General features: G+C 69.7%; 66 protein-coding genes. 43 read left to right on the top strand and 23 right to left on the bottom strand.

All coding sequences use genetic code 11. The features are described from left to right. Positions 1-111 precede the first annotated feature (111 nt). The 4 genes from ACIBB8_RS27440 to ACIBB8_RS27425 all read left to right on the top strand — a co-directional run bounded on the left by ACIBB8_RS27440 (position 112) and on the right by ACIBB8_RS27425 (position 1,952). Positions 112-219, top strand: a complete 108-nt coding sequence (locus ACIBB8_RS27440; protein ID WP_358860293.1) for a putative leader peptide — start codon at positions 112-114, stop codon at positions 217-219. Positions 220-362: 143 nt separating this feature from the next. Next, entirely contained in the window at positions 363-1,208 is an 846-nt protein-coding gene (locus ACIBB8_RS27435; RefSeq protein WP_398956516.1) for a sulfurtransferase, read from the top strand. 49 nt (positions 1,209-1,257) lie between these two features. Continuing rightward, a complete protein-coding gene (locus ACIBB8_RS27430) occupies positions 1,258-1,545 on the top strand; it encodes a DUF1416 domain-containing protein (protein WP_030925040.1) in 288 nt (95 codons plus the stop codon). Positions 1,546-1,691: 146 nt separating this feature from the next. Then, the gene (locus tag ACIBB8_RS27425; RefSeq protein WP_366691807.1) at positions 1,692-1,952 is read left to right on the top strand and encodes a DUF3099 domain-containing protein; all 261 of its coding nucleotides are present in this window, start codon (positions 1,692-1,694) and stop codon (positions 1,950-1,952) included. Positions 1,953-1,983: 31 nt separating this feature from the next. Here ACIBB8_RS27425 and ACIBB8_RS27420 read toward each other — a convergent pair whose 3' ends face one another. Beyond that, positions 1,984-2,346, bottom strand: coding sequence for a DsrE family protein (locus ACIBB8_RS27420; RefSeq protein WP_398956513.1), 363 nt, complete (start codon positions 2,344-2,346; stop codon positions 1,984-1,986). Positions 2,347-2,578: 232 nt separating this feature from the next. Between ACIBB8_RS27420 and ACIBB8_RS27415 the strand changes: the two genes are divergently transcribed. The 6 genes from ACIBB8_RS27415 to ACIBB8_RS27390 all read left to right on the top strand — a co-directional run bounded on the left by ACIBB8_RS27415 (position 2,579) and on the right by ACIBB8_RS27390 (position 7,691). Beyond that, on the top strand, positions 2,579-3,331 hold the full coding sequence (locus ACIBB8_RS27415) for a hypothetical protein (protein WP_398956511.1): 753 nt from the start codon (positions 2,579-2,581) through the stop codon (positions 3,329-3,331). After that, positions 3,328-4,188 carry a hypothetical protein gene (locus ACIBB8_RS27410; RefSeq protein WP_398956509.1) on the top strand — a complete coding sequence of 287 codons (861 nt, stop codon included), beginning with the start codon at positions 3,328-3,330 and terminating at the stop codon, positions 4,186-4,188. Before ACIBB8_RS27415 ends, ACIBB8_RS27410 begins: the two co-directional genes overlap by 4 nt. Beyond that, positions 4,185-5,111 carry a hypothetical protein gene (locus ACIBB8_RS27405; RefSeq protein ID WP_398956506.1) on the top strand — a complete coding sequence of 309 codons (927 nt, stop codon included), beginning with the start codon at positions 4,185-4,187 and terminating at the stop codon, positions 5,109-5,111. The genes ACIBB8_RS27410 and ACIBB8_RS27405 overlap by 4 nt, the downstream gene beginning before the upstream one ends. A 273-nt stretch (positions 5,112-5,384) precedes the next feature. Then, the gene (locus ACIBB8_RS27400) at positions 5,385-5,957 is read left to right on the top strand and encodes an FABP family protein (protein WP_037695873.1); all 573 of its coding nucleotides are present in this window, start codon (positions 5,385-5,387) and stop codon (positions 5,955-5,957) included. A gap of 65 nt (positions 5,958-6,022) precedes the next feature. Next, the gene (locus ACIBB8_RS27395) at positions 6,023-6,505 is read left to right on the top strand and encodes a Fur family transcriptional regulator (RefSeq protein ID WP_398956504.1); all 483 of its coding nucleotides are present in this window, start codon (positions 6,023-6,025) and stop codon (positions 6,503-6,505) included. A gap of 220 nt (positions 6,506-6,725) precedes the next feature. Then, entirely contained in the window at positions 6,726-7,691 is a 966-nt protein-coding gene (locus tag ACIBB8_RS27390; RefSeq protein ID WP_398956501.1) for a YgfZ/GcvT domain-containing protein, read from the top strand. A 46-nt stretch (positions 7,692-7,737) separates the two neighbouring features. Here ACIBB8_RS27390 and dtd read toward each other — a convergent pair whose 3' ends face one another. After that, positions 7,738-8,187, bottom strand: coding sequence for a D-aminoacyl-tRNA deacylase (dtd, locus tag ACIBB8_RS27385; RefSeq protein WP_398956499.1), 450 nt, complete (start codon positions 8,185-8,187; stop codon positions 7,738-7,740). A 117-nt stretch (positions 8,188-8,304) separates the two neighbouring features. Here dtd and ACIBB8_RS27380 point away from each other — a divergent pair, with 117 nt between their 5' ends. The 4 genes from ACIBB8_RS27380 to ACIBB8_RS27365 all read left to right on the top strand — a co-directional run bounded on the left by ACIBB8_RS27380 (position 8,305) and on the right by ACIBB8_RS27365 (position 12,237). Continuing rightward, a complete protein-coding gene (locus ACIBB8_RS27380; RefSeq protein WP_398956497.1) occupies positions 8,305-8,925 on the top strand; it encodes an ABC transporter substrate-binding protein in 621 nt (206 codons plus the stop codon). Between the two features lie 48 nt (positions 8,926-8,973). Then, a complete protein-coding gene (locus ACIBB8_RS27375) occupies positions 8,974-9,948 on the top strand; it encodes an asparaginase (RefSeq protein ID WP_398956494.1) in 975 nt (324 codons plus the stop codon). 72 nt (positions 9,949-10,020) lie between these two features. Beyond that, on the top strand, positions 10,021-11,271 hold the full coding sequence (locus tag ACIBB8_RS27370; RefSeq protein WP_398956492.1) for a GNAT family N-acetyltransferase: 1,251 nt from the start codon (positions 10,021-10,023) through the stop codon (positions 11,269-11,271). A 114-nt stretch (positions 11,272-11,385) separates the two neighbouring features. After that, the gene (locus ACIBB8_RS27365; protein WP_398956490.1) at positions 11,386-12,237 is read left to right on the top strand and encodes a TetR/AcrR family transcriptional regulator; all 852 of its coding nucleotides are present in this window, start codon (positions 11,386-11,388) and stop codon (positions 12,235-12,237) included. On the opposite strand, the gene ACIBB8_RS27360 is transcribed toward ACIBB8_RS27365, so the two are convergent. Further along, positions 12,218-12,346 carry a hypothetical protein gene (locus tag ACIBB8_RS27360; RefSeq protein WP_398956488.1) on the bottom strand — a complete coding sequence of 43 codons (129 nt, stop codon included), beginning with the start codon at positions 12,344-12,346 and terminating at the stop codon, positions 12,218-12,220. The genes ACIBB8_RS27365 and ACIBB8_RS27360 overlap by 20 nt on opposite strands. 277 nt (positions 12,347-12,623) lie before the next feature. Here ACIBB8_RS27360 and ACIBB8_RS27355 point away from each other — a divergent pair, with 277 nt between their 5' ends. The 9 genes from ACIBB8_RS27355 (at position 12,624) to ACIBB8_RS27315 (ending at position 17,372) form a co-directional block, all read left to right on the top strand. Next, the gene (locus ACIBB8_RS27355; protein ID WP_398956486.1) at positions 12,624-13,280 is read left to right on the top strand and encodes a TetR/AcrR family transcriptional regulator; all 657 of its coding nucleotides are present in this window, start codon (positions 12,624-12,626) and stop codon (positions 13,278-13,280) included. A gap of 37 nt (positions 13,281-13,317) precedes the next feature. Then, positions 13,318-13,539, top strand: coding sequence for a hypothetical protein (locus ACIBB8_RS27350; protein ID WP_398956484.1), 222 nt, complete (start codon positions 13,318-13,320; stop codon positions 13,537-13,539). 85 nt (positions 13,540-13,624) lie between these two features. Beyond that, positions 13,625-14,059, top strand: coding sequence for a helix-turn-helix transcriptional regulator (locus tag ACIBB8_RS27345; protein WP_398956482.1), 435 nt, complete (start codon positions 13,625-13,627; stop codon positions 14,057-14,059). 10 nt (positions 14,060-14,069) lie between these two features. Continuing rightward, positions 14,070-14,486, top strand: a complete 417-nt coding sequence (locus ACIBB8_RS27340) for a VOC family protein (protein WP_398956480.1) — start codon at positions 14,070-14,072, stop codon at positions 14,484-14,486. A gap of 292 nt (positions 14,487-14,778) precedes the next feature. Next, positions 14,779-15,189, top strand: a complete 411-nt coding sequence (locus tag ACIBB8_RS27335) for a VOC family protein (RefSeq protein ID WP_398956478.1) — start codon at positions 14,779-14,781, stop codon at positions 15,187-15,189. A 184-nt stretch (positions 15,190-15,373) separates the two neighbouring features. Continuing rightward, entirely contained in the window at positions 15,374-15,838 is a 465-nt protein-coding gene (locus ACIBB8_RS27330; RefSeq protein WP_398956476.1) for a helix-turn-helix transcriptional regulator, read from the top strand. 5 nt (positions 15,839-15,843) lie between these two features. Beyond that, positions 15,844-16,470 carry a glyoxalase gene (locus ACIBB8_RS27325; protein ID WP_398956474.1) on the top strand — a complete coding sequence of 209 codons (627 nt, stop codon included), beginning with the start codon at positions 15,844-15,846 and terminating at the stop codon, positions 16,468-16,470. A 211-nt stretch (positions 16,471-16,681) separates the two neighbouring features. Continuing rightward, positions 16,682-17,134 (top strand): pyridoxamine 5'-phosphate oxidase family protein, encoded by a 453-nt coding sequence (locus tag ACIBB8_RS27320; protein WP_398956472.1) that lies wholly within the window; start codon positions 16,682-16,684, stop codon positions 17,132-17,134. 70 nt (positions 17,135-17,204) lie between these two features. Beyond that, positions 17,205-17,372 (top strand): hypothetical protein, encoded by a 168-nt coding sequence (locus tag ACIBB8_RS27315; protein ID WP_398956470.1) that lies wholly within the window; start codon positions 17,205-17,207, stop codon positions 17,370-17,372. Here the strand turns inward: ACIBB8_RS27315 and ACIBB8_RS27310 are convergent. Both ACIBB8_RS27310 and ACIBB8_RS27305 read right to left on the bottom strand, forming a co-directional pair. Beyond that, the gene (locus ACIBB8_RS27310) at positions 17,355-18,251 is read right to left on the bottom strand and encodes an RNA polymerase sigma-70 factor (protein WP_398956467.1); all 897 of its coding nucleotides are present in this window, start codon (positions 18,249-18,251) and stop codon (positions 17,355-17,357) included. The two genes, ACIBB8_RS27315 and ACIBB8_RS27310, sit on opposite strands and share 18 nt — an antisense overlap. A gap of 292 nt (positions 18,252-18,543) precedes the next feature. Continuing rightward, positions 18,544-19,749 (bottom strand): NAD(P)/FAD-dependent oxidoreductase, encoded by a 1,206-nt coding sequence (locus tag ACIBB8_RS27305; protein WP_398956465.1) that lies wholly within the window; start codon positions 19,747-19,749, stop codon positions 18,544-18,546. A 66-nt stretch (positions 19,750-19,815) separates the two neighbouring features. Here ACIBB8_RS27305 and ACIBB8_RS27300 point away from each other — a divergent pair, with 66 nt between their 5' ends. Continuing rightward, the gene (locus ACIBB8_RS27300; RefSeq protein ID WP_398956463.1) at positions 19,816-19,956 is read left to right on the top strand and encodes a hypothetical protein; all 141 of its coding nucleotides are present in this window, start codon (positions 19,816-19,818) and stop codon (positions 19,954-19,956) included. Positions 19,957-20,270: 314 nt separating this feature from the next. Here ACIBB8_RS27300 and ACIBB8_RS27295 read toward each other — a convergent pair whose 3' ends face one another. Continuing rightward, complete coding sequence (locus ACIBB8_RS27295) at positions 20,271-20,813, bottom strand: hypothetical protein (RefSeq protein ID WP_398956461.1); 543 nt, start codon at positions 20,811-20,813, stop codon at positions 20,271-20,273. A 264-nt stretch (positions 20,814-21,077) separates the two neighbouring features. Continuing rightward, positions 21,078-21,770, bottom strand: a complete 693-nt coding sequence (locus ACIBB8_RS27290) for a TetR/AcrR family transcriptional regulator (RefSeq protein WP_398956459.1) — start codon at positions 21,768-21,770, stop codon at positions 21,078-21,080. A 53-nt stretch (positions 21,771-21,823) separates the two neighbouring features. Between ACIBB8_RS27290 and ACIBB8_RS27285 the strand changes: the two genes are divergently transcribed. Then, positions 21,824-22,942, top strand: coding sequence for an FAD-dependent oxidoreductase (locus ACIBB8_RS27285; RefSeq protein ID WP_398956457.1), 1,119 nt, complete (start codon positions 21,824-21,826; stop codon positions 22,940-22,942). Between the two features lie 296 nt (positions 22,943-23,238). Here the strand turns inward: ACIBB8_RS27285 and ACIBB8_RS27280 are convergent, their stop codons facing one another. Genes ACIBB8_RS27280 through ACIBB8_RS27270 form a run of 3 tightly spaced genes read right to left on the bottom strand, consistent with a single transcriptional unit; the run spans position 23,239 to position 24,662 of the window. Further along, positions 23,239-23,712 (bottom strand): hypothetical protein, encoded by a 474-nt coding sequence (locus tag ACIBB8_RS27280; RefSeq protein WP_398956455.1) that lies wholly within the window; start codon positions 23,710-23,712, stop codon positions 23,239-23,241. Next, entirely contained in the window at positions 23,709-24,164 is a 456-nt protein-coding gene (locus ACIBB8_RS27275; RefSeq protein ID WP_398956453.1) for a DUF6228 family protein, read from the bottom strand. Before ACIBB8_RS27275 ends, ACIBB8_RS27280 begins: the two co-directional genes overlap by 4 nt. Before the next feature lie 33 nt (positions 24,165-24,197). Beyond that, entirely contained in the window at positions 24,198-24,662 is a 465-nt protein-coding gene (locus ACIBB8_RS27270) for a DUF2199 domain-containing protein (RefSeq protein ID WP_398956549.1), read from the bottom strand. Between the two features lie 353 nt (positions 24,663-25,015). Here ACIBB8_RS27270 and ACIBB8_RS27265 point away from each other — a divergent pair, with 353 nt between their 5' ends. Beyond that, positions 25,016-25,525, top strand: coding sequence for a hypothetical protein (locus ACIBB8_RS27265; RefSeq protein ID WP_398956451.1), 510 nt, complete (start codon positions 25,016-25,018; stop codon positions 25,523-25,525). Positions 25,526-25,544: 19 nt separating this feature from the next. Here ACIBB8_RS27265 and ACIBB8_RS27260 read toward each other — a convergent pair whose 3' ends face one another. From ACIBB8_RS27260 to ACIBB8_RS27250, 3 genes are read right to left on the bottom strand one after another with little or no spacing between them, the layout of a single operon-like run. After that, entirely contained in the window at positions 25,545-26,039 is a 495-nt protein-coding gene (locus tag ACIBB8_RS27260) for a hypothetical protein (RefSeq protein ID WP_398956449.1), read from the bottom strand. Between the two features lie 57 nt (positions 26,040-26,096). Beyond that, entirely contained in the window at positions 26,097-26,549 is a 453-nt protein-coding gene (locus ACIBB8_RS27255; protein WP_398956447.1) for a hypothetical protein, read from the bottom strand. A 42-nt stretch (positions 26,550-26,591) separates the two neighbouring features. After that, positions 26,592-27,386 carry a S1 RNA-binding domain-containing protein gene (locus tag ACIBB8_RS27250; RefSeq protein ID WP_398956547.1) on the bottom strand — a complete coding sequence of 265 codons (795 nt, stop codon included), beginning with the start codon at positions 27,384-27,386 and terminating at the stop codon, positions 26,592-26,594. Between the two features lie 817 nt (positions 27,387-28,203). On the opposite strand from ACIBB8_RS27250, the gene ACIBB8_RS27245 reads away from it, so the two are divergent. From ACIBB8_RS27245 to ACIBB8_RS27235, 3 genes are all read left to right on the top strand, one after another. Further along, positions 28,204-28,644: a helix-turn-helix domain-containing protein gene (locus ACIBB8_RS27245; protein ID WP_398956445.1), complete on the top strand. Its 441-nt coding sequence runs from the start codon at positions 28,204-28,206 to the stop codon at positions 28,642-28,644. A 27-nt stretch (positions 28,645-28,671) separates the two neighbouring features. Beyond that, on the top strand, positions 28,672-29,286 hold the full coding sequence (locus ACIBB8_RS27240; RefSeq protein WP_398956443.1) for a hypothetical protein: 615 nt from the start codon (positions 28,672-28,674) through the stop codon (positions 29,284-29,286). Between the two features lie 113 nt (positions 29,287-29,399). Continuing rightward, positions 29,400-29,735: a DUF2516 family protein gene (locus ACIBB8_RS27235; protein ID WP_366135161.1), complete on the top strand. Its 336-nt coding sequence runs from the start codon at positions 29,400-29,402 to the stop codon at positions 29,733-29,735. Here the strand turns inward: ACIBB8_RS27235 and ACIBB8_RS27230 are convergent. From ACIBB8_RS27230 to ACIBB8_RS27220, 3 genes are all read right to left on the bottom strand, one after another. Beyond that, the gene (locus tag ACIBB8_RS27230) at positions 29,717-31,057 is read right to left on the bottom strand and encodes a PP2C family protein-serine/threonine phosphatase (protein ID WP_398956440.1); all 1,341 of its coding nucleotides are present in this window, start codon (positions 31,055-31,057) and stop codon (positions 29,717-29,719) included. The genes ACIBB8_RS27235 and ACIBB8_RS27230 overlap by 19 nt on opposite strands. A 319-nt stretch (positions 31,058-31,376) precedes the next feature. Continuing rightward, positions 31,377-32,438 carry a C40 family peptidase gene (locus ACIBB8_RS27225; RefSeq protein ID WP_398956438.1) on the bottom strand — a complete coding sequence of 354 codons (1,062 nt, stop codon included), beginning with the start codon at positions 32,436-32,438 and terminating at the stop codon, positions 31,377-31,379. A gap of 208 nt (positions 32,439-32,646) precedes the next feature. Continuing rightward, on the bottom strand, positions 32,647-33,432 hold the full coding sequence (locus tag ACIBB8_RS27220; protein WP_398956436.1) for a class I SAM-dependent methyltransferase: 786 nt from the start codon (positions 33,430-33,432) through the stop codon (positions 32,647-32,649). A gap of 193 nt (positions 33,433-33,625) precedes the next feature. Here ACIBB8_RS27220 and mshA point away from each other — a divergent pair, with 193 nt between their 5' ends. From mshA to ACIBB8_RS27205, 3 genes are all read left to right on the top strand, one after another. Then, the gene (mshA, locus tag ACIBB8_RS27215; protein WP_398956434.1) at positions 33,626-34,978 is read left to right on the top strand and encodes a D-inositol-3-phosphate glycosyltransferase; all 1,353 of its coding nucleotides are present in this window, start codon (positions 33,626-33,628) and stop codon (positions 34,976-34,978) included. A gap of 79 nt (positions 34,979-35,057) precedes the next feature. Next, entirely contained in the window at positions 35,058-35,567 is a 510-nt protein-coding gene (locus ACIBB8_RS27210) for a YbjN domain-containing protein (RefSeq protein ID WP_398956432.1), read from the top strand. 281 nt (positions 35,568-35,848) lie between these two features. Further along, positions 35,849-36,637, top strand: a complete 789-nt coding sequence (locus tag ACIBB8_RS27205) for a hypothetical protein (protein WP_398956429.1) — start codon at positions 35,849-35,851, stop codon at positions 36,635-36,637. Positions 36,638-36,647: 10 nt separating this feature from the next. Here ACIBB8_RS27205 and ACIBB8_RS27200 read toward each other — a convergent pair whose 3' ends face one another. Then, the gene (locus ACIBB8_RS27200; RefSeq protein ID WP_266983174.1) at positions 36,648-36,890 is read right to left on the bottom strand and encodes a hypothetical protein; all 243 of its coding nucleotides are present in this window, start codon (positions 36,888-36,890) and stop codon (positions 36,648-36,650) included. Continuing rightward, the gene (locus ACIBB8_RS27195) at positions 36,887-37,135 is read right to left on the bottom strand and encodes a hypothetical protein (protein ID WP_398956427.1); all 249 of its coding nucleotides are present in this window, start codon (positions 37,133-37,135) and stop codon (positions 36,887-36,889) included. Before ACIBB8_RS27195 ends, ACIBB8_RS27200 begins: the two co-directional genes overlap by 4 nt. Positions 37,136-37,537: 402 nt before the next feature. Here ACIBB8_RS27195 and ACIBB8_RS27190 point away from each other — a divergent pair, with 402 nt between their 5' ends. From ACIBB8_RS27190 to ACIBB8_RS27180, 3 genes are read left to right on the top strand one after another with little or no spacing between them, the layout of a single operon-like run. Beyond that, positions 37,538-39,166 (top strand): IS200/IS605 family accessory protein TnpB-related protein, encoded by a 1,629-nt coding sequence (locus tag ACIBB8_RS27190; protein WP_398956425.1) that lies wholly within the window; start codon positions 37,538-37,540, stop codon positions 39,164-39,166. A 9-nt stretch (positions 39,167-39,175) separates the two neighbouring features. Next, complete coding sequence (locus tag ACIBB8_RS27185) at positions 39,176-39,856, top strand: hypothetical protein (protein WP_398956423.1); 681 nt, start codon at positions 39,176-39,178, stop codon at positions 39,854-39,856. After that, the gene (locus tag ACIBB8_RS27180) at positions 39,853-40,293 is read left to right on the top strand and encodes a hypothetical protein (RefSeq protein WP_398956421.1); all 441 of its coding nucleotides are present in this window, start codon (positions 39,853-39,855) and stop codon (positions 40,291-40,293) included. Before ACIBB8_RS27185 ends, ACIBB8_RS27180 begins: the two co-directional genes overlap by 4 nt. 109 nt (positions 40,294-40,402) lie before the next feature. Here ACIBB8_RS27180 and ACIBB8_RS27175 read toward each other — a convergent pair whose 3' ends face one another. After that, positions 40,403-41,164 (bottom strand): phosphoglyceromutase, encoded by a 762-nt coding sequence (locus tag ACIBB8_RS27175; RefSeq protein ID WP_398956419.1) that lies wholly within the window; start codon positions 41,162-41,164, stop codon positions 40,403-40,405. A gap of 207 nt (positions 41,165-41,371) precedes the next feature. On the opposite strand from ACIBB8_RS27175, the gene ACIBB8_RS27170 reads away from it, so the two are divergent. After that, the gene (locus ACIBB8_RS27170; RefSeq protein WP_398956417.1) at positions 41,372-42,679 is read left to right on the top strand and encodes an MDR family MFS transporter; all 1,308 of its coding nucleotides are present in this window, start codon (positions 41,372-41,374) and stop codon (positions 42,677-42,679) included. Positions 42,680-42,820: 141 nt separating this feature from the next. Here ACIBB8_RS27170 and ACIBB8_RS27165 read toward each other — a convergent pair whose 3' ends face one another. Together ACIBB8_RS27165 and ACIBB8_RS27160 are read right to left on the bottom strand one after the other, a co-directional pair. Continuing rightward, positions 42,821-43,606 (bottom strand): ABC transporter permease, encoded by a 786-nt coding sequence (locus ACIBB8_RS27165; RefSeq protein WP_398956415.1) that lies wholly within the window; start codon positions 43,604-43,606, stop codon positions 42,821-42,823. Continuing rightward, the gene (locus tag ACIBB8_RS27160) at positions 43,603-43,986 is read right to left on the bottom strand and encodes a hypothetical protein (RefSeq protein WP_398956413.1); all 384 of its coding nucleotides are present in this window, start codon (positions 43,984-43,986) and stop codon (positions 43,603-43,605) included. The genes ACIBB8_RS27165 and ACIBB8_RS27160 overlap by 4 nt, the downstream gene beginning before the upstream one ends. A gap of 3 nt (positions 43,987-43,989) precedes the next feature. On the opposite strand from ACIBB8_RS27160, the gene ACIBB8_RS27155 reads away from it, so the two are divergent. Together ACIBB8_RS27155 and ACIBB8_RS27150 are read left to right on the top strand one after the other, a co-directional pair. Then, complete coding sequence (locus tag ACIBB8_RS27155) at positions 43,990-44,715, top strand: sensor histidine kinase (RefSeq protein ID WP_398956411.1); 726 nt, start codon at positions 43,990-43,992, stop codon at positions 44,713-44,715. After that, positions 44,715-45,416 carry a response regulator gene (locus tag ACIBB8_RS27150; RefSeq protein WP_398956409.1) on the top strand — a complete coding sequence of 234 codons (702 nt, stop codon included), beginning with the start codon at positions 44,715-44,717 and terminating at the stop codon, positions 45,414-45,416. Before ACIBB8_RS27155 ends, ACIBB8_RS27150 begins: the two co-directional genes overlap by 1 nt. Positions 45,417-45,954: 538 nt before the next feature. Here the strand turns inward: ACIBB8_RS27150 and phoU are convergent. Further along, a complete protein-coding gene (phoU, locus tag ACIBB8_RS27145; RefSeq protein WP_398956406.1) occupies positions 45,955-46,632 on the bottom strand; it encodes a phosphate signaling complex protein PhoU in 678 nt (225 codons plus the stop codon). A 196-nt stretch (positions 46,633-46,828) separates the two neighbouring features. Between phoU and ACIBB8_RS27140 the strand changes: the two genes are divergently transcribed. After that, a complete protein-coding gene (locus ACIBB8_RS27140) occupies positions 46,829-48,103 on the top strand; it encodes an ATP-binding protein (RefSeq protein WP_358860342.1) in 1,275 nt (424 codons plus the stop codon). Next, positions 48,100-48,780 (top strand): response regulator transcription factor, encoded by a 681-nt coding sequence (locus ACIBB8_RS27135; protein WP_366136965.1) that lies wholly within the window; start codon positions 48,100-48,102, stop codon positions 48,778-48,780. Before ACIBB8_RS27140 ends, ACIBB8_RS27135 begins: the two co-directional genes overlap by 4 nt. Positions 48,781-48,873: 93 nt before the next feature. Here the strand turns inward: ACIBB8_RS27135 and ACIBB8_RS27130 are convergent, their stop codons facing one another. Next, positions 48,874-49,530: a DUF461 domain-containing protein gene (locus ACIBB8_RS27130; RefSeq protein ID WP_398956403.1), complete on the bottom strand. Its 657-nt coding sequence runs from the start codon at positions 49,528-49,530 to the stop codon at positions 48,874-48,876. Positions 49,531-50,140: 610 nt separating this feature from the next. Here ACIBB8_RS27130 and ACIBB8_RS27125 point away from each other — a divergent pair. From ACIBB8_RS27125 to ispF, 3 genes are all read left to right on the top strand, one after another. Then, the gene (locus ACIBB8_RS27125; RefSeq protein WP_006380568.1) at positions 50,141-50,623 is read left to right on the top strand and encodes a CarD family transcriptional regulator; all 483 of its coding nucleotides are present in this window, start codon (positions 50,141-50,143) and stop codon (positions 50,621-50,623) included. A 290-nt stretch (positions 50,624-50,913) separates the two neighbouring features. Beyond that, positions 50,914-51,660: a 2-C-methyl-D-erythritol 4-phosphate cytidylyltransferase gene (ispD, locus tag ACIBB8_RS27120; protein ID WP_398956401.1), complete on the top strand. Its 747-nt coding sequence runs from the start codon at positions 50,914-50,916 to the stop codon at positions 51,658-51,660. Then, on the top strand, positions 51,650-52,147 hold the full coding sequence (ispF, locus tag ACIBB8_RS27115) for a 2-C-methyl-D-erythritol 2,4-cyclodiphosphate synthase (protein ID WP_366136968.1): 498 nt from the start codon (positions 51,650-51,652) through the stop codon (positions 52,145-52,147). Before ispD ends, ispF begins: the two co-directional genes overlap by 11 nt. The last annotated feature ends 186 nt before the right edge of the window (positions 52,148-52,333 follow it).

Here is a 52,333-nt window from a genome sequence, read left to right as displayed (position 1 = left end):
CCGGTCCGGGCGGCGCCGCGATCGCTCCACCATCCCGCATTGCGGACGATCGCGTCTCATGATGCGACACACCGGTGACATGTCCGCCCGTACGTCCCTACGATCGGTGCCATGCAGTGCTCTATCAGCGGCCTCCGTCAGCGGGGCCACGCGGATCTCACGAAGCGGCGGGCAGTAGACCTGTGCCGCGTCGCCGCCATGCTCTGTCGCACTGTCTGAGCGGGATCGTCGCATCCCGCATTCCCCCGGCCCTTCGACCGCTGCCAGGGCCCATTTCCGTGCACGTGTGTACGCGCAGAAATGCGCCCCGTACATCCGCACCCCGCACCATCTCGCCGCAGACTGCCCCGGAGGAGAAAAGAATGAGCCGCAGTGACGTCCTCGTAGACGCCGACTGGGTCGAGGCCCACATCGACGACCCGAAGGTTGCTCTGGTCGAGGTCGACGAGGACACCTCGGCATACGAGAAGAACCACATCAAGAACGCGATCCGGATCGACTGGACCAAGGACCTCCAGGACCCGGTCCGCCGTGACTTCATCGACCAGGCCGGCTTCGAGAAGCTCCTGTCCGGGAAGGGCATCGGCAACGACACCACGGTCGTGCTCTACGGCGGCAACAACAACTGGTTCGCGTCCTACGCGTTCTGGTACTTCAAGCTCTACGGTCACCAGGACGTCCGTCTGCTCGACGGCGGCCGCAAGAAGTGGGAGCTCGACTCCCGCGACCTGGTCGACGGCGACCAGATCCCGTCCCGTCCGGCCACCCAGTACAAGGCCCAGGCACAGGACCAGTCGATCCGCGCCTACCGCGACGACGTCGTGGCGGCGATCGGCAACCAGAACCTGGTCGACGTGCGTTCGCCCGACGAGTTCAGCGGCAAGCTGCTCGCCCCGGCGCACCTCCCGCAGGAGCAGTCGCAGCGTCCGGGCCACATCCCGACCGCGCGCAACATCCCGTGGTCGAAGAACGCCAACGACGACGGCACCTTCAAGTCGGACGACGAGCTCAAGGCCCTCTACGAGAACGAGCAGGTCGACCTGTCGAAGGACACCATCGCGTACTGCCGCATCGGTGAGCGCTCCGCCCTGACCTGGTTCGTGCTGCACCAGCTGCTCGGCCAGGAGAACGTCAGGAACTACGACGGTTCGTGGACCGAGTACGGCTCCCTCGTCGGTGTGCCGATCGAGCTCGGCGCCAACAAGTAACTCCGCACGACCTGGACCAGCCCGACCCCGACCAGAAGGACAGAACACCATGTGTGGAGCAAAGGCCGGCGGCCCCGACGCCTCGACCATCAAGCCCGGTGAGACCACGATCCAGGGCAGCGTGACCCGCGACGGCGAGCCGGTGACCGGTTACGTCCGTCTGCTGGACTCGACCGGCGAGTTCACCGCGGAGGTCCCGACCTCGGCGACCGGACAGTTCCGCTTCTACGCGGCCGAGGGCACCTGGACGGTGCGCGCCCTCGTCCCGGGCGGCAGCGCCGACCGCACGGTCGTCGCGCAGACCGGTGGCCTCTCCGAGGTGGCCATCGCCGTCTGATCCGCGGCACAGATCGGCCGGAGGGCCGTACCCCAGGGGGTTGGACGCCTTCTGAACCGGGGTACGGCCCTTCGCGCCGTCCACCAGGTGTGCGCGGGCCCGTTCGTGCCGGGCGCACAGGCCGGCATCGGGCCTACGCTTGAGCTATGTACGCCCGGCGTCGTCGCCGCTATTTCCTGATGATGGGCGGATGCATCGTCCTTTTCGTCTCCGCCTGGGCCTTCGTGCGGCTCTGGTCGATGCCCGTCGCCGTCGGAATGTGCGTGGTCGCCATGGTCATCCCGCCCGTCGCGGCGATGGTCGCCAACCGGCGGGGGCCGGAGGACCGCTGGTGGGACGATCCGTCCGGTGACCCGCAGTCGGACGAGTGGTGGGACGAGCTCGACGGCAAGAAGCGCCGCCAGTAGCAGAACTGTCTGCCGTCGGCAGGAAGAACCGTCAGTAGACGAGGGCCTGGACGCCGTCCGCCATGACCTCGCTGACGAAGACCTGGGCACCCGCGATCCGTACGCCTTTCAGTACGTCGTTCTCGGTGATGTCGCGCCGAGCCGCGCACTGGGTGCAGAGGGTGATCAGGCCGCCCGCCTGAATCGACTCGATCAGGTCCGGCAGCGGTGCGGCGTGCGGAAGGTCGAACTCGGCGGCGCGGCCCGGCAGGGCGAACCAGCTGGATTCGCCGGTCAGCCAGAGCGAGACCTCGACACCGCTGGCGACGGCGACCGCCGCCACCGTGAACGCCTGCGAGCAGCGCTCGGCGGAATCGGCACCTGCGGTCACCTTGATCACGAGCTTCTTCGGCATATGCCGAACTGTAATCGTCGGCCGCACAACCCCACCCCACCGCCATGGGTCAGTTGGGTGCGCAGGTAATGGAATCTGCGCCTCAGGTCTCGTGGGGGGACCCATTTTGGAACCGAAAGACACCATTCCTGACGGGCCGGCCGAGCCTCCCGTGCAGGTCGAGGTGGCGGTCCAGGCCATAGAGCCGCCCGCAGCACCACCCGCAGTCGTTCCGGCTCCTGTTGCCGGGCCCGTGCCCGGTCCCGTTTCGGCGCCCGTCAAGCCGCGACCCCGTGGCCGTACGGCCCTGCTGATCGCCGCCGCCGCGGTGCTCGGGATCGCCGGCGGCACCGCCGTCGGTTACGGCGTGCAGGCGGACCGCGCACCGACACCGCTGCCCGCCCTGTCGCAGCGCGACCTCGCCTACCCGGCGAAGGCGCTGCCCGCGGACAAGGTCCCGGACCCGCTGCCCGTGTCGCAGGACCGGCAGCTGAAGACGGACGGCGATCTGCGTGAGCTGCTCATCGACAGGCCGTCGGGCTGGAACGACCAGAAGCAGCCGCGCCTGAACGACGGCTGGATGGGCGTGGACACGTACGCCCGCGACTTCGAGCACCCGGACAAGGCGTTCGAGTACCTCATCGGATCCGACATCCGCCGTGTCGCCGCCGCTTCCTGGACGAAAGGCCGGTACCGCACGGCCAATGTCCGGCTTGTCCAGTTCCGCTCAGGTATGCGAACAGGGGCCGCCGACCACGCCGAGGATCAGCTGCTGTACATGACCGGCGACGGTGACGTTGTGGACAGCGACCCGCTCAAGGGCAGCGGCAACGGCCGCTGCTCCGTGTACAAGGCCCGTCTGAAGCCGGGCTATCTGCCGCTCTACCGGGCCAGGGCTGTCGTGCAGCGCGGCGACATCATGGCCGAGATCAACATGTTCGATACCCGGCCGATCAGCAAGAAGGACATCCGGATGCTGGCTGAGCGACAGTTGGAGCGCCTGTGAGCGACGAGACCACCTCCGACCGGAATGGCCCGGAGACCGCCGACGCCGGCACCCCCGACGCGCCTCTCCTTCCGGCGGCGCCGGACCGGCCCGGCAGGACCCGCCGGATGATTCCCGCAGTCCTTGCGGCCGTGCTGGTGATCGGCGCCGTCAGCGGCGCCGCCACGTACACGAAGATCACGGTCGACCATGCTGACCGCGGCGTGAAGACCACACTCTGGGCGGAGTCCTCGCACAAGGCGTCCAAGGACCCGGCCGGCGAGATCGGCCGCGGCAGGGCCACCACCGAGCTCAGCAAGCTCCTGCTGCCTGTGCCCAGCGGATACCGGCTCGGTCCGGACATCGGGGAGAACGGCAACGACAGCGAGCTCAGCGGCAGGAAGGCCACCGCCGCGCTGAAGGAGAGCAACCGCGGACTCGCGGGCAGGGAGCGCCGTGCGCTCGACCGGAGGGTCGACCAGCTCCACATCCAGGGAGTCGCCCTCCGTTCGTACACGTCGGACATCATCGACCACACGTCGGACAACAACAACAACCTCCTGGTGGACGTCCAGATCACACGGATGAAGGACAAGAAGGCCGTTCGGGACCTCTACACCTTCCGGACCGGTGTCTTCGACTCCTTCGGCAGTTTCCGCGAGGGTCCGACGATCGACGGCCACAGAAGGAACGCCACGTGCTTCCTGTCGCCCAGGGACAGCGAGGACCGCATCGAGAACATCTGGTGCCAGGCGTACGACGGGGAGCTGAGCATCGCCGTCTCCGCGTCCGGCACCAAGCCCATCGACAGGACGGCCGTCGCGGAATTGCTGAAGGACCAGCTCAACCACATCACATCGCCGGGGGAGTACGTATGACCGAGCAGACGGCGGCACCGACCCCCGCGCCGGCCCCGGCCGAGGAGCGGTCGGCCCCGGAGCAGGAGCTCCCGGCGGCAGCGGCGGAGCCCGTACCGGCCGCGGAGCCCGTGCCGCTCACGGGGCAGCCCGGACCGGCCGCGGAGCCCCTCCCGGCCCCGGAGCCGCCCCGTCGCGTTCTGCGGGCTGTTGCCCGCTGGACCGCTGCCATGCTGGTGCTCGGCGGTCTGGGCACCGGTACGGCGCTCGGTATCACCTCGATGGAGCGCACCGACGTACCGGGTCTGGCCACGGAGACGGACGGCCGCTGGGACTACCCGGAGCTGAGCCTGCCCGCCCTCCCGGCCGGTTCGCCGCGCCCGTTCAACGACGGCAATGTCGCCGAGGTCCACCACGCAGACCTGCGGAAGCTCCTGCTGCCGGCCCCGGCCGGAGCAACGGCGGACAAGAAACTCACCGGTGGGTGGGTGAGCACGGCGCAGTACCTCTCCGTATACGAGAGGGGCAAGCGTGCCGAGCTGGGGCAGGTGCTGAAGGACTCCGCGCTGCGTCACATCGCGGCGCGCGGCTGGACCATGCCGGACGGCACCTCGTCCCGGATCTATCTGCTCCAGTTCAACTCGACAGCGTTCGCCGAGGCGTTCCGGGACGAGACCTCCGAGAACTCGTCCATCGGTGCTCAGCTCAGCGGGTCGCCCCGTACGGACTTCGACGAGACGTGGTCGGGCAGCGGGCAGGTGGAAAACACCGCGGCCTCTGTGTACGCCGAGCACAAGCCGTACGGTTCCGAGCAGGTCCGCCACGCATATGTGCTCTCCGGCGACACGCTCGCCCTCGTCATCCAGTCCCGCAAGGGGAAGGCCGGCACGGAACGCGTCCCGTTCCACCAGACGCTGATCCTGCAGAACCAGCTGCTGGGCTGACCCGCACGCCGGGGAGCCCTCGGCACGCCCCGAACCGTCGCGCCGGGCCCCTACCCATTAGGCTGGGGCTCGGCCCCGTATTGCCGCCATACCGCTCGTTATCGCTCGTCCGAGGAGCTCCCGTGCTTGAGGCATTCTTCACCACCCTGCTGGTTCTGGTCTGCGTCGGCGTTCTTGCCTTCGCGGCCCTGACCGTGAAGAAGCTGTACCAGGGCCAGCGCTGACCCGAGTCCGCACCACTCACCACTCCCTCACAGATCGTCTGAGCCGCTCATGATCGAGATCCCGTCCGACCTCCACCCGGACCTCGTCCCGCTTGCCTTCCTGCTCGGCAACTGGGCGGGCGCGGGTGTCTCCGACTTCCCCGGCGCCGAGAAGTGCAACTTCGGCCAGGAAGTCTCCTTCAGCCACGACGGCCGGGACTTCCTGGAGTACGTCTCGCATTCCTGGGTGCTCGACGCCGAGGGCAACAAGGTCAAGCCGCTGGAGACCGAGTCCGGCTACTGGCGCATCGACAAGGACCGCAAGGTCGAGGTCGTCATGGTCCGCGACCAGGGGGTCATCGAGATCTGGTACGGCGAGCTCGCCCACCAGAAGCCGCAGATCGACCTGGTCACCGACGCGGTGGCCCGCACCGCGGCCTCCGGCCCGTACAACGGCGGCAAGCGCCTCTACGGCTATGTGAACAGTGACCTGATGTGGGTCGGGGAGAAGGCCACCCCCGACGTGGAGCTGCGCCCGTACATGTCGGCGCACCTGAAGAAGGTCGTCACCCCGGAAGAGGTCGAGGCGATGGCGAAGAGCCTCGGCGACCTGCCGGACGACGGCATCGCGTTCTTCAAGTAGCCGCACGGCTCCCAGGCACGCGCACGACCAGCGGTCAGGGGCTCACCCGGTCCTACACTGGGCCTGTGGTGAGCACCGACTGGAAGACCGATCTTCGACAGCGCGGCTATCGGCTGACGCCGCAGCGGCAGCTTGTCCTGGAAGCCGTCGACACACTGGAACACGCGACGCCCGACGACATCCTCGCCGAGGTGCGCCGGACGGCGTCCGGTGTGAACATCTCGACCGTCTACCGCACCCTGGAGCTCCTGGAGGAGCTTCAGCTGGTCAGCCATGCCCATCTGGGGCACGGGGCACCGACGTACCACCTGGCCGACCGCCACCACCACATCCATCTGGTCTGCCGGGACTGCGAGGACATCATCGAGGCCGATGTCGACGTCGTCGCCGAATTCACCACGAAGCTGCGGGACAGTTTCGGCTTCGAGACCGACATGAAGCACTTCGCGATCTTCGGCCGCTGCGCCGACTGCATGGCGAAGGCGGCGGCCGGTGAGCCGGGCGATCGGGCGGCCGATCGGCCCTGGCCGCCCGCGTCCGCGCGGTAACGGCCTCCCCCGCGGTAGGGAGTGGGCTCCCGACGCCCTGCGACTCCTCCCCCAAGCTCTCGGCTTCGCTCAAGCAGGGAGGGACCCCCTTCCGCGTTGTCGTCGGTCACCGACGCTCCGCGTCGACTCCGTCCTCCGCCTTGCCATCGAAGCCGCACGCCGCTCGCTGATCCACTCCCTACCGCAGGGGAGGCCGTAAACCGAGTCGTACGCTGGTCGCATGAAGAGCCCCCTGCTGTCCCTGCCCGGCGCCGTCCCCGCCGAGGGCCGCGACGAAGGTGTCGCCGCGCACTACGGAGACTTGTTCCGCGAGCAGCGAGCCCTCGCCGACGGCACCGGCCTCGTCGACCTCTCGCACCGCGGCGTCGTCACCGTTACCGGTAGCGACCGGCTGGCCTGGCTGCACCTGCTGATCACCCAGCACGTCAGCGAACTCGCTCCGGGGGAGGCCACCGAGGCGCTGATCCTCACCTCGCACGGGCACATCGAGCACGCCCTCTATCTCGTCGACGACGGCGAGACGGTGTGGATGCACGTCGAACCGGGCACCCAAGGCGACCTGATCGCCTATCTGGATTCGATGAAGTTCTTCTACCGGGTGGAGGTCGCCGACCGCACCGAGGACTTCGCCGTCGTGCACCTGCCGGCCGGCTCCATCGCGGAGGTCCCCGAGGGCGTCACCGTACGGGAGGCACCGCACGGCCGTGACCTGTTCCTGCCCCGCGCCGACCTGGAGACCTACGCCGCCGAGAACGGCCCGGTGGCCGGCATCCTGGCCTACGAGGCGCTGCGCGTCGAGGCTCACCGCCCCCGGCTCGGCTTCGAGACCGACCACCGCACCATCCCGCACGAGCTGGGCTGGATCGGCACCGCCGTCCACCTCCAGAAGGGCTGCTACCGCGGTCAGGAGACCGTGGCCCGAGTGCAGAACCTGGGGAAGCCGCCGCGCCGGCTGGTCTTCCTGCATCTGGACGGCAGCGACGTGATCCTGCCCGGACACGGCACCCCGGTGCGGCTCGCGGCGGACGGGGCGGAGGGGCGTCAGCTCGGCTTCATCACGACGTCCGCTCGCCACCACGAGCTGGGCCCGATCGCGCTGGCGCTGGTCAAGCGGAACGTGGCGGTGGACGCGGAACTACTCGCGGGGGACACCGCGGCCGCCCAGGAGACGGTCGTCGAGCCGTAGATCCGCTACGCGCGGCCGTCTACGGACGCGCACGGCCGAACCCGGCTCAGACCTCGATCAGTACGGTGAACGGGCCATGGTTCGTGAGCGAGACGCGCATGTCCGCTCCGAACCGGCCCGTCTCCACCTGCGCGCCCAGCGCCCGCAGCTGCGCCACCACCTCGTCGACCAGCGGTTCGGCGATCTCGCCGGGCGCCGCGGCGTTCCAGGTGGGCCTGCGACCCTTCCGGGCGTCCCCGTAGAGAGTGAACTGTGAAATCACCAAAAGCGGTGCATTCACATCGGAGCACGACTTCTCACCCTCCAGGATGCGCACCGACCAGAGCTTGCGGGCGAGCTGCGCCGCCTTCTCCGCGGTGTCCCCGTGGGTGACTCCGACCAGCACACACAGCCCTTCGCCGACGATTTCGCCGACCACCTCGGGCCCGTTTCCGTCGCTCGCGCCGTCAGCCACCGTGACGCTCGCGCCGTCCACTCTCTGTATCACCGCACGCATACAGACCAACCTATCTTGGGCTGAACGGGTACAGAGCATCTGCATAGGCACGGTGTGGGGTGGCACCATGCACGGGAGGTGGTGTGCCGACGCACCGGTCGAGGGGATGGACAGAGCATGAGTACATATGGAACCGGGCAGTCCCCCGGTGTCGTATCGGTCACGCGTGCCGCCGCCGGTACCAGTACGAGTACCAGCACCATGCGTCCGCCCGTGCAGCGGACCGGTCCCGGCCCGGGCGACGGCCTGCCCGGGCCCTCGCAGCCGGAGCTGGGCGCCCTGCGACTGCCGGAACTGCGCGCGCTGCGCCGCGACGCGCAGCGCGATGAGGCAGACCTCAGTTACGTACGCCGTCTGGTCCAGGGGCGGATCGACATCCTGCGGGCCGAGCTGGCCCGCCGCCGGGACCCCGAGACACCGGTCGTGGACCGGCTCTCCGAAATCCTCGCCGACACCCCGTCGCGGCACCGCTCGTCCGCCCGGCACGTGACGCTGACCACGCCGCGGAGCGACGAGTTCCGCCGACTGGCCGCCGAGACACTCGCCGAGGTCGAACTCTCCGACCTCGACGCCCGTACGGACGCGGAGCTGCACACCGCGATGGGACGGCTCGTCCGCTACGAACAACAGGTCTCCCGCCGCCGTCACCAGCTGCAGTGCACCACGGACGATTGCAGTGCGGAGATCGCCCGCAGGTACCGTGAGGGGGAAGCACAAGTAGACGACCTGCTCACCTGAAGCGATCCTTCCGGGGCGGGTCCCGCACAGCCCCGGAAGGCCGCCGCGATGAGCTCCACCCCCTTCATATCCCCGGCGGCCCCCGCGCTGCCCGTGCTGGCCGAGGTCGTACGGTCCGGCTTCGTCGAAGGCCACCACCGGGGCTCGCTGGTCGTGCTGGCCGCCGACGGCAGTGTGGAGCAGGCGCTGGGAGACCCGGCCGCGGCGGTCTTCCCGCGCTCCTCGAACAAGCCGATGCAGGCCGCCGCCGTGCTGCGGGCCGGGCTCGACCTCTCCGGGGAACGGCTGGCGCTGGCCGCTGCGAGCCACTCCGGCGAGGGGTTCCACCTCGATCTCGTACGCAAGATGCTCGCCGAGCACGGACTGACGCCGGACGATCTGCAGACCCCGCCCGATCTGCCGCTGGACCCGGCGGAGGCGGAGACCTATCTCGCTGCGGGCGCCGTCCGCGAGCGGATCACCATGAACTGCTCCGGCAAGCACGCGGCGATGCTCGCGGTGTGCGCACGCAACGGCTGGGACCCGGCGACCTATCTGGACCCCGCCCACCCGCTTCAGCAACTGGTCCACCAGGCGGTCGAGGACGCGGCGGGCGAGCCGGTCACGGCCGTGGGTACGGATGGCTGCGGGGCCCCGCTGATGGCGATCAGCCTGGTCGGTCTGGCGCGGGCGTTCCGCTCGTTCGTGCTGGCCGAGGCGGGCACCGCGGAGCGCCGGGTGGCGGATGCGATGCGCGCCCACCCGGAGTACGTCGCGGGCACCCGGCGCCCCGACACGTGGCTGATGCGCGAAGTGCCGGGCACGCTCTCCAAGATGGGCGCGGAGGCGGTCCAGGCGGTGGCGCTGGCGGACGGCCGGGCACTGGCATTCAAGATCGACGACGGTGGCGGGCGGGCGCTCGGCCCGGTGCTGGCCAGGGCGCTGGAGCTGCTCGGCATCGACGCCCCGGTGGTGGACCGGATCGGCCGGGCGCCGCTGCTGGGCGGCGGCGCGGAAGTGGGCGTGATCCGGGCGGCGTTCTGACCGTTCGGGTCCCTCGGGGATGCCGGGAAAACCTGGCGACATGGCCCGTCCCGTACGCCTAGCTTGGGGCGCATGAGCCTTGAGTTCCGTACCGTCACCGAATCCGAGTACCCCAGCTGGCTGCGTGCCGTGAAGACCGGCTTTCTGAGCCCGCCGACGGTGACGGAGGAGGAGGTCGCGAGCCGCCTCCCGCACACGGATCTGGCCCGTACCCAAGGGGTGTTCGACGACGAGCGGTGCGTGGCGTCGTTCCGGTCGTTCGCGCAGGAGCTGACGGTCGTCGGCGGCGCCACGGTGCCGTCCGACGCGGTCAGCAACGTCACGGTGTCGCCCACACACCGCCGGCGCGGGCTGCTCAGCCGGATGATGGCCACGGACCTGGCGGCGGCGAAGGAGCGCGGCGACGTGGTCGCGACGCTGATCGCCGCCGAGTACCCGATCTACGGGCGGTACGGGTTCGGCCCTGCCACCTGGACCACCGAGTGGGAGATCGACGTCCCCCGGGCCGGCCTGGACCCGCGCTGGTCGGGCCCGTCCGCGGCGGACGGCGGCCGGATCGACCTGGTGGACGGGGCGGACGTACGCAAGATCGGCCCCGCCCTGCACGACCGGCTGCGCGCCCGGCAGCACGGCGTGGTCAGCCGCGGAGACCGCTGGTGGCAGCTGAAGACCGGCGAGGACGTGCCCGCGCCGGGTTCATGGACGGAACCGTTCCACGCGGTGTACCGCAACGCGGACGGCGAGGTCGACGGCCTGCTCGGTTACCGCGCCGACGACAAGTGGGGCGACGCGAAGCAGCCGCTGAACCGGGCGTCCGTCCTCGGTCTGATCGCCGAGACCCCGGCGGCGGAACGGGCGCTGTGGCACTTCGTCTGCTCGATCGACTGGGTCACCACGGTCCGCTCCGGCTACCGCGCCCCCGACGACCTGCTTCCCCTCCTTCTCCCGGACCCGCGCGCGGCCCGCATCGTCACGCAGGCGGACTGGATGTGGGTGCGCGTCCTGGATGTCGTACGAGCCCTGGAGGCGCGCACCTACGCCGTGCCGGCCTCCCTGACCCTGGACGTCCACGACCCGGCCGGCCTGAGCGGCGGCCGCTTCCGCCTGGACGCCGCCGCGGACGGCGCGTCCTGCACGCCGACCACGGAGCGCGCCGATCTGGCCCTGGACATACGGGAGCTGGGGACGCTCTACCTGGGCGACGAATCGGTGCTCCGGCTCACGGCACTGGGCCGGATCGACGAACTCACGCCGGGCGCGGCGGCGGTGGCGGACGGGGTGTTCCGGGCGGGACGGCGCGCCTGGTGCCCGGATGAGTTCTGACCGCGTGCCACGCACCCCCTCCTAGGATGGATCCAAGGGCGGAGCTCCGCCCCGGGTGGGGGACGTCGCAGGCCCGGGGGCCGCGGTCCGGGGGCGGCGCGGAAGGTGGTTCAGGTGACTGGAACATACGGTTCATCGGGCGGTACGGGCCTGCCGGCCAGCATCGAAGCCGCCTGGGGGCTGCGGGAGCGTCCGGTCAAGGGACCGAAGCCCGGCCTGAGCCTGGCCCGCATCGTGGGGGCCGCGGTGGCGGTGGCCGAGTCCGAGGGGCTCGGAGCGGTCTCGATGGGGCGGGTCGCGAAGGATCTCGGCGCCTCGACGATGTCGCTCTACCGCTATGTATCGGCCAAGGGTGAGCTCTACGTCCTGATGCAGGAGGCGGCCCTGGGCCCGCCGCCCCCGCTGCCGGCGCTGGCGAGCGGCGCGGGCTGGCGGGAGGCGCTCCGGCAGTGGGCGTGGGCGCGGCGCGAGGTGTTCCACCGCAATCTGTGGATGCTCCGCATCCCGGTCGCGGGTCCGCCCGCCAGCCCCAACAGCCTCGCCTGGTGGGAGCAGGGCCTCCAGGCGCTCGACGGCACCGGTCTGAGCGAGAGGGAGGGGGTCTCGGTGATCCTTCTCGTTGCCGGTTTCGTACGGAACGAGGCGCTGCTGAGGGCGGACCTCGCCGCCGCCGTCGAGGCGCGGGGCGTCTCGCCGCAGGAAGTGATGAACGGGTACGCGCGGACACTGGACCGGCTGGTCGACCCCGTGAGGCACCCGGCGCTCTCGCGGCTGCTGGCGTCCGGGGCGCTGGGCACGCCGGACGATCCGGACGATGAGTTCGCGTTCGGACTGGAGCGGGTGCTGGACGGGGTGGAGGTCCTGCTGCGGGGCCCGACCGGACGGGCGGAGCCCGGACCGGGCAGGGGTCCGGGCATGGAGGCGGAGGTTCCGGATCCCCGGCCCGTCACGCCTTTCGCGTGCTGAGCAGTACCTCGCCGACCAGGCCGCGCCCCTCGATCGCCGCAGGCGCCTGCGCCGCCTGCTCCAGTGGGTGGACCTGCCCGGTCACCGGGTGCAGCCGCCCGGTACGCACGGCGGGAGGACCGGGAGTGGTCCCGGAACGCGCCCGACCGGATCCGGGTCGCCACGAAGAGCGTGTCAACGTCACTCACCTCGATCACCACCTCGCCGGGCCCCGCCACCGGGCCGGGCCGCTCGGCCGGAACCAGTACCTCCGGACCGCCCAGCTCCCTGACCAGCGCCACACGCATGCGGACCACACCCCTTCGCCTTCGGCCGGCCGGCCGCTCCGGTGCCCGTGTTCCCGCCCTCGGACGCCAAGTCCGGTTGCGGTCAACGGCGTACGCTTCATGGTCATGAACGGAGAGAAGGCCCGACCCGGGACCGCGGCTCAGCCGCTGATCAGCCTGCGGGAGCGGAAGAAGCAGCTGACGTACCAGGCAGTTTCCGATGCCGCGATCGCCATGTTCCTGGAGCGGGGCTTCGACAAGGTCTCGGTGGCGGAGGTGGCGGCCGCCGCCGACATCTCCAAGCCCACGCTGTTCCGGTACTTCCCAACCAAGGAGGACCTGGCGCTGCACCGGTTCGCCGACCACGAGGACGAGGCGGCGAGGATGGTCGCGGCCCGCCCGGAGGGCGAATCGCCGCTGGACGCCCTGCGCCGCCACTTCCTCGACGGCCTGGAGCGGCGCGACCCGGTGACGGGGCTCTGCGATGCGCCGGAGGTGCTGGCGTTCCACCGGATGCTGTATGGGACGCCGTCGCTGGTGGCCCGCCTGTACGGGTACCAGAGCCGCTCGGAGGCGGCGCTCGCGCGTGCGCTGGGCGACGGAGTGCGGGACCGGCTGGCGGCAGGGCAGATCATTGCCGTGCAACGAATCCTGGCGATGGAGAGCTGGCGGCGGATCGACGCCGGGGAGAGCGCGGACGAGGTGTACGGGGACGCGGTGCGAGCGGCCGAACTCGCCTTCGTGCAACTGAGGTCGGGGATCGAGGGGGACCGGTAGGGCGGGCGGCCCCGCCCGGCCCGACAGGCTCTCAGACATGGGGGCCGTCCCCGGGGTGCAGTACCGCTTCCGCGGTCTTTCGTCCCTGTTCACCCAGCCGGGGCTGGTCAACGGCGCGGTGGGTCTCATCCTGGCTCCGCTCGGCCGCCTGGCGCTGGTACTCGGCTTCACGGTCACGGCGGACGGGATCACCGAGATCGACGTGATCGCGAACCGGGGCCTCCTCAGCCAGGTCGATATCGCCGTGCTCGACGCCTGAGAGCCTGATGTCCACGCCCGGCGCCGTACCGAGTCGCCCGCGCGAGACGCGGGAACGGCAACGGCGCCGGCGTTAGGCTGGCCCGGTGACGCTTGAGGATCTCGTACGGCTGCGCCGGGCCCGGGACGTGATGGACCGCGACTACGCCCAGCCCCTCGATGTCCCGGCACTGGCGCGCGTCGCGCTCATGTCGCCCGGGCACTTCTCCCGCAGCTTCCGGGCCGCCTACGGGGAGACCCCGTACAGCTACCTGATGACCCGCCGTGTCGAGCGGGCCAAGGCGCTGCTGCGGCGGGGAGACCTGAGTGTGACGGAGGTCTGTTTCGCGGTCGGCTGTACGTCGCTGGGGTCGTTCAGCTCGCGGTTCACCGAGCTGGTCGGCGAGAGCCCGAGCGCGTACCGGGCCCGCAGCCACGATCCGGGCGCGGCCATTCCGGCGTGCGTCGCCAAGATCCTCACGCGACCGGTCAGGAACGGACCGGTCACGATCGGGGAAGCGGAAACCGCTGACCGCCCGTAGCGTCGAAGGCATGAACATCAAGCTGTCCCAGTGCTTCATCGCTGTCGACGACCATGACAAGGCGCTCGTCTTCTACCGCGACGTTCTCGGCCTGGAGGTACGCAACGACGTGGCGTTCGAGGGGATGCGCTGGGTGACCGTCGGCTCACCCGCGCAGCCGGACGTGGAGATCGTCCTCGAACCGCCGGCCGCGAACCCGAACGCCTCGCCGGCCGACAAGCAGGCGATGGCCGAGCTGCTGGCCAAGGGCATGCTGCGCGGCGTGATCTTCTCCACCGACGACTGCGACGCCACCTTCGAGCGCCTCCGGGCCGCGGGCGGCGAGGTGCTCCAGGAGCCGGTCGACCAGCCGTACGGCGTCCGCGACTGCGCCTTCCGCGACCCGGCCGGCAACATGCTGCGCTTCACCCAGCCGCTCGGCCGGTGACGTCCGCTCGCTGTGGAGCGCGCGTCAGCTCCTGCCGTCTCCGGCGTCCTGTCCCGACGGCCGCAAGGGACGTGCGCGACCTCCGTTCGCCCCCGACGCCTCGGTGAACTCGCGGTCTCCGCCCGGGCGCGCATCCGCGCCCGCTCGCGCTGTCCGCGCAGTCCGTCCACCGGGCGGCCTTCCGCGGCCTCCGGAGGTGATCGAGCGCTCGGCCGGGCGGGGCCGCGAGGCGCGCGCCGTCGAGCAGGAATCGAGAAGCCCCGGTCGCCGACCCGTAACTAACGTGACGGCCATGGACATCACCATTCGCACGGCCTCCCTCCCGCATGACGACCCGGACGCCGCCCTGGCCTTCTACCGCGACACTCTCGGCTTCGAGGTCCGCAGCGACGTCGGACACGGCAAGATGCGCTGGATCACGGTCGGTCCCGTCGATCAGCCCGGCATTTCCATCCTCCTGGCGCCGCCGGCCGCCGACCCCGGGGTCACCGAGGACGAGCGCCGCACCATCGTCGAGATGATGGCCAAGGGCACCTACGGCTGGATCCTGCTGGCCACCCGGGACCTCGACGGCACCTTCGAGAAGGTGCAGGCCGGCGGCGCCGAGGTCGTCCAGGAGCCGACCGAACAGCCCTACGGCGTCCGCGACTGTGCCTTCCGCGATCCCGCGGGCAACCTGATCCGCATCCAAGAGCTTCGCTGAGCCGTTCGGTCATCGATCTGCCCGCGGTGGCCGGTGTCGCGACCGCCGCGAAGTACGCGGCGGCCGGCGCTTCCGTGCTCCTGCGTCCCGGGCGGGCCGGCCACCGGCCCCCACCTGGCCGCCGCCCGCCCCACCCTCAGCATGTATCCAGGTCCTCGCACACATGGATGAAAGGGGCTCTCTCATGTGTCACCCCGCGTGGATGCGCGCACTTACCGCTGCGCAGCGCCTGAGCGACCTCGCGCGACTGCGCCGCGTCCGCGACCGGATCGACCGGGAGCACGCGCAGCCGCTGAACGTCGAGGCGCTCGCCCGCGGCGCGAACATGTCGGCCGGGCACCTCAGCCGGCAGTTCCGCCTCGCCTACGGCGAGTCGCCGTACGCCTATCTGATGACGCGCCGCATCGAGCGCGCGACGGCGCTGCTGCGGCGCGGCGACCTCAGCGTCACCGAGGTCTGCTTCGCGGTCGGCTGCTCATCGCTGGGCACCTTCAGCACCCGCTTCACCGAGCTGGTCGGCATGCCGCCCAGCGCCTACCGGCGCCGCGCTGCGGGCGCTGCGGAGGGGATGCCGTCGTGCGTGACGAAACAGGTGACCAGACCGGTCAGGAATCGAGAAGCACCGGCGGCCGAGCCGCAACTAGCGTGACGGACATGACCTCCATCGAATCCATCACCCTCGAGGTGGCCGACCCCACGGCCGCCAACCGCTTCTACACCACTGCCTTCGGTTTGGGCACTCAGCTGCGCCTGCGGGCCTCCGAGGCGCCGACGACCGGCTTCCGCGGGTTCACGCTGTCGCTCACGGTGTCCCAGCCGTCCACCGTCAACAGCCTCGTCGACGCCGCCCTCGACGCCGGTGCCACGCCGCTGAAGCCGGCCTCGAAGTCGCTCTGGGGCTACGGCGGTGTCGTACAGGCCCCGGACGGGACGATCTGGAAGGTCGCGACCTCGGCGAAGAAGGACACCGGCCCGGCCACCCGGGAGATCGACGAGATGGTGCTCCTGCTGGGAGTCGCCGACGTGACCGCGAGCAAGCGGTTCTACGTCGACCGCGGCCTCGCCGTGGCGAAAAGCTTCGGCAGCAAGTACGTCGAGTTCGCCGCTGGGCCGGGTCCCGTCAAGCTGGCGCTGTACAAGCGCCGTGCCCTTGCCAAGGACGCCGGCGTCCCTGCCGACGGCACCGGATCGCACCGGCTCGTGCTCGGCGGCGACGCCGGGGCTTTCACCGACCCGGACGGGTTCGCCTGGGAGGCCGCATCGCTGACAGGCACGCACTGATCCGTCACCGCTGGGATTCAGGCGCTGTCGCCGCCGAACGGATGCGTACGTCGCGTGTCCACCGGGCCCACAGGACGGGCGGTGTGCGCGAGGCCATCAGGGCGCTGGAGGCCACGCCGTCAGCGAAGCCCGAGGCCTCGATGGACCGACCGACGACCGACGGAGCCCCTCCCCTGGAGGAAGGGCTTTCCACGATGTGACTGGAGGAAGCATGACAGGCACGCCGCCGCGTGGGCTCGAGGAGAGGCTGCGGGACACGCGCGCGAAACTGGAGAGCGACGTTGATTCCTGGGTCGCGACGCCGGGCTCCCCGGGCGTCCACCTCATCCCGCTCTCGTACCGCTGGGACGGGACCGCGTTCCTCATTTCGACGCCGCGTGCCTCGGTCACCGGCCGCAACCTGCGGGCGGACGGCCGGGTGCGTCTCGGCCTCGGGCCGACGCGCGACGTCGTCGTCGTCGACGGCACCGCCGAGCCGGTGGACATCGCCGACCTCGCGCCGGGGACGGGCGACGCATTCGCGGCCAAGACCGGTTTCGACCCGCGTGAACTCGACGAGCCCTACCAGTACTTCCTGATCCGGCCGCGGCGCATCCAGGCCTGGCGGGAGGCGAACGAGCTGCAGGGACGAGACCTCATGCGCGACGGCCGCTGGCTCGGCTGACCGCCGCGCGGGAACGCGGACTCCGTACCTCCGGCCTGACGACGGAATCACGGACGAGGAACGAGGCGCGATGAAGGAGCGCGCCCAGGAGCTGAGGACGGTCGCGCGCCGCAGCCCGCGGGCGGCCAAGGCGGACGCGGAGAGCGACGTACTCGCTGAGTCCTGCCGGCCTGGCCGGGCGGTGCGCCTGATGCCCAAATGGCTGTTCCGGCACCGGTGTTCATCGCAGCGTGAGTGAGGTCTCGGATGCGACGCGGTTCAGCTTCTCCGGGTTGCGGACATAGTAGAGGCCGGTGATGCGGGCGTCCTCGACGTGGATCGCCATGATGCCGTCGAACTCGCCGTCCAGGCGTACGAGGAGTGCCGGGTTGCCGTTGACCACGGTGGGGTCACAGGTGATCGTGCCTCCGGTCTTGCCGGAGGTGCCAAGGTAGAAGCGGACCACCTTCTCGGCGCCGATGACCGGCCGCAGCGCAGCCCGCTTGACGCCGCCGCCATCGCTCACAAGGACGACCTCCGGGGCGAGTATGTCGAGGAGGCCCTGTGGATCTCCGGTTTCGAGCGCGCGCTGGAACGACTCCAGAACCGCCCGGGTCTCGCTCGGGGAGACCACCCTGCGAGGGCGGCGGGCATCGACGTGCCGGCGGGCGCGGTGCGCGATCTGGCGGACGGCCGCGGGGCTCTTGCCGACGGCCTCGGCGATGTCGTCGTAGCTGACCTCGAACACCTCGCGCAGCACGAACACCGCTCGCTCGGTCGGCGAGAGCCGCTCGAGCACGAGCATCATCGCCATCGACAGACTCTCGGCGAGCTCGACATCCTCGGCCACGTCCGGCGTGGTGAGCAGCGGCTCGGGCAGCCACGGGCCGACATACGCCTCCCTGCGGCGCTTCATGGTGCGCAGCCGGTTGAGTGACTGCCGGGTCGTGATCCGGACCAGGTAGGCGCGCTGGTCGCGCACCTGCGCCAAGTCGACCTCGACCCATCGCAGCCAGGTCTCCTGGAGGACGTCTTCGGCGTCGGCCGCCGATCCGAGCACCTCGTATGCGACGGTGAAGAGCAGGTTGCGATGCGCGACGAAAGCCTCGGTCGCCGGGTCAGTGGCGTGGTCGCTCATGTCTCGACCCCTCTCCTTCGCGGCCGGCCCTGGTTACCGACGGCCTTCAAGCGTGCCTCCACGGCAAGGTCCTTTCGTTGGCAGCCGTTCGATCCGACCCACCTGTTCCCTTCCACCGGGAGTGTGGCACCACCCGGCGTACGGCTGTGACAGGCCAAGTTGACTGCGATTCGCTGCTCGAAGGGCCGCTGATGAAGGCATGTCGTGCGGCGGCGCCCCGCGATAGGGCGTCGCCGCACGCCATGTGCTCCGGATCCGTTGTGGCCGGACCGGACCGACCACGAGTGCCCGGTTAGGCTGCCCGTTCAGCGGTGGCTGGCGCCTCGCCGCGCTCGGCCTGCAGCAGCTGCTGGCGCTTGGCACCTCCTGAGACGCGGTGCAGGCTGTACGAACCGGGCTTGCCCGCCTCATCGGCCAGATGCTTGACGATGCCCTTGCACACGAACTCCTTGAGCTTCGCGCCAGGGCGACCGTCGATGTGGAACCACAGCGCGACGTCGTACCTGTGGGCGAACTGGAAGATGCCGGCCCGTCGGCCCAGGCTGATGCACTGGCCGGCGAACACCTGGTTGAGGGTCGAGGGCTGCTCACCAGCGATCCGGCTGAGCACCGTGTCGGCGGCCCGCGCGCCCAGAGGCATCGCGGCCTGGCAGCTCATCCGCAGCGGTAGGTCCGACGGTGCCGCCGAGTCGCCGGCCGCGACGATGCGTACGTCGTCCACGCTGGTCAACGTCTCGTCCGTGAGCAGGCGGCCCAGGGCGTCGGTGCTCAGCCCGCTGCGCACGGCCAGGTCCGGCACGCCGAATCCGGCGGTCCAGATGGTTACCTTGCTCGGCAGCTCGCGGCCGTCGCGGAGCTGCACGGCATCGCGGGTCACAGCCTTCACCAACGCGCCGGGGCCGTCGAGCACGGTCACACCGAGTTTGGCCAGCCGCTTGGCGACCGAGCGTCGGCCCCGAGGGTGCAGATACGGGCCGAGCCCCCCTCCGCAGACCAGGGTCACGGCGCGGCCCGACTCCGCCAGCTCGGAGGCGGTCTCGATGCCGGTCGGACCGGCTCCGACAACCGTCACCGCCGCCGTCGCGGGCACGGCGTCGAGGACCGGCCGCAGCCGTCCCGCCTCCTCGAAGGTGGCAAGCGGGTGGGCGAACTCCGCCGCCCCGGGCACACTCGGGTCGGCGCTGCCACTTCCCGCCGCGTAGACCAGGTAGTCGTAGCCGACCGTGCCGCCCGACGCCAGCGTCACGCTGCGCTCGGCCGCGTCAATCCGTGACACGGTGTCGACCACCAGACCGACGCCCTCGGCCAGGACCTCTCGGTAGTCGACGACCGCGTCGTCGGACCCGCCCACCAGTTGGTGCAGGCGGATCCGCTCGACGAAGGCCGGGCGCGGGTTGATCAGCGTCACGGTCACGTCGTCGCGCTGCGTCAGGCGATTGGCCGCCATGACGCCTGCGTATCCGCCGCCGATCACGACCACATCGGTGTTCTCAGCCATGGTGTCTCCTCCGTGTCCAGGGGGTTCGACCTCAAGACACCGCGTGACCGATCACTGTGACAGCCTGTGAGGCGGATCACTCTGCAGGTGTGGGCTCGGTGCTGTCCGTTCCAGGTAGAACTGCGGATCGCCGCGAAGGCCGCCGAGTTGCGGGCCCTGGGCTGGACGGTGAGCGCACGGACGGTCGAGCGGATGCGGGCCCGCTAGCGGGATCACGGGGGCTGGGGGCTGGTCGATCCTCCAAGGTGTGCACGGCCGGGTCGTACTCCGGCCGTGGCCCGGCTCCGACACCGCTCTGCCGCCCGGACTCCAGCTCCAGCAGATGCCGTTCCCGGGCGGCGGCCTTCTCCGCCTCCTGCGGCGGAACGGTGTCCAGCAACGCGAAGGGCGCCACCACCGGGCCCGTCCCGCTGACCAGAGCAGTGGCGTCGTGTCAGTTGACGAGTTGGGGGCACCCGGCGGGCGACGGGTCGGACCGCGGTTGTCACCGTCAGCGGTAAGTGCGGGACTGGGGACGTTGCTCAGGTGTTCCGGCGCCGCACGTAGTAGGCAATCGTGACGATGGCGACTAGCGGTCCCCACAGCAGCATCGGCAGGTAGCAAGCATTCATGATCCACGCTGCCACGCCGTGGGGAGCCTCGGACCCACCCGCGTCGGCGGGCGTGCGTCCCCAGAACATCCGCAAGGACAGCGCGGTGACCGCGAGTGCCCCTAGTGCCGCTGGAACAACCGCCGCCCATATCGGGATGCGTCTGCCGCCCAGGTAAGGGATCCAGCGCGGGGCTGTCTCGCCCCACGGCCTGACCAGGCCAATCGTGAGGAGTGCAAGTCCTTCGGTGAAGAGGGTCAACAGGGTGATGTAGGAGGAGGTTTCCAGGCCGGGCTGCCAATCCTGGGCCAGTTGCCCGCTGAAGCCGACCGGGATGCCCACGGCCATGGCCATCCGCCACAACCCCGACGGCAGGACGGCCATCGGTACGGCGTGCGCCATCCGGTTCGCCCAGGGGGGCACCGCGACAGAAGCGACGTCGGCATGGGCGGACAGGGTGTTCCCGGTAAGCATGACAACCTCCCGAATGGCGTGTGCCTCAAGCTTCCGCCCCGCACGCCACGCCAGGCGTCCTACCAGAGGTCCGTTGCGCCACCCGCACGGGCGAACTCGCTTACTTCTCAAGCATGATGGGGCCCCATAGGGGGTCGAGACGGCCCGTCGCCCGGCCGGGACGCTCAGCAGGCCGGTTGGGCTGAGACGAACGGCTGGGGTGGCCGTTGCTGGCTGAGGTTCGCCCATCGGCGAGGCGCCCGTCGTGCTCGCAAGACCTGAGCGTCACGCCGGCGGCCGGGTGAGTTTGGCGGCCACGGCGTCGAGGACCCAGTCCAGGCCGGTTGCGAAGGATGTCTCGGCGTCCACGTCCGTGCCGTCGTACACGGCCTTGGCCAACGCCGGGAAGCGGCCGGTGGCCAGCATTCTCGTCACATGCGGGCCACGGGCGCGCTGCCAGTCGCGCTTGGACAGGCCTGTGGCGCTCTCGGCCCGCAGGTTCGCGATCTCGCGTCTGATCGCGCCGATGAAGTAGGCGCTGACAGTCTCCACGGCGCGCATGACGGTGTCGATGTCGGCGACGCCGTCGAAGGCGGACAGCGTGGCCTCGGTCATGGCGAGGCCGTTCGGGCCCAGGGCTGGGCGACCGCCGAGCAGGTCGGCCAGCCATTCGTGGCGGAGGGCGGCCTGCCTGGTGCGGTGGGCGAGGATGCGCAGCGCCTCCCGCCAGTCACCGGGCTGCCCCTCGGGGCGGATCTCGGCGTACACCTCGTCCACCATGAGGTCGAACAACTCCTCCTTGGTGGAGATGTATCGGTACAACCGCATAGGACCGGCGTCCAGGCGGGCGGCGATCTTGCGCAAGGACACCGCCTCCAGCCCGCCCTCGTCGGCCAGCACGACGGCGGCGGTGACGATCCGCTCCCGGTCGAGCGGCACGGGTTGAGTCGGCGGCTCCGGCCGGTCCCACACGGTCATAGGGGCATCGTACCGTTGCGATGCATCGTAGTGAGCTAATACAGTGTATCGGTATGAGACGCCGCATCGCAGTGGTCGGCAGCGGTCCTGCCGGCCTTACCTTCGCCCGCGTTCTGCACCGTTACGATCATCCGGTCGCTGTCCTCGAACGCGATCCCGCCCCCGACTCCCGCCCCCCGGGCGGCACGCTGGACCTGCACGAAGGGCTGGGCCAGCTCGCGCTGGACAAGGCGGGGCTGCTGGCAGAGTTCCAGGCGCTGTCTCGCCCCGAGGGGCAGGCCATGCGCATCCTGGACACGGACGGGACCGTCCTGCGCGACTGGCGACTCCGTCCAGATGACCGGGCCAATCCCGAGATCGACCGCGGGCAACTCCGTGACCTGCTGCTCGGACCTCTGGACGTCCAGTGGGGCCGGGGCGTGGCGCAGGTGGTGCCGGGGACCCGGGACGGCGTACTGGTCCATTTCGCGGACGGGCGACAGGAGACGTTCGACCTCGTGGTCGGCGCGGACGGCGCCTGGTCCCGGACCCGCCCGGCAGTCTCGTCGGTGACGCCGCACTACACCGGCGTCACCTCGGTCGAGACCTCCCTCGACGACGTCGACACCCGCCACCCCGACCTCGCCCGGTTGATCGGCGACGGTTCCGTGGCTGTGTACGGCGTGAACCGAGCTCTCGTCGCACAGCGCAACAGCGGCGGCCACGTCAAGGTGTACGCCCAGTTCCGCGCGCCGCTGGACTGGCACACGAACCTGGACCTGGCCGACGTCGAGGCCGTGCGATCGAGCCTGCTGGCTCTGTTCGACGGCTGGGCCGCTCCCGTCCTCGGCCTCCTCCATCACAGCACTGCTTTCGTCCACCGCCCCCTCTACGTCCTGCCCGTGTCCCACACCTGGACCCACGTCCCCGGGGCGACACTACTGGGCGACGCCGCCCATCTGATGCCTCCATTGGGGGCGGGCGCGAACCTCGCGATGCTGGAAGGCGCCGAACTCGCCGAGTCCATCGCCACCGCCCCTGGAGATCTGGACGAGGCCGTCCGCGCCTTCGAGGAACAGATGTGGGCACGAGCCAGCAGGTGGGCGAAGATCACGACGGCCGGTCTGGAACGCCTCGTGAGCCCGAACCCCGCCGAAGCCCTCGCTCTCTTCGACCAAGTCCAGCCATCCTGACTGCCAAGCAAGAGAGCACCAACACCAATAGCTCGCCACGGCTTCGCGGGACAGTACGGCACCGCCGCGGGCCGGTAGGGCAGGTCGCTGCGCAGGTCGTCCGGGACTCGTTCACTTCACGCTGCAGATCCGGCGGGAAACCGCAGATAGACCGGGAACGGACAACTGTCTTGCTCAGGCTTGTCCAGTCTCAGTAGACGTGGGCCATCGCGAGGCGGTGACCTGGGGTGGTCCAAGTTGAGTGAGACGGGAACGGCTGGGCTGTCTCACTCAACCTGAGCAGCGGGCTGCTGCGGCTATGTGTCATCGCAGCGGTGGTGGGCGTGCCAGAGACGTCTGAGGGCTTCGAGCTCGGTTCGTGGGAAGTGTTCGCCCCACTTGCCTCGATAGCCGCTCTCGCCATAGGTCTGCGCGACCTCGTCGAAGCAGCGGATCACGGTGCGGGCGAGCTGGTCGATGCCGAGCTGGCTGGACCAGACCTCGGTTCCCTTGTTGTCGTGATCGCTGCCGTGACGCAGTTCCAGGATGCGGGTCCAGGTGTACACGCCCTCGCGGTAGAAGATCCACCGGTAGGCGGTTGGTTCGGCCTCGAACTGGGCACGGGTCTCCGTCTCGCCCGCGACGAGCCGGGCCACCGAGGTCAGGAGCTCCTCGGGCGCACTGGAGATGTAGGACGCGGTGAGTTCGACCTTCGCCTGGTGATCTTCAAGGGTGCAGTCTGCCCACCCAGATCCCATCAGCGTCCATGTGATGCGCATGCCGGATGTCACTGGTACTCCTCAGCGAGGAAGGCCCGGACATCGGCCGCCAGGGAAGTCATCTGCTCGCCGGCCTCCAGCCAGGTGGTCACCGAGGCGCCCCAGCCGCCTGCGGCCTGAGGCCATGGACGCAAGGCCCAGGTCAGCCCGACGTGGCCGCCGGACCGGAAGACCGCCGACACTGCCAGGTCTAGGTCGTTGGTCTGCCAGCTCCGTTCGCCTTCCCATCCCCGGTAGTCGGCGGCGAGTTCCTCCAGGAACACGGTGAGATCGCTGTCCCATATCCAGGCGACGACCTCGTTGACGCGAGCGGTCAGACCGGGAGCCCGCAGCTCGACGGCATAGTGCACGGAATCTGCGTCGAAGTTGAACCGGTCGCAGAACGTCACGCCGACGGACGAGTTGTCCTGACAGCGGATGGTCACGGTGGCTTCGTCGTCAGTGCCGACGTCTGGGGTGGTCATGGGCGGAACGCTAGGTCAGCGGCCCGTTCGACGTCACTTGGATTCGTTGTCGGTGGGGTGGAGAACGGCTTCGGCGATTGCACGGACGCGCTCCATAGTGATGCCCGTCCGCTGTTCGACTGCGAGAGGGTGGTCGGTCGGCTCCAGCTCGATGAAGGGACGCTGTCCGATGGGGCGGGTGTGGACGCGGGTCTTCAAATTGATGGTGCTGGGCGAGTAGAGGAAGAAGTCGGTAGACAGCCACCCGAAGTACGGTTCCTCGGATTCTCGTCCCATGGTTTCCCAAAGGTCCGCGGATCGGGAGAAGTTGTCCCGGCTGAGGGAGACCCATGCGGCCCAGGAGAACACCTCGTGACTGCCGATGATCGGTATCTCGACCAGGCCCTTGACGAAGTAGTGCTGTGCCTGGATCACGCACTGATCCGATGAGAGAAGGCAGTCCGCAGAGTCGGCGAAGTTCGGTTCCCAGACGTATGGGGCGTTGGCCGAGTAGTTCATCGGTAGCTCGGCGTGGTGGCTGCCGCAGCACGAGCAGGTGAATCCGAGGTTGCTGGTCATGAGCGGAGCCTAATGACCGGCTCCGATGCAACTGTCGTCAGTCCCGTCTCGGTGAGGGCAGAGGCAGTTCACCGTGCGTGTGCTGGGGAACGCTTCAAGATCCTTCGGATGAGAAGGGGAGGGAACTGGTCGTGCGGGTGGATGGTTAGGGGGAGTGTCTAATCAACGGCGGATCTGCTGATCAAGGGAGATGCGCCAAGTGAGCGAGAACGTCGTCGAGCGAGCGGTTTCTTGCCCTTCAGCAACGCTTCCTGCACCTCCTGTCGCCTGACGGCCCGAAACAGACAATGAGCGTGGGATGGGCTGTCTCCGCTCCTCAGTACTTTCTCGACCTGAAGGCACTCACCGGCATCCTCACGTTGACCTGGCCTGCTGCCCGTTCGCTGGCCGGAGATCGCGAACTCGGGCTGATCCTTGACGAAGACGCCGAGCGGCGACTCCTCCATCTCCACGAACTCCGCAAACGACCAGGCAAGAAACACTTCTCACGCGCGCTCACCGACCCGGCACCAGACTCCCTGGCCTTCGCCGCGTGTTCGGCCATCGCGGACACGATCCTCAGTGCTGACAGCAGCGACGCGGCACTGGAGATGCTCGCCCCGGTCCTCCGAGCACTGGGACAGCTGACCGAGTTCGCGAAAGCGCTCGCCTCGACGCTGCGACATGCCCGTTCGATGTCGTTGCCTCTCCGGATCATCCTCGTTCACGAACAAGCAGCGACCCCACATCTGGTGGCGAGATACCGCCCATCAGCGGATGGTCCACTGCTACCCCGGATCAGCAGTGGGAAGAGAAGGGCATAGCGTCACTCTGTGTGTGGAGTCAGGCTTCGCTGCGGCCGGGTATGGCTGCGTACTCCAGCCACTTGTCCGCCAGGTCGTGGACTTCGTCCAGGGCGGGGTCGCGGCGTCCACCAGGCGCGTATGCCGGAGACCTGTCCGCGTGCAGCGGCACGTGGGCGCAGTACCAGGCCCGTTTGGCGCCTGCCTGTTCGGCGTCCGTGCCCGTCAGTAGATAGTCGAGCAGTGTCTCCATGACCCGGCGGCGTCCGAATGCGTAGACCGCTGGCTCGACGAACCAGCGGCAGAAGCTCGGGTCGGGGTCGTAAACGGCCGCAACCATCAGTGGAGCGAAGAACTCCTCGGGCAGGTTCGCGCGTTCTAGTAGTGGCTTGCGCGCTGCATGCGCCAGGTGCCGAGCGCGTCGGTCTTCCGGCACGCCGACTGCGGTGTCGAGGTCCAGCAGCCTAGCCACCTCGGCTGCGGACGACAGGAATGTGGGTGCTTCTGCCTCGTTGCGCTCTCCGTCATCGGCCATGGGCAGCATTCTGGGCCGATCCTGGACGGAGAGGTAGAGATGCTGGTTGTCGTGTGGTCAGTGGAACCACACGACGAGTCGCACGTTCTCCGCCCCATGGACTTCGCTGAGCGTGCCCATGACGCTCCATACCCGGCCCCAGTCGCTTCCGGCACCTGCGGCATCGGCCCGGCTTCGGGTGCCGGAGCTGTCTGTTTCTTGCCAATCGACGGCGGTGACCTCAGCCCAGGTGACCCATGTCGTTCCGAATGCGTCACCGGGTCCCCCATAGGCTGCGTACTCGCTCCTCAGCCCTACCGACGCATCGCCCGGGAAGCCACGGCCTTCCGCCACGGGCCGGAAGCCGAAGGAGTTGCGGACTCCGAAGAGGCAGGCGAGGCCGTCGTAGGCTTTGCCCCGGTTGAGCAGGAAGAGGTCGATGGCGGCTTCCCATACGGAGTCCTCGTCGTCGGGACCCCAGAGGCGGGCCCCTGGTCGGCACTCGATCATTCCGCTGATGTCGGCAGACATGCCCGGATCTTGCCCGACCGGCCCAGGACTCGGCACCCACGTTTAGGTTCTGTTGGCTCCGCCAGCGGCACCCAACCGCACCCGGTGGCGCTGGAGGTCGACCTCGGCGATCTTCACCGTGATCAGCTCGCCTTCACCGACAAGCTGATCCGGCGTCTCGACCGGATCGTCAGTCAGCTCTGAGAGGTGAAGGAACCCCACAACGTCGGGAGCAAGCTCCACGAACACACCAAAGGGAACGATCTTGGTGATCGATCCGGTGAGGACCCGGCCGACCTGATCCGCAAACCGAATGAGCGGATCTTCCTGCAGAGCCTTCAACGAGAGCGTGACCTGTCCGGAGCGCGTCTCGGCAATGATCACCTCAGCGGTGATCCGCTGGCCGACTTCGACTGCCTCGGAGGGGTGGTTGATCCAGCCCCACGTCAGGTCCGGCACCCGTATGAAGCCGGTGCAGAGGCCGTCCGGTTCGCCATCGACGTGAACGAAGACCCCGAAGTTGTGAACCGCGGAGACCGTCCCAGCAACGACCTGCCCTCGTTCAAACGCAAGGAGAAAGGACCGCAAGGCCGGAATCTCACAGGCCCTGGCGGAGAGGTGAAGCTGGCCTTCGCGCCAACGCCCGATCTCTTCGGCATTGATCTCCTGGCCGACCTCAAACAGCTCGGATGGATGCTCCATCCGGCGCATCGACGCCTCATGTCGAGGAATCCGAGCGATCTCGGCTTCCTCCCCTTCGGTATCTACGAGCTGCACCAGAACGTCCGCTGCGTCGAACCTGGTGACCCTCACCGTTCTCACGGCCCCTGGCTGGAGTTGGTTGATCAAGGACTGCATGCGAGGGTCAGGGGCTCGCTCGGACATGGAGGTGAGCCTAGTCGGCGTTGGGTGCACTGGTTCCAACTCTCGCAACCAGGTTGCAACTGGCGTGCCACGGCTCACGCGGTGTGCCAAAGCTCGGTAGTTGTCACTGACGGCACCGAATAGGCTGCGCAAGCATCCGGGGCGAGCAGCCTGACTGTCACCAGAGAGGCACGGTACTTGTCACCCACAGCCGATTGGCGGCCTTCTTGTCACCGGGGCAAAGCGTGACTCGCGAGGACCTCATCGCCATGCTTCGCGAACAGACCCCGGCGTGCGGACCTGCCCGTGACGCCTTGATTGCCGGGGGTGCCTTCGTCGTCTGGGACGGTCTGGTCCCTGCCAACCGGCACGCGGGTGTGTTCGGGATTCGAATCCGCACAGTTGCTCGGCGCGGCCACACAGTCGAGGGCCTTGCCGCCACTGTCGACATCCTCCGGCAGGCTGGGGAAGAGCTGCTCCGTGCCGGTTGCATTGACTCTGTGGACATGTCGTCCGTGTTCACGATCTTCCTGAACTCCTCAGCGACAGAAGTCCTGGCCTGCGCAGGCGGGCCCCGGCCCAACCCCCTGCAGACGCCAGCCGACGCTCCCGAGTGACAACACGCCGGCCTTGCTGTCAACTCTCGTGCTTCGGCTCACGCGGGCAGGGCTTCTCTGGGCGATCTTGGTGAGATCTCTCGCTGTGAAGTGACAACTATCGCGAGCAGTCACAATCGGAGCCGCACGTGGCGCGGAACACTATTGCAAGCATGTGCTTGCAATAGTTAGCAGCGGTGGCGCACTATCGAGTCATGGCATCACTCAACGTCGGCAATCTCGGTGAGTACCTGCGCGAGCAGCGTCGCCATGCGCAGCTGTCGCTGCGGCAGCTCGCCGACGCCGCCGGGGTGTCCAATCCGTACCTCAGCCAGATCGAACGCGGGCTGCGCAAGCCGAGCGCCGAGGTGCTGCAGCAGGTCGCCAAGGCCCTGCGGATCTCCGCCGAGACCCTCTACGTACGGGCCGGGATTCTGGACGAGCGGGAGCGGGAGGAGCTGGAGACCCGGGCGGTCATTCTGGCCGATCCCTCGATAAACGAGCGGCAGAAGAACGTGCTGCTGCAGATCTACGACTCCTTCCGCAAGGAGAACGGGTTCGAGACCGTCCCGGGGGACCCCGGTGACGAATCCGGCCTCAGCGCGGACCGCACGGATGCCGATACAGCTTCAAAGCCTTCACCACCCTCACACTGAGTCTGATGATCCGGGAGGACCACAGTCATGGCCATCACCGATGACCTGCGTAAGACCCTCACCGACCCGACCCCCCTCTACTTCGCCGCCGGTACGGCGGACCTCGCCGTAGAGCAGGCCCGGAAGGTTCCGGCCCTGCTCGAGCAGCTGCGGGCCGAGGCGCCCGAGCGGATCGAGGCCGTGCGCAACGCGGACCCCAAGGCCGTCCAGGAGAAGGTGACCACGCAGGCCAGGGAGGCGCAGGCCACCGTGCAGGCCAAGGTCTCCGAAGTGCTCGGGTCGCTCGACACCGATCTGAAGAAGCTCAGCGAGTCGGCCCAGGACCTGGCGCTGCGCAGCCTGGGAGTGGCCGCGGAGTACGCGGTACGGGCCCGGGAGACGTACGAGAAGGTTGCCGAGCGCGGCGAGCAGACGGTGCGGACGTGGCGCGGCGAGACCGCCGAGGAGATCGTTGAGATCGCTGTCGTCGTCGAGCCGCGGCGGGAGTCCGGGCCGAAGCCGAAGCCGAAGGCGGAGCCCGCCGCCAAGAGCGAGCCGAAGACCGCTGCCAGGACGGAGCCCCGCACGTCGGCCGCGCCCGCCAAGAAGGCGCCCGCGCGCAAGCCCGCGGCGAAGAAGCCCACGCCGCCGACCGCCAAGTAGCACCGCGGACGGTGTGTACCGGGGCACGGGGCGGGCACCTTTCGGGGTGGCCGGCTCGTTGTCCCGGTACCTTGGCCGCGAGGCGCTCATCCACTTACTAGGCGGTGCACACCATGTTGCTCACAGGATTCAGCACGCTCGTCTGGCTGCTCTACATGATCATGCTCGTCCTGGCCGTGGTCGCACTGCTCCTGGCCGCGACGGCCCGCGAGGACGCCTACCGTGCCGCGGACAAGCAGAAGAAGTCCTTCTGGGTGATCATTCTCGGTATTGCCGTTGCCGTGAACCTCTTCGTGCCGATGCTGTTCCTGCAGCTCGCGGGCGCGGTCGCGTCGATCGTCTTCATGGTCGACGTACGGCCCGCGCTCAAGGCGGTCTCCGGCGGCGGCGGCCGACGCGGCGGCTCCAGCAGCGACGGGCCGTACGGGCCCTACAACGGCGGGCGCTGAGCGTTCGCAGGTGACGGCGCCGATCCGGGTCGGGGGCGGGGGAGCGACGCGCTCCGGCTGCGGCCCGGGTTGCCGCTCCGGTCGCGGTCGAGCAGCAGGACCGCCACGTCGTCGGTCAGTTCGCCGCCGTTCAGCTCCCGGACCTCGGTCACGGCGGCTTCCAGCAGTGCCTCTCCGGTGAGCCCCTCCGCCAGTTGACGGTTGATCATCGCGACCATGCCGTCCTGGCCGAGCCGCTGCGTCTCGTTCGCCCCGACGCGGCCTTCGATCAGACCGTCCGTGTACATCATCAGGCTCCAGGAGCCACCGAGTTCGACCTGTCTGCGCGGCCAGCGGGCACGCGGCAGCAGCCCCAGGGCCGGGCCGCCGTTCTCGTACGGGAGCAGCTGTGCCGCCCGTCCGTGGCGGGCGATCAGCGGCGCGGGGTGGCCCGCCAGGCAGAGACCTGCGTGGCGTCCGTCGGGAGTGATGTCGACGGTGCAGAGCGTCGCGAAGATCTCCTCGCTCTCCCGTTCGTGCTCCAGGACCTGCTGGAGCGTGGAGAGCAGCTCGTCCCCGCAGAGCCCGGCGAGCGTCAATGCCCGCCACGCTATGCGCAGTTCGACGCCGAGAGCCGCCTCGTCCGGGCCGTGGCCGCAGACGTCGCCGATCATCGCGTGGACGGTGCCGTCGGGCGTACGCACCGTGTCGTAGAAGTCCCCGCCGAGCAGTGCGCGGCTGCGTCCTGGTCGGTAGCGGGCGGCGAAGCGGAGGTCGGAGCCCTGGAGCAGGGGGGTGGGCAGCAGTCCGCGTTCCAGTCGGGCGTTCTCCTGGGCGCGCAGCGTCGACTCGGTGAGCTGGTGCTGCGCCACGTCGGCGCGCTTGCGTTCGACGGCGTAGCGGATGGCGCGGGTGAGCAGCCGGCCGTCGAGTTCGCCGCGGAGGAGGTAGTCCTGGGCGCCGACCCGCACCGCCTCGGCGGCCAGCTCGGTGTCGTCCTCCGCGGTGAGCGCGAGGACGGCGTGGCGCGGTGCGATGCGCAGGACGTGCGTGAGGGTGGCGAGCCCGGCGGGCCCCTCGGCGCCCTCGCCGGCGCGTGTCTCGCTGCTGGGCGGCAGAGCCAGGTCCAGCAGGATGCAGTCGACGTCGTCCGTGAGGAGGCGGCCCGCCTCGGTCAGATTGCGGGCGGTGCGGATGCGCACCCGGGTGCCGGCCGCGGCCGGGAGCTCGGGGACGGTGAAGGTGCCCGCCGGGTCGTCCTCGATCACCAGGAGGGTGAGGTCGGCGACGTGGGTGGTCTCCACAGCGGGAACGGCGCGCTGCTGCGGTACGGGTACGGGCATCGGTTCGGTTTCCTTCCCTCCCCCCGAGGGCGCGGCGGAACGACGATCGACGACCCGCCAGACCGGGACGATAGCGGTACCGGACAGACGAACGGAATGGCGAACGGCAACCGACCCCTGGCATATGCGGAGCCATAAGCCGCGTCCCGTCACGGATCCGGCGCGATGTGCCCGCCCGGGACCGGGTGGGGAGTCATGACAAACATCACCCCGCGGTGGGGTCGGGGGGTGGCGTGGCTCACGGCGCGCGCGTGGTCCCGGTCACCGGGCGTGGTTGCGTGGTCGGGGTCATGGGCGCGGGTGGCTGGTGCGGGGGCCCTCACTTGTCCGGGCGGACCACCCCGAGGATCTCCATCGAGCCCGCGCCCGCCAGCGTGACATTCCGGCCCGGGCGCGGTGCGTGCACGATCGCGCCGTCGCCGATGTACATCCCCACATGGGTGGCGTCACCGTGGTAGATGATCAGGTCGCCGGGGCGCATGTCCTTGATCGCGATGTGCGGGAGCTGCCGCCACTGTTCCTGCGAGGTGCGCGGGATCGGCCGTCCTGCCGCCGCCCATGCCTGGGACGTCAGCCCGGAGCAGTCGTACGATCCCGGGCCTTCGGCCCCCCATTCGTACGGCTTGCCGATCTGCGACGTCGCGAAGGCCACCGCCTTCTTGCCGCGCTCGCTCGCCTCGCGGTTGATCTCCTTGAGGGCGCCGGAGCCGAGCCAGGAGGTCTGTGCCCGGTACTCCGCCTCCTGCTCCAGCTCGAGGAGACGGGCCCGCTCCTCCTTCTCCAGCTGTGATTCCAGTTTCTTCGCGGCGGCGATCTGCGCGTTGATCTGCTTCTTGGCCTTGGCCTGCTTGATCCGGTTGGCTTCGAGCTTCTTCCAGTTGGTGCTCGCGTCCTTGGTGTACATCTCCAAGTCCGCCTGGGTCCTGGTCAGTTCACCGAGGACTCCCTTGGCTGCCTGCTGGCCCTGCCAGACCCGGTTGATGCCGTCCATGAACATCTGCGGGTCGTCGCTGAGCATCAGTTGCGCGCCCGGCGGCAGCCCGCCGGTCCGGTACTGCTCGCGGGCCTGGGCGCCCGCCTTGCTCTTGAGGTCGGCGATCTTCGCCTGTCCGTCGACGATCGCCTTCGCCAGTTCGACGATCTCACCGGACTGCTTCTTGGCCTGCTCATCGGCGAGGTTGTACGCATCGGTGGCCGCCCCGGCCTTGCGATAGAGGGCGTCTATCTCCTTGCGCACCTCTTCGAGGCTCTTCTTCGGTGCTTCGGGAGAGGCGGTGGGGGAAGGCGGTGCGGGCGCCGCGAATGCCTGGGTCGGCGCGGTCAGTACGGTCAGCGTGCAGACCAGAGTGATCGCGGCAGCGGCACAGTGGCGTCGGTTCACGAGCTCCCCCTCCGAACAAATCTGATTTACCGTCAGTAACTTTTCACGACGTCGAGATCGTGCCATGCCGTACCGAAAAGCAACAGAGGCAGACAGCTGCTGTCCTGACGGGCACTCGGGTCACACGGGTCATGCGGGATCGCTCCCCCTCGTCTGGGACGAACGACGCCCCGTCCGCGTTCCCGGGTGCCCCTCGGAGCACTCTCGTTCAGAAACTGTCGGGCTCGGGCCGCAATGCCGCCCATTTCACCGTGACTTCACCCTGCCGCCACCGCCGTACCCCGTCCGTCAGCGGCCAGTCGCCGGAAAGCGAACGCACCGCGGTGATCCAGCGCTGCCGCGCGCCCAGTGAGGCGTACGGCGCCGCGGCGGCCCACGCCCGGTCGAAGTCGCGCAGGAACGCGTGGACCGGTTCGCCCGGCACATTGCGGTGGATCAGCGCCTTGGGGAGTCGTTCCGCGAGATCGGAGGGGCGGTCCAGGGAGCCGAGGCGGGTCGCGAACGTGACCGTGCGCGGGCCCTCCGGGCCGAGCGCCACCCACACATGGCGGCGCCCGATTTCGTCGCAGGTGCCCTCGACCAGTAGCCCGTCGGGTGCGAGCCGGGCGCAGAGCCGCTGCCAGACCGCGGCGACCTCACCCTCGTCGTACTGGCGCAGCACGTTCGCCGCCCGGATGAGGGTGGGGCGGTCAGTCAGCGGGATCTCGAAGCCGCCGTGGACGAAGGTGAGCCCCTCTTCCTCGTACGGTTTCGCCGCCGCGACCCGCTCCGGGTCGATCTCGATGCCGACGACCGCCGTGCGCGGTTCGGCGGTGCGCAGACGGTGCAGCAGCTCCACGGCGGTCCAGGGCGCGGCCCCGTACCCGAGGTCGACGGCGACGGGTGCGTCGCAGCGGCGCAGGGCCGGACCGTGCGTGGCGGCGATCCAGCGGTCCATGCGGCGGAGCCGGTTCGGGTTGGTGGTCCCGCGGGTCGCGGTGCCGATGGGGCGCATGACAGCGAGCCTAACGATCCCTGGGGCGGCGACCTGCAGCGCTGTCGCGTCCGGGCAGGTGTGGTGACGCGCCGTGGTCGGGCGTAATGATTTGGTAAAGCGGAAATGAAAGGGCGTATTCCGCTGTTCCAGCCTTTCGAAGGGGATCCGTGTCCCTTCGGTGTCGTGCCCTGAGCGAGGAGGACCGGACGACGTGAGCCAGTACGTCTCTCGGCTCGGCAGCAGCCGTGTGGCGCCGCGCCTCAGGTTCCCCGGCACCTTTCCCGGCAGCCACCGCAAACCCCGCCGCGTCGCGATGCTCTCTGTCCACACCTCCCCGCTGCACCAGCCGGGCACGGGCGACGCGGGCGGCATGAACGTCTACATCGTGGAGCTGGCCAAGCGGCTCGCCGCGATCGGTATCGAGGTGGAGATCTTCACCCGGGCCACCACCGGCGCACTGCCCCCGGCGGTCGAGATGTCGCCCGGCGTCCTGGTCCGGCATGTCGACGCGGGACCGTACGAAGGTCTGGCCAAGGAGGACCTGCCCGCCCAGCTCTGCGCCTTCACGCACGGCGTGATGCAGGCCTGGGCCGGCCAGCGGCCCGGCTACTACGACCTGGTCCACTCCCACTACTGGCTCTCCGGCCATGTCGGCTGGCTCGCCGCGCAGCGCTGGGGCGTTCCCCTCGTCCACGCCATGCACACCATGGCCAAGGTGAAGAACGCCGCGCTCGCCGAGGGCGACACCCCCGAGCCGGCCGCCCGGGTCATCGGTGAGACGCAGATCGTCAATGCCGCGAACCGGCTGATCGCCAACACCGCGGAGGAGGCGGACGAGCTCGTCCGCTTCTACGAGGCCGATCCGGCGGCGGTCGCCGTCGTGCACCCCGGAGTCAACCTCGACCGCTTCCGGCCCGCCGACGGGCGGGCTGCCGCCCGGGCCCGCCTCGGACTGCCCCAGGACGCCCTCATACCGCTCTTCGCGGGCCGTATCCAGCCGCTGAAGGCTCCCGATGTGCTGCTGCGCGCGGTGGCCGTGCTACTGGACCGGAACCCCTCGCTCCGTCGCCGGATCGTCGTTCCGGTGGTCGGTGGCCCCAGCGGCAGCGGGCTCGCCAAGCCGGAGGGCCTGCAGAAGCTGGCGGCGCGGCTGGGCATCGCCGATGTCGTACGGTTCCAGCCGCCGGTCGGTCAGGACCAGCTCGCCGACTGGTTCCGGGCGGCGTCCGTGCTGGTCATGCCCTCGTACAGCGAGTCCTTCGGCCTGGTCGCCATCGAGGCGCAGGCGGCGGGCACCCCCGTCGTCGCGGCGGCCGTGGGCGGGCTGCCGGTGGCGGTACGGGACGGGGCGAGCGGTTTCCTGATCCCCGGGCACGACCCGGAGACGTACGCACAGGCGCTGGCCCGGTTCGCCGAGTCGCCGGAGCTCGTCGCCCGGATGGGCGGGGCGGCGGCCGCGCATGCGCAGGGCTTCGGCTGGGGCACGGCCGCGTCCGCGACCGCGGACGTGTACACCGCGGCGATGCACGAACACCGCCGTCGCGTCCGCGGCCACCACGTCTGACGTACGCGCCCACCACGGCCGACGCGCACCCCCGCCGGGGCGACGGACGCCCGCACCACACCTCACGTACGCTCACCCCATGGCTGACGTATCCGCCGAAGCGGCAACAGCGCAGGTCATCGAGACGACGCTGAAGGACGCCGGGATCGAATGGGAGAGCCCCGACCGCGGTACCTACGTGGTGAAGCTTCCCGGTACCCGCAAGCTGTCCACCACCTGCTCGCTCATCGTCGGCAAGCACTCGCTCTCCCTCAACGCCTTCGTCATCCGCCACCCGGACGAGAACGACGCGGCGGTCCACCGCTGGCTGCTGGAGCGCAACCTCCGCCTCTTCGGCGTGAGTTACGCGATCGACCGGCTCGGCGACATCTACCTCGTCGGCCGGCTACCGCTCTCCGTGGTCACGTCGGAGGAACTGGACCGGCTGCTCGGCACGGTCCTCGAAGCGGCCGACGGCTCCTTCAACACGTTGCTGGAGCTGGGCTTCGCGAGCGCGATCCGCAAGGAGTACGCGTGGCGGGTGTCGCGCGGCGAGTCCACGCGGAACCTGGATGCGTTCACGCATCTGACTCAGCGGCCCGCCAACTGACCTCGCTCGCCAACGTCCTGCACCACGGCGCCGTACCCGACGGCTCCGCCGACACCGCCCCCGCACCCAACCGTGCCGTCGCCGCTGCCGGAGAGCGTGGCGGTGGCCCCTCCGCATCACCGCCGTGCACGGAGACCGGGTTGCCCCGGAGCGCCCGCTCCCGCTCGGCTCGGCAGGGGAGAGGGAGTCCCTTCACGGGATGATCACAACGCAATCACGATCACGTGCTGTGCCCCAATTGGTTGATCATCAAACCATGGCTCGCTCATAGGGTTTGCGACATGAGACCCACTGCCCTACGCCGTACCGCCGTTGCCGCCGCCTGCGCGATCTCCCTGACCCTGCTTGCCACCGCCTGTGGCGGAGACTCCGACTCCGGCAGCAAGGGCGCCGACGGGAAGGGCAAGGAGAGCGCCGCGGCCCAGCCTGCTGCCAAGGCGCTGACCGCCGCCGAGCTGGACAAGGTCGCGCTGGTCCAGGGTGACGTCAAGGGGTACAAGGTCGCCGATACGGGCAAGGCCGATGTCGTCTCGGCCTCCGACGTCACCGCGGACAAGGAGGCCTGTGAGCCTCTCGCCGACGCGCTGATGGGCGCCGAGCTCGGCACGCCCGCGGCGGTCAACCGGCGCAAGGTGATCAGTGAGCCCAAGAAGGGCCAGAAGGGCAAGCTGGACGGCGCGGACGCGGCCGAGGCCCTTACCGCCGCCTTCGACATCACGACGACGCTGACGTCCCTCGCCTCGTACGAAGGCAAGGGCGCCCAGGACACCGTCGGGAGCCTGCGTACCGCGGCGACCGCGTGCTCCGGGGGCTTCACCCTCACCGCGGCCGGGACGAAGCAGAAGGTCGTCACGATCAAGGAGGAGAAGATCTCGGGTGGCGAGGAGGCCGCCGCCTGGACGCTGACGGTGGAACAGGACGGCGAGAAGGCCCCGCTCAAGCTGATCGTGGCACGCCAGGGCGCCACGGTCGCGTCGTTCAGCGCTCTCAACCTGGCCGCTTCCAGCACGGGCCAGGACTTCGAACTGCCGACCGCGGTGGTCGACGCGCAGCTCGCAAAGCTCGCCTGAGCGGCGGAAGTCAGGGAAGCGGGACCAGCCGCACCACGGTGACGGTGAGGACGGACCCGGAGACGTAATAGAGCACGATGGCCCCGGCGACCGTCGCCTCACGCCGGTCGTGCTCACTCTTGACGGCGGACGACCCGTGCCCGTACGGGTCGCTCCCCAGGGTGCGGGCCATCTCGTCCCGGAAGGTGTCGCCCTCCCGCATCTTGGCCAGGGTGTCGTCGGCGGGCGGAGCGTAGGAGATACGGAAGCTCAAGCGACGCTCCGCCTCTCGGCTTCGTCCCGCGCCAACCGGTCCAGGATCCGCTCGGCCTCGGGATCGGGCACGGCCTCCAGCATCCAGTGCCGCATCACGGCGTGGATCTCGTGCAGTCCGGCCCCGTTGATGGCGCGGTCGAACTCCTCGCGTCTTTCCTCGGGCAGCGTGGCCCGGATGTCCGGAATGCTGTTGGGCACGTCGACTTCGGTGCCGCCGACGTAGGTCTTCAGGGGCTTGCCCATGATTGCTCTCCCCGCTCTCCTTGCTCTCTTCGCACGGCCCGTCCGGTCGGCTCCGTCCATGCGCGGGCCGGTGCTCGCGCCACGGTAGCGCCAGGGCGCACGGCCGACGCGGAGCCCACGCGATACGTTCGCCCCGTGACAGGAACATCGTGGGACATATTGCTTCTCGGCGGGGCGTCGGGCGTCGGCAAGAGCCGGGTCGCCGCGCAACTGGCCGATGAGACCAAGGGGGGTGTGAGCTGCTGTCGGTTTGCTGCATTGAAGTGAGTGGTGGTGAGCGGGAGTGAGTCCTGGCGGTTGTTCGTGGGGTGGGAACGGGGGTTCTGGGGTCGAATGGGTGACCTTGGCGGCTGTGGCTCGTTGGGCTTGGTAGCGGGTGCCCGGCCTTGAGGGGGTGATGTGGTGGGTGGATTACGGAAGCTGACGGCCTCGTTCGTGGTGCCCGGGCCTTGCGGGGTGGCGATCCGGGACCGTCTCAAGCACCTCACCTCCCAGGACGAGGGGGTGCTGCGCGCGGTTGGTGAGCATCAGGGTGCGCTTGCTTCCCGTGATCTCAAGGCCCGCTGTGCGGACAGACACGATCACAGCACCGATACGTGGGCGGCGCGTAAGCGCGAGCTGACGGCACTGTCGTCGTCGCGGATCGCCGGTGCGATCACCAAGGCCACGCACGATCAATGGGCCCTCGCCCGGCGTTGCCAGGCGGCGCACATCCGGAAACTGGAAGCCGGGATCAGCATGCTGCGGCACCGCCTGTCCCTCCCGATCGGGGAGAAGGGCACCAAGCGCGCGGCGGGCGGCTACCGGTCGAAGAGCGAGTGGTTCCGCAAGTCCCGCCGCCTCGCCGCACTGGAAGACCGGCACGCGGCTGCTGTTGCCGAGTGGCAGGCCGGGCGGGTGCGGGTGGTACGGGGCGGCAAGCGTCTCCTCAGCACCCGCCACCACCTCGCCCAGGCCGAGCTCACCGAGGAGCGGTGGCGGGAACGGTGGGATGCGGAACGCTGGTTTCTTGCCGCTGATGGTGAGTCGGGGAAGCGGTTCGGGAACGAGACGATCCGCGTCACCCCGGACGGCGAAGTGTCCATCAAGCTGCCCGCCCCGCTCGCGCACTTGGCCAATGCCCAGCACGGCCGGTACATCCTCACCTCCCGGATCGCGTTCGCGCACCGGGGCCAGGAGTGGGCCGACCGCATCGAAGCGAACCGGGCCGTGGCCTACCGCATCCACCTCGACGTGGACCGCGGCCGCTGGTACCTCACCGCCTCCTGGCAACGCCCCGTCGTGAAGACCGTTCCGTTGGCCACCGCCTGTGCCCGGGGCATGATCGGCGTCGACACCAACGCCGACCACTTCGCCGCCTACCGGCTCGACCGGCACGGCAACCCCATCGGTGACCCGCACCGCTTCGCCTACGACCTCTCCGGAACCGCCGACCACCGCGACGCACAGATCCGCCACGCGCTGACCCGGCTGATCCACTGGGCGGGGCAGGCCGGTGTCACCGCGATCGGCATCGAAGACCTCGACTTCACCACCGAGAAGACCCGCGAGAAGCACGGCCGCAAGAAGCGGTTCCGGCAGCTCATCTCCGGCATGCCCACCGGGAAACTCAAGGCCCGGCTGGTATCCATGGCCGCCGAGCACGGCCTGAGCATTGTCGCGGTCGACCCCGCCTACACCAGCATGTGGGGTGCCCAGCACTGGCAGAAGCCACTGGTCACCTCCCACCGCACCATGTCCCGTCACGACGCCGCCAGCATCGCGATCGGACGACGCGCCCTCGGGCACCCGGTCCGGCGTCGGACGGCACCGCCCCCGCACGACCGGAGTGATCGTGCGGGGCATCGGACCGTCCAGGCCGGACCGGACGCCCGGGGGCGTGAGGGAACCCGCCCGCCCGCGACGGACCGGCCCCCTGGAGGGCCGTCACCGAGCGGGATGCGAAAGCGGGAACCCAGTGCATCCAACACCGTTCGGGATGCGCCCAGTACGCAGCAGTGGGTCCAGGACTCACTCACGCACACTGGCTAGGAACGGTTCGTGGTCGAGTTCGACGACGTAGTGAGCGCCGTCGAGGCCATGACGACGGCTGAACACCACCCCGCCCTCCACCACTTCGATGACATCCCCGACACCGCACAACTCGCCACGGAGCAGGTGCTGGACCTCCAGATCGCCACCGCCAGGGCCCTGGAGCCCGCGGTGTTGGGAGTCGTAGGCAACCGCCTGACCGTCGACGTCCCAGCCGTGATCGAGGGCGACTACCTCACCCCGGCCGCCGCTGCGGCGGCGATCTACGAGGGCCGAACGGCGGGCCGCCTCGTGCGGGCGGTGTTCCTGCACGAGGCGGACCCGGACCGGATCGCCGCCAACTACGCCTCCCGGGAGCCCGACAGCGGAGAACAGCGGCATCGGGCGCAGGTCAGCGCGGAGTACTCGCGGTGGCTCGGCGACCAGGCCCGCCTGCACGCTCTGCCGGTGGTCGCCTGCCGCCCGTGGAACACGCTGGCGGCGCGCATCGGGCGGGCGTTGGGTGCGGAGGGAGCGGAGCGGGAGCTGTCCGATCAGTTCAGCTGCCGTACAGGGGCGCCGGATCACCAGCGGTCTCTGCGTCACCACACACCCCGATCGACCGTGGCTGACCGCTCGGTCCGGCACGCAAGCGCACGGAACCGGTTTCTCCGGAGCCGCGTCCAACGGCCGGAAGGGGGCGCGGCATGACACGTGAGAAAAGGGCCAATCGCCGCTGTGCGGCAGCTGATTCGGTCCGCGCGCGGCTCGTCGCGGTAACGGCCATGTCCTTGCTGGCTGTCGGTTGCGGCATGGTGAACGATCCGGTCAAGGAACGCTGGGAGTCCAGAACCGAGTATTCGCGTTGTGGCGAGGTGCGCCTGGATCAGGGTGAGGAAATGCAGAAGCAGGCCGTGCGGGAAATCGTCTGCCTCCGGCGAGCCCTCGAGAGCGGTGAAAGCGCAGAACTGAAGGTGACCCATCCCACCGTGGAGGGAGACTCGATCCGCGACTACTACCGCTTGACGCCGCAGGGCAGGCTTGAGGTGTACACCGACAGTACGGACGACCAGAACTCGGACCAGAAGTGGTCGTTCGTGAAGTGCTACGCCCCGGAATGGCTGGCTGAGATTTCCTGCGTTCGATAACCGGGCCAACGACTCGCCGGGCGTCGGGCAGAGGTCTTGAAATGCCCAGTGCGGCAACAAGCCCCCTGCCTGCGGAGGAACCGCAGGCAGGGGGCTCGACCGAGCGGACCTACTTCTTCTTGCCCTGGTTCTTCACGGCCTCGATGGCGGCCTTCGCAGCCTCCGGGTCGAGGTACGTGCCGCCCGGCTTCAGCGGGCGGAAGTCGGCGTCCAGCTCGTAGGCGAGCGGGATGCCGGTCGGGATGTTCAGGCCCGTGATGTCGGCATCCGAGATGCCGTCGAGGTGCTTGACCAGGCCGCGGAGGCTGTTGCCGTGGGCGGCGACCAGGACCGTGCGGCCGGCCAGCAGGTCCGGGACGATGCCGTCGTACCAGTACGGCAGCATGCGCTCGACGACGTCCTTGAGGCACTCGGTGCGCGGACGCAGCTCGCGCGGGATCGACGCGTAGCGCGGGTCGTCGCTCTGCGAGAACTCGGCGCCGTCCTCGAGGGCGGGCGGCGGGGTGTCGTACGAGCGGCGCCACTGCATGAACTGCTCCTCGCCGAACTCGGCCAGGGTCTGCGCCTTGTCCTTGCCCTGCAGGGCGCCGTAGTGGCGCTCGTTCAGGCGCCAGGAGCGGTGGACCGGGATCCAGTGGCGGTCGGCGGCCTCCAGCGCGAGCTGCGCGGTGCGGATGGCGCGCTTCTGGAGGGAGGTGTGGAGGACATCGGGGAGCAGACCGGCGTCCTTGAGCAGCTCACCGCCGCGGACTGCCTCCTTCTCGCCCTTCTCGGTGAGGTTGACGTCCACCCAACCGGTGAACAGGTTCTTCGCGTTCCATTCGCTCTCGCCGTGGCGGAGGAGGATCAGCTTGTACGGTGCGTCGGCCATGAGTCCGAGCGTAATCGAACCCGTGCGGGCTTCGCGCAGCCGGTCACAGGGCGGACAAATAGTGGGAGAGTGGCGGATGGGACGGCTTCGTTTGACGGCAGCCGTCAAACGAGTGGCGGCCCGGAAGCAGAGCTCCGTAATGTGCTGATAGCCATTGAGCCACTTACCGCTCGAACCCGTTCCGTACGTCCCCGGGGGGGAACCGTTATGTCTGTCGCCGGTCTCAGACGGGCCGCACGCGAGACCGTGTCCGGTCTCCCCAGGGAGTTCTGGTGGCTGTGGACCAGCACTCTGGTCAACCGCCTCGGGGCGTTCGTCGCCACCTTCATGGCCCTCTACCTGACCCTGGAGCGGGGCTACTCCGCCTCGTACGCGGGGCTGGTCGTCGCGCTGCACGGGCTCGGCGGGGTCGTCTCCTCGCTCGGCGCGGGGGTGATGACGGACCGGCTCGGGCGGCGGCCCACGATGCTGATCGCGCAGAGTTCGACCGCCGCGTCGGTCGCGTTGCTCGGGTTCATGGTCGATCCGGTCGCGATCGCCGCGGTCGCGTTCCTCGTCGGCATGACGAGCAACGCGTCCCGGCCCGCCGTGCAGGCGATGATGGCCGACATCGTCCGGCCCGAGGACCGGGTGCGGGCGTTCTCGTTGAACTACTGGGCGATCAACCTGGGCTTCGCGGTGTCGTCCGCGGGCGCGGGGTTCATCGCCGAGTACAGCTATCGGGCCGGGTTCATGGCCGAGGCCGCGATGACGCTGTTCTGCGCGCTCGTCGTCTTCCTGAAGGTGCCGGAGTCCCAGCCGGAGCGGACACCGAGAAACGCGAAGGGCGCGGCGGCCGAGCCCGAGGTCCGGCTCTCCACCGTGCTGCGCGACGGCCGCTTCATGAGCGTCGTCGGACTGTCGTTCGTGGTCGCGCTGATCTTCCAGCAGGGGTACGTGGGGCTGCCGGTGGCCATGGGTACGGACGGGCTCTCCAGCTCCGACTTCGGCACCGCGGTCGCCGTCAACGGTGTGCTGATCGTGGCGCTCCAGATCCCCGCCACCCGCTTCATCCAGCAGCGCGACCCGCGCCGCCTGCTGGTCGTGTCGTCGTTGCTGGCGGGGTACGGATTCGGACTGACCGCGTTCGCCGGGTCGGTTGCCGTGTACGCACTGACGATCTGTGTCTGGACGGTCGGCGAGATCATCAACGCACCGGTCCAGAGCAGCCTGGTCGTCCGCCTCTCCCCGGCGCAGGGCCGGGGCCGCTACCAAGGCATGTACACGCTGTCGTGGTCCGCGGCCGCGCTGGTCGCTCCGCTGATGTCCGGTCTGGTGATCGACCACTACGGGGCGACGTGGCTGTGGGGGACGTGCGGGGTGCTGGGGACGGTCGCGGCGCTCGGGTACTGGGTGCTCATGCGCGGGCTTCCGGCGGAGGAGAAGGTGACCGAGGTGGTGGCGGTGACGGCTGCGGAGGCCGAGTCGGACGCGGCCTCGGGTGCCCCGCAGGGTTCGGTGGAGCGGGCGGTCTGACGGGGGTGGGGTGAGCTGCGCGGACGGCTTGGATCACGGGAGCCCGCACGGCCGGCAGCCCCCGACCCCCGCCGGCAGCCCCCCGACCCCCGCCGGGCGGTGTTTGCCCGCGTCCATGGGCAGGACCGGCAAAGACGCCTGTCAGACGCCGCGGCGCTTGACCAGGACCGCCGCCAGGCCCCCGAGGATCGCGAGGTACACCCCGCAGACGGCGAGGGCGAGGCCCGGGGAGGGGGAGTCCGGGCCAGGGCGCGCCACCGTGCCGCTGAGCGCTTCGAAGGCCGACTGCAGCGTCCATGTGCCGGGCGTCGTGCTCCAGTTGTCGAGCGTGGAGGCGAGCATGGGAAGAACGAAGAACAGGCCGAACAGGGTGGCGATCGCGCCTGCCTGGCTGCGCAGGATCGCCCCGAGGGCCAGCCCCAGCAGTGCCATGACGCAGAGGAACAGGCCAGTGGATGCCACCGCCCGGAACACGCCCGGGTCGGCGAGCCCCATCGCGAGGTGCCTGCCGGACAGCGCGCTGCGGCCGAGGAGATAGGTGGTGAAGGCGAGCAGTTCCCCCACCGCCAGGGTGAGCGCGCCGGTGATGACGGCTTTCGCCGTCAGGACGGCGCCACGGTGCGGGGTGGCGGTGAAGGTGGTGCGGATCAGGCCGCTGCTGTACTCCGAGCCGGTCGCCAGGACACCGAGCGTGCCGAGGGCGAGGACGGCGAAGTAGAACCCGCCGCTGAAGCCGTAGCGGACCGGGTCGATGCGGGCCCGTTCCGGGGCGGTCATGGTGTCCCAACTACCGTCCAGAGAGTGGTAGTCGAGGACGCCGACGACCGTCGCCGCAGCCATCGCGACGAGCAGGATCAGGTAGGTGGAGCGGACGCTGCGGAGCTTGATCCACTCGGAGGTGAGCAGACCTGGGCCGAGGGGTGTCACTGGTGCTGGTCCTTTCGGCGGAAGGTGCCGGCGGTGGCGCCGGCCCGGTACTGCACGCTGTCGCCGGTGATGTCCATGAAGGCTTCCTCCAGCGAGGCCTGCCGGGTGGACAGTTCGTGGATCGTCAGGCGGTTGGCGGCCGCCAGGTCGCCGATGTCCTGGGGCTGAAGTCCGGCCACGGCCAGGACGCCGTCCGGTTCCGGGGTGACCTGGGCGCCGTGGGCGGTGAGCAGCCTGGTCAGCGCGCCGCTGTCGGCCGTACGCACCAGGACCGCGCCGCGCGCGCTGCCGCGGATGAACTCTTCGGTGCTGGTCTCGGTGATCAGCCTGCCCCCGCCGACGATGACGAGGTGGTCGGCGGTGAGTGCCATCTCGCTCATCAGATGGCCTTCTGGGCGGTCGGATACGCCGTCGGACGGCACCGCGCCTACGCGGCCGAGCTGCGTGCGCACCAGGCCCGCGACGCGCTGACGGAGCGGACCCGGGAGCGGCTGCGGCTGGCCCGGGAGCTGCACGACGTGATCGCGCACAGCATGAGTGTGGTGACCGTGCAGGCCGGATACGGTCACTTCGTGATCGACGAACACCCGCAGGAGGCCAAGGCGGCGCTGACCACGATCCAGGCGGTCGGCAGGGACACCCTGCGGGAACTGAGCGGGCTGCTCTCCGTACTCCGCGAGGGCGGCATCGACGACTGCCTGCCGGTGCTGCCCGCCCCCGGGCTCGGCGAGCTGGGCCGGCTGATCACCCGGACGGCCGAGGCAGGCGTCGAGGCCGACCTGCGGGTTCTCGGCCGACGGCGTGAGCTGCCCCCGGGGATCGAACTGTCCGCCTACCGGATCGTCCAGGAGGCGCTGACCAATGTCGTGAAGCATGCCGGCACCGGGGAGTGCCGGGTCACCGTCGGATACCGGGAGAGCGAACTCACGGTGGAGGTCGTCGATGACGGCGCGGGCGCGGCTGCCCCGAGCCGGGACGGGCAGGGCCTGGCCGGGATGCGTGAGCGGGTGGGCCTGTACGGCGGGGAGTTCAGCGCCGGGCCACTGCCCGGGCGGGGATTCAGGGTGGCCGCACGGCTGCCCATGGCCGGAGCCGAAGGGAACGCCTGATGGTCGTCCGCGTCGTGGTCGCCGACGACCAGACCCTCGTTCGCACGGGCTTCAAGGGCATCGTCTCCGCCGCACCGGGCTTCACCGTGGTCGGCGAGGCCGGCACCGGCCTGGCCGCAGTCGAACTCGCCCGGCGGGAGCGGCCCGATGTCGTCCTGATGGACATCCGCATGCCCGGCATGGACGGGCTGGAGGCCACCCGCCTCATCACCGGCAAAGCCGGCCGCACGGCCGCCGCCCCCGGCGTGCGGGTGCTGATGCTCACGACCTTCGGCATGGACGAGTACATCTTCGCCGCGCTGCGCGGCGGCGCCAGCGGCTTCCTCCTCAAGGACGCCCCCGCCGACGAACTCCTCACCGCGATCCGGGTCGTCGCTTCCGGCGAGGCACTGCTCGCACCTCAGGTCACCCGCCGGCTCATCGAGGAGTTCGCCGACCGGCCCGCCTCAACGGGCACGGCAGCACCGGCATCAGCGCCTCCCGGCCGGGAGGAGAACCTACGAGGCGTCAGCCCACGCGAGCGCGAAGTGCTCACCCTGATCGGCCAGGGCCTCACCAACACGGAGATCGCGACCCGGCTGCACATCACCCCCGGTACCACCAAGACTCACGTCGGGAACCTGCTGACCAAGCTCGACGCACGCGACCGCGTCCAACTCGTCATCACCGCCTACCGGGCCGGACTGGTCACCCCGCGCTGAACACGGTTGTCAGCTGCCGAAGCCGGCTGTGTGGATGACCGGAGCCGGCTGCCCGCGGGGGCGGCGGTGTTGCCGTCGGCCACGTGGTGGCCCGTATCCGCCGCGCCCCGGAGCCCGTCATCGCCTGAAACGGCACTGCCTGAAACGCACGGGACCGGCGCCCCGCACGGGGCGCCGGTCCGGTGGCGTCCGGTCAGCCGCAGCAGCCGCCGCACTGGCACGGCGCGCCCGACTGGCAGCCGCACCCGCAGCCCGATCCGCAGCCACAGGCACCGAGCACCGTCAGATGGACCACTTCAGCGGGTGTCTCCTGCTGCGGGTCGGTCGTGGGGGAGTCGGCCATCGTTCCTCCTCAAGGACGTACATCCAGGCGTACGACAGGGCCGTACGACCGACAGCGACGCACGACCGGGGGCGTACCACCAGGCGTACCGCCTGCCGCCCCACTCCATTGATGCCCACTCCGGCTGCCCCATCAACGGCGCGCAGACGGCGCATCCAAGGCACACCCGCGCAAAACGCGCCGTCCCCCTACCCGTTACGCGCCCTCTACCGGCACCGCATTCTGGATGTCGTCCGCGTGTTCACCCGTCACCAGATAGACGACCCGCTTGGCGACCGATACCGCGTGGTCGGCGAAGCGCTCGTAGTAGCGGCCGAGCAGCGTCACGTCGACGGCGGTCTCTATGCCGTGCTTCCAGCGGTCGTCTATCAGGTGCTGGAACAGCGTGCGGTGCAGCAGGTCCATCTCGTCGTCGTCCTGCTCCAGCTGGAGCGCCAGGTCGACGTCCTTCGTGATGATCACCTCGGCGGCCTTGGCCATCAGGCGCTGGGCCAGCTGCCCCATCTCCAGAATGGTGGCGTGCAGGTCGTTCGGCACCGCCGACTGCGGGAAGCGCAGCCGGGCCAGCTTCGCCACGTGCTGGGCCAGGTCGCCCGAGCGCTCCAGGTCGGCACTCATCCGCAGCGAGGTGACCACGATCCGCAGATCGGTCGCCACCGGCTGCTGACGCGCGAGGAGGGCGATCGCCCGCGCCTCCAGGTCGTGCTGGAGGTCGTCGACCTTCTGGTCCGCGGCGATCACGCTCTCCGCGAGCTTGAGGTCGGCGTCGAGCATGGACGTCGTCGCCCGGCCGATCGCCGACCCGACCAGCCGGGCCATCTCGACCAGGCCCTCTCCGATCGAGTCGAGTTCCTCGTGGTAAGCGTCACGCATGGAAGTCCCTCTCCAGTCCTCACTATGGCCGGGGCCAGATCTGGACCCCACGCTCTCACCCTGCGGGGCGTACGCGTCCGGATCCGGCCGACCAAGTGAACCGCCCCTTGCCCCTCGGTGAACTCTGGGCGACGAGTGTTCGAGTACGCCCTCGGATGGCTGGGAGAGCGCTGCCGCACCCGCTTAACCTGGAGGCATGGACGTGAACGCGGCGGTCGCCGCAGCTGCAGCGATCGCCGGGTTGTGTACCGGCGTGATCGCCATGCTGGCGTTCCGCTGGAGCGAGCGCGACCTGAAGAGACCCACGCGCACATCGCTGCGGCCCGACAGTAACGGTGCACTGCCCCCCGGGGTCGACACGGTGCTCTCCGTGCTGTCCTCCTCCGCGGTCGTGCTCGACGAGAGCGACAGCGTCGTCAAGGCCAGCTCTGCCGCGTACGCGCTGGGACTGGTCAGGGGCGGCCGGCTGGCCGTCGAACCCATGCTCCACATGGCCAGGGACACCCGCCGGGACGGTGAGATACGGCAGGTCGAGCTGGACCTCCCCCGGCGCGGTACGGGCCGGGGCGAGGCTCTCGCAGTCTCGGCACGGGTCGCCCCGCTGGGCTCCCGGCTGGTGCTCCTGCTGGTCGAGGACCTCACCGAGGCCCGCCGTATCGAAGCGGTACGACGCGACTTCGTCGCCAACGTCAGCCATGAGCTCAAGACCCCGGTGGGCGCGCTCTCGCTGCTCTCCGAAGCCGTCATGGACGCGTCCGACGACCCGGAGGCGGTCGAGCGGTTCGCGGGCCGGATGCAGATCGAGGCGACCCGGCTGACCAACCTCGTGCAGGAAATCATCGACCTCTCCCGGGTTCAGAACGACGACCCGCTGGAGGACGCCGAGCCGGTCCGGGTCGACGAACTGGTCGCCGAGGCCATCGACCGCTGCCGGCAGCAGGCCGGCGCGAAACAGATCACCATGGCCGCCGGCGGCACCGCGGCGCTCCGGATCTGGGGCAACCGCGGCCAGCTTGCCGCGGCGCTCGGCAATCTCGTGGAGAACGCCGTCAACTACAGCCCCGCCCGCACCCGCGTCGGCATCGCCGCGAGGCGCCTGGCCGTACCGGGCGGGGACCAGATCGAGATAGCCGTGACCGACCAGGGCATCGGCATCTCGGAGAAGGACCGCGAGCGGGTCTTCGAACGCTTCTACCGCGTCGATCCGGCCCGCTCACGGGCCACTGGTGGCACCGGTCTCGGCCTCGCCATCGTCAAACATGTGGCCGCCTCGCACGGCGGGGAGGTCACGGTCTGGAGCTCGGAGGGACAGGGCTCCACCTTCACCCTGCGGCTGCCCGAAGCGGGCTCCGTACGAGACCGAGACCGCACATCGGGCGGACCGCTCATCGTCAACGGTGACGACGGGACCTACCGGACCGCCGACCCCGACACTCTCGAACCAATTCCTGCCCCGGAGGTCCTTCCGTGACCCGAGTGCTTGTCGTCGAGGATGAGGAATCCTTCAGCGACGCCCTGTCCTACATGCTCCGCAAGGAAGGCTTCGAGGTCGCGATCGCGGCCACGGGCCCCGACGGGCTCGACGAGTTCGAGCGCAACGGCGCCGACCTCGTCCTCCTCGACCTGATGCTGCCGGGCCTGCCCGGCACCGAGGTCTGCCGCCAGCTGCGCGGCAGGTCCAACGTCCCCGTGATCATGGTCACGGCCAAGGACAGCGAGATCGACAAGGTCGTCGGCCTGGAAATAGGAGCCGACGACTACGTGACCAAGCCGTTCTCCTCGCGGGAGCTCGTCGCCCGCATCCGCGCGGTGCTGCGGCGCCGCGGGGAACCGGAGGAGGTCACCCCGGCCGCCCTGGAGGCGGGCCCGGTCCGGATGGACGTGGACCGCCACGTCGTCACGGTCTCCGGCGGCAAGGTCGACCTCCCGCTCAAGGAGTTCGACCTGCTGGAGATGCTGCTGCGGAACGCGGGCCGGGTGCTGACCCGGATGCAGCTGATCGACCGCGTCTGGGGCGCGGACTACGTGGGCGACACCAAGACCCTCGACGTCCACGTCAAGCGCCTGCGCGCCAAGATCGAGCCCGACCCGGGGGCGCCGCGCTTCCTGGTGACGGTGCGCGGCCTGGGCTACAAGTTCGAGCCGTAAACCCGGGCCCGTACGGCAGGCGGCCGGGCGGAGCACATACGACGGAGGCGCCTCCCGCTCGGGAGGCGCCTCCGTCGTACGTATCCGCGGACGTCAGCCGGCCGACTGCGAAGCCGACGCGGCGTCCGTCGGGCCCGCCGCGCCGCTCGCCGACTCGGACGGGCTGCCCGACGGCGCGCCCGGCGTCGCGGACCCGGACGGCGTCGTCGCGGGCGTCTCGGACGGCACCGCCGGCAGCGAGCTCGGGCCGAAGCCCGTGAAGTAGCTGGTGGCCGGGACGACGAACACGCCGAGCGGGACGTCGCCGGTCTTGCTGAACTTGAAGACGACCGACTGCACGTTGCCGTTCCGCGCGGCCTCGCGGCCGTTCTCGATCACGGCGGCGGCATTGCCCTTGCCGCCGAGGACGACCTTGCCCCCGGCCGGGACGACGATCGGTCCCGCACCCTCGGCGGCGTGCAGCTGCACCGTCGCGCTGGTGCCGGGCAGGGTGATCGCGTCCAGCGTCTGCTGTGCGACACCGTTGTTGAACAGCGTCGCGGTGACGACGGCCGGACCCGCGGCGTTGCGCTCGGGCTGGGTGATGACGTTCGCGTTCTGGATCCGGATGTCACCGATGGTGGTGGCAGCGCTGTCCGGCTTGATCTCGAGCGTCTGCGCGTCATTGCCGGCACCACACGCGGAAAGTGCACCGATCGAGATCACGATGGCAGTGGCGGCAAGGGCGCCGCGTCGAAGGCTGCGGCTCACGGCTGCGGCAACTCCTTGAACGTACGGACTTCACGGACTGGAGGGGCGAGCGACGTAAAGCCGCCCTAAGGGTGTGTCAGCGGGCTTAGGTTACCGAGCCGTCGTCCCCGCCCCGCACCCGACCCGCCCCTACCGCCCCCGGGCATCACGAGCCGTGTCCGCAGTGGGGCCCCTGATCCACCGGCATGCCGCACCGCCCCCGCGATTCGTGCGCTGTTCACATAACCGGCTTGATCAATTCCTCGGACCGTGACGCATTCTTTGCGCATAATCTCCGCGACCCCTGCCGTTGATCAATTCCATTGACCATCGGTACTTACGTCCGTACGGGTGATCGATCTCCGAACGGAGTATGGAAAGTTCACCTTCTGGAATCCGGCAAACCGGGACGTTCGGTCACTTCGGAGGGGGTTCGGGTGTGTGTGACGCGGGCGTTTCACCCTACCCGTACAGCCGCTCCGACCTGCGAATACCGCCTTCCCGAAGCCTTCCGCAGCACGTCCGTGTTGCTGTTGTCAAGCCCCGAGATATGCCCTGACCTGCGAAAACGTCATTCAGGAGAAGCTGTTCTCGTGTTACTCTTGATAGCCACGGAAGGGGTACCTGTCACATGACGTTCAAGGTTGGCGACACCGTGGTCTATCCCCATCACGGGGCCGCGCTGATCGAGGCTATCGAAACTCGTCAGATCAAAGGCGTGGACAAGACCTACTTGGTGCTCAAGGTCGCCCAGGGTGACTTGACGGTTCGTGTCCCGGCGGACAACGCGGAGTTCGTGGGCGTGCGCGACGTAGTCGGGCAGGAGGGCCTGGACCGGGTCTTCGAGGTGCTGCGCGCACCGTACGCCGAAGAGCCGACGAACTGGTCCCGGCGCTACAAGGCAAATCTGGAGAAGCTCGCTTCCGGCGATGTCATCAAGGTCGCCGAAGTCGTTCGCGACCTGTGGCGTCGTGAGCGTGAGCGCGGACTCTCCGCAGGTGAGAAGCGCATGCTCGCCAAGGCTCGCCAGATCCTGGTGAGTGAGCTCGCTCTCGCGGAGAACACGAACGAAGACAAGGCCGAGGCTCTGCTCGACGAGGTCCTCGCGTCCTGACCCGGATCGCACCGGTCGTAAATAAATGTGCCGCGGTGCCCGCTGACCAGCCGTATTCACGGTGTGTCGTCGGGCGCTGCGGCATGTCCGGATTCGGATCCGGCTGTCCCACCGATACTTTGCTCGCGATCTTGCAAGGTCGACCCCGAGCAGCCACTGCGGCTTGCCCGAACTCGACCGGGTGTCACGGAAAGGGTCCCGGCCAAGTCAAGGCGTCGCGCCCGGCTCGCTTGTGGCCATACCCATGTTGGCCGTGGAAACAAACATGCTGATGCTTCGGAGTGCAACCGATGTCTGATCAATCGCGTCCGTACCGCACCGCCGCGGTGATTCCCGCCGCCGGCCGAGGTGTACGGCTCGGCCCGGGCGCCCCCAAGGCGCTCCGTACGCTGAGCGGCACGCCCATGCTCATCCACGCGGTACGGGCCATGGCGGCGTCCCGGTCCGTCTCCCTCGTCGTCGTCGTCGCCCCGCCGGACGGCGCGCCCGAGGTCAAGAACCTGCTGGACGAACACGCCCTGCCCGAGCGCACCGACTACCTCGTCGTGCCGGGCGGCGACACCCGCCAGGAATCGGTCAGCCTCGGCCTCGCCGCGCTCCCCGAGGACATCTCCGCCGTCCTCGTGCACGACGCGGCACGCCCGCTGGTGCCGGTCGACACCGTGGACGCGGTGATCGAGGCCGTACGCGACGGTGCACCCGCCGTCGTCCCCGCGCTGCCGCTCGCCGACACCGTCAAGGAGGTCGAGCCCGGCGCGCCCGGCGACCCGGAGCCCGTGCTCGGCACGCCCGTACGGGCCAGGCTGCGCGCCGTGCAGACCCCGCAGGGCTTCGACCGGGACACCCTGGTCCGCGCCCACGAGACCGCCGCCGTCGATGGCGAGGGCGCCACCGACGACGCGGGCATGGTCGAACAGCTCGGGGCGCCCGTCGTGGTCGTACCCGGGCACGAAGAGGCATTCAAGGTGACCCGGCCGCTCGACCTGGTGCTGGCCGAGGCGGTTCTCGCACGCAGGAGGGCGAACGATGGGTTCTGAGCACGCGCCGGTGATTCCGCAGGTCGGCATCGGCACGGACATCCACGCCTTCGAGGAGGGCCGCGAGCTGTGGTGCGCGGGCCTGCTCTGGGAGGACGAGGGGCCCGGTCTCGCCGGCCACTCCGACGCCGACGTCGTGGCGCACGCCGCCTGCAACGCGCTGTTCTCGGCCGCCGGGCTCGGCGACCTGGGACAGCACTTCGGGACGGGGCGCCCCGAGTGGTCCGGCGCCGCGGGCGTCACGCTGCTGACCGAGGCGGCGCGGATCGTACGGGCCGAGGGGTTCGAGATCGGGAACGTCGCCGTACAGGTCATCGGCGTACGACCGAAGATCGGCAAGCGGCGCGACGAGGCGCAGAAAGTGCTGTCGGCAGCGGTGGGCGCCCCGGTCTCACTCTCCGCCGCCACGTCGGACGGGCTCGGATTCACCGGCCGTGCGGAGGGGCTCGCGGGGCTCGCGACGGCGCTGGTCTACCGGGTGGGCTGACGCCGCGCGGTTTCGCCCCGGCGGGCGGCGCGGTTTCGCACCCGGGTCCGGGGTGCGGGGTTCCGTCCTCAATCGCCGGACGGGCTTGGGTTGCGCTGCCCGGCAACGGGGGTGCCGCCGCGTTGTCCGGTGGTGGGGTGGGTGGGGCCCTTCCGGGGCGTCTCCTCGGGACTGGCGCGGAAGCCG

Origin of the sequence: Streptomyces sp. NPDC051286 (genome assembly GCF_044455345.1) — a bacterium.
Lineage (GTDB): Bacteria > Actinomycetota > Actinomycetes > Streptomycetales > Streptomycetaceae > Streptomyces.
This window is presented reverse-complemented; position numbering and strand designations above follow the sequence as displayed.

Bases quoted from the DNA above. Each gene is read 5' to 3' on its own strand.
- ACIBB8_RS27155 (WP_398956411.1), top strand. From the start codon at position 43,990: ATGGCCTTCTGGGCGGTCGGATACGCCGTCGGACGGCACCGCGCCTAC.
- ACIBB8_RS27295 (WP_398956461.1), bottom strand. From the start codon at position 20,813: ATGCTTACCGGGAACACCCTGTCCGCCCATGCCGACGTCGCTTCTGTC.
- ACIBB8_RS27240 (WP_398956443.1), top strand. From the start codon at position 28,672: ATGGCCATCACCGATGACCTGCGTAAGACCCTCACCGACCCGACCCCC.
- ACIBB8_RS27380 (WP_398956497.1), top strand. From the start codon at position 8,305: ATGAGTACATATGGAACCGGGCAGTCCCCCGGTGTCGTATCGGTCACG.
- ACIBB8_RS27275 (WP_398956453.1), bottom strand. From the start codon at position 24,164: ATGACCACCCCAGACGTCGGCACTGACGACGAAGCCACCGTGACCATC.
- ACIBB8_RS27195 (WP_398956427.1), bottom strand. From the start codon at position 37,135: ATGGGCAAGCCCCTGAAGACCTACGTCGGCGGCACCGAAGTCGACGTG.
- ACIBB8_RS27335 (WP_398956478.1), top strand. From the start codon at position 14,779: ATGGACATCACCATTCGCACGGCCTCCCTCCCGCATGACGACCCGGAC.
- phoU (WP_398956406.1), bottom strand. From the start codon at position 46,632: ATGCGTGACGCTTACCACGAGGAACTCGACTCGATCGGAGAGGGCCTG.
- ACIBB8_RS27315 (WP_398956470.1), top strand. From the start codon at position 17,205: ATGAAGGAGCGCGCCCAGGAGCTGAGGACGGTCGCGCGCCGCAGCCCG.
- ACIBB8_RS27305 (WP_398956465.1), bottom strand. From the start codon at position 19,749: ATGGCTGAGAACACCGATGTGGTCGTGATCGGCGGCGGATACGCAGGC.
- ACIBB8_RS27180 (WP_398956421.1), top strand. From the start codon at position 39,853: ATGACACGTGAGAAAAGGGCCAATCGCCGCTGTGCGGCAGCTGATTCG.
- ACIBB8_RS27320 (WP_398956472.1), top strand. From the start codon at position 16,682: ATGACAGGCACGCCGCCGCGTGGGCTCGAGGAGAGGCTGCGGGACACG.
- ACIBB8_RS27330 (WP_398956476.1), top strand. From the start codon at position 15,374: ATGTGTCACCCCGCGTGGATGCGCGCACTTACCGCTGCGCAGCGCCTG.
- ACIBB8_RS27250 (WP_398956547.1), bottom strand. From the start codon at position 27,386: ATGCAGTCCTTGATCAACCAACTCCAGCCAGGGGCCGTGAGAACGGTG.
- ACIBB8_RS27355 (WP_398956486.1), top strand. From the start codon at position 12,624: ATGGTCATGAACGGAGAGAAGGCCCGACCCGGGACCGCGGCTCAGCCG.
- ACIBB8_RS27390 (WP_398956501.1), top strand. From the start codon at position 6,726: ATGAAGAGCCCCCTGCTGTCCCTGCCCGGCGCCGTCCCCGCCGAGGGC.
- ispF (WP_366136968.1), top strand. From the start codon at position 51,650: ATGGGTTCTGAGCACGCGCCGGTGATTCCGCAGGTCGGCATCGGCACG.
- ACIBB8_RS27175 (WP_398956419.1), bottom strand. From the start codon at position 41,164: ATGGCCGACGCACCGTACAAGCTGATCCTCCTCCGCCACGGCGAGAGC.
- ACIBB8_RS27440 (WP_358860293.1), top strand. From the start codon at position 112: ATGCAGTGCTCTATCAGCGGCCTCCGTCAGCGGGGCCACGCGGATCTC.
- ACIBB8_RS27210 (WP_398956432.1), top strand. From the start codon at position 35,058: ATGGCTGACGTATCCGCCGAAGCGGCAACAGCGCAGGTCATCGAGACG.
- ACIBB8_RS27230 (WP_398956440.1), bottom strand. From the start codon at position 31,057: ATGCCCGTACCCGTACCGCAGCAGCGCGCCGTTCCCGCTGTGGAGACC.
- ACIBB8_RS27405 (WP_398956506.1), top strand. From the start codon at position 4,185: ATGACCGAGCAGACGGCGGCACCGACCCCCGCGCCGGCCCCGGCCGAG.
- ACIBB8_RS27205 (WP_398956429.1), top strand. From the start codon at position 35,849: ATGAGACCCACTGCCCTACGCCGTACCGCCGTTGCCGCCGCCTGCGCG.
- ACIBB8_RS27235 (WP_366135161.1), top strand. From the start codon at position 29,400: ATGTTGCTCACAGGATTCAGCACGCTCGTCTGGCTGCTCTACATGATC.
- ACIBB8_RS27370 (WP_398956492.1), top strand. From the start codon at position 10,021: ATGAGCCTTGAGTTCCGTACCGTCACCGAATCCGAGTACCCCAGCTGG.
- ACIBB8_RS27140 (WP_358860342.1), top strand. From the start codon at position 46,829: ATGGACGTGAACGCGGCGGTCGCCGCAGCTGCAGCGATCGCCGGGTTG.
- ACIBB8_RS27255 (WP_398956447.1), bottom strand. From the start codon at position 26,549: ATGTCTGCCGACATCAGCGGAATGATCGAGTGCCGACCAGGGGCCCGC.
- ACIBB8_RS27340 (WP_398956480.1), top strand. From the start codon at position 14,070: ATGAACATCAAGCTGTCCCAGTGCTTCATCGCTGTCGACGACCATGAC.
- ACIBB8_RS27270 (WP_398956549.1), bottom strand. From the start codon at position 24,662: ATGAACTACTCGGCCAACGCCCCATACGTCTGGGAACCGAACTTCGCC.
- dtd (WP_398956499.1), bottom strand. From the start codon at position 8,187: ATGCGTGCGGTGATACAGAGAGTGGACGGCGCGAGCGTCACGGTGGCT.
- ACIBB8_RS27375 (WP_398956494.1), top strand. From the start codon at position 8,974: ATGAGCTCCACCCCCTTCATATCCCCGGCGGCCCCCGCGCTGCCCGTG.
- ACIBB8_RS27325 (WP_398956474.1), top strand. From the start codon at position 15,844: ATGACCTCCATCGAATCCATCACCCTCGAGGTGGCCGACCCCACGGCC.
- ACIBB8_RS27430 (WP_030925040.1), top strand. From the start codon at position 1,258: ATGTGTGGAGCAAAGGCCGGCGGCCCCGACGCCTCGACCATCAAGCCC.
- ACIBB8_RS27125 (WP_006380568.1), top strand. From the start codon at position 50,141: ATGACGTTCAAGGTTGGCGACACCGTGGTCTATCCCCATCACGGGGCC.
- ACIBB8_RS27170 (WP_398956417.1), top strand. From the start codon at position 41,372: ATGTCTGTCGCCGGTCTCAGACGGGCCGCACGCGAGACCGTGTCCGGT.
- ACIBB8_RS27400 (WP_037695873.1), top strand. From the start codon at position 5,385: ATGATCGAGATCCCGTCCGACCTCCACCCGGACCTCGTCCCGCTTGCC.
- ACIBB8_RS27245 (WP_398956445.1), top strand. From the start codon at position 28,204: ATGGCATCACTCAACGTCGGCAATCTCGGTGAGTACCTGCGCGAGCAG.
- ACIBB8_RS27220 (WP_398956436.1), bottom strand. From the start codon at position 33,432: ATGCGCCCCATCGGCACCGCGACCCGCGGGACCACCAACCCGAACCGG.
- ACIBB8_RS27350 (WP_398956484.1), top strand. From the start codon at position 13,318: ATGGGGGCCGTCCCCGGGGTGCAGTACCGCTTCCGCGGTCTTTCGTCC.
- ACIBB8_RS27420 (WP_398956513.1), bottom strand. From the start codon at position 2,346: ATGCCGAAGAAGCTCGTGATCAAGGTGACCGCAGGTGCCGATTCCGCC.
- ACIBB8_RS27435 (WP_398956516.1), top strand. From the start codon at position 363: ATGAGCCGCAGTGACGTCCTCGTAGACGCCGACTGGGTCGAGGCCCAC.
- ACIBB8_RS27290 (WP_398956459.1), bottom strand. From the start codon at position 21,770: ATGACCGTGTGGGACCGGCCGGAGCCGCCGACTCAACCCGTGCCGCTC.
- ACIBB8_RS27160 (WP_398956413.1), bottom strand. From the start codon at position 43,986: ATGAGCGAGATGGCACTCACCGCCGACCACCTCGTCATCGTCGGCGGG.
- ACIBB8_RS27260 (WP_398956449.1), bottom strand. From the start codon at position 26,039: ATGGCCGATGACGGAGAGCGCAACGAGGCAGAAGCACCCACATTCCTG.
- ACIBB8_RS27425 (WP_366691807.1), top strand. From the start codon at position 1,692: ATGTACGCCCGGCGTCGTCGCCGCTATTTCCTGATGATGGGCGGATGC.
- ACIBB8_RS27285 (WP_398956457.1), top strand. From the start codon at position 21,824: ATGAGACGCCGCATCGCAGTGGTCGGCAGCGGTCCTGCCGGCCTTACC.
- ispD (WP_398956401.1), top strand. From the start codon at position 50,914: ATGTCTGATCAATCGCGTCCGTACCGCACCGCCGCGGTGATTCCCGCC.
- ACIBB8_RS27150 (WP_398956409.1), top strand. From the start codon at position 44,715: ATGGTCGTCCGCGTCGTGGTCGCCGACGACCAGACCCTCGTTCGCACG.
- ACIBB8_RS27310 (WP_398956467.1), bottom strand. From the start codon at position 18,251: ATGAGCGACCACGCCACTGACCCGGCGACCGAGGCTTTCGTCGCGCAT.